Origin of the sequence: Citrobacter sp. MGH103 (assembly GCF_001034475.2) — a bacterium.
GTDB classification, from domain to species: Bacteria; Pseudomonadota; Gammaproteobacteria; order Enterobacterales; family Enterobacteriaceae; genus Citrobacter; species Citrobacter freundii.
Genome location: NZ_CP073043.1, coordinates 2302233 through 2359903, shown reverse-complemented (window position 1 = coordinate 2359903; position 57671 = coordinate 2302233). Strand labels below are relative to the sequence as shown.

The following is a 57671-nucleotide window of genomic DNA, read 5'->3' as shown; positions in this document are numbered from 1 at the left end:
CATGACCTGCAAATGCTCAGCCAGTGGGCTGACAAAATCAACGTGATGTACTGCGGACAAACGGTGGAAACCGCGCCAAGTAAAGATTTGGTGACCATTCCGCATCATCCTTATACTCAAGCGTTGATTCGCGCTATTCCTGATTTTGGTAGCGCAATGCCGCACAAAAGCCGCCTGAATACCATGCCAGGAGCAATTCCATTGCTGGAACAATTACCCATCGGCTGTCGTCTGGGGCCGCGCTGCCCTTATGCACAACGCGAATGTATTGAAACCCCAAGACTGACCGGAGCAAAGAATCATCTCTACGCCTGTCATTTCCCGCTGAACATGGAGAGAGAGTGAGATGGTAGAAACCCTGCTCGAAGTTCGTAATCTGAGCAAAACCTTTCGCTACCGGACAGGTTTATTTCGCCGCCAGACCGTTGAGGCCGTCAAGCCTCTGAGTTTCACCCTGCGCGAACGTCAGACTCTCGCCGTCATTGGTGAAAACGGTTCAGGGAAATCTACGCTGGCAAAAATGTTGGCGGGTATGATTGAACCTACCAGCGGTGAGCTGCTGATTGACGATCATCCGTTAAAATATGGTGATTATTCATTTCGTAGTCAGCGGATCCGTATGATTTTCCAGGATCCGTCAACATCGCTTAATCCTCGGCAACGTATCTCGCAGATCCTCGATTTTCCGCTACGACTGAATACCGACCTCGAGCCTGAGCAGCGTCGTAAACAGATCGTGGAGACCATGCGCATGGTCGGACTGCTGCCCGATCACGTAAGCTATTACCCACATATGTTAGCGCCGGGACAAAAACAGCGTCTGGGCCTTGCCCGTGCGCTCATTTTACGCCCCAAAGTCATTATCGCCGACGAAGCCCTGGCTTCTCTGGACATGTCGATGCGTTCGCAGCTCATCAATCTGATGCTGGAATTACAGGAAAAACAAGGGATTTCATATATCTATGTGACTCAGCATATTGGCATGATGAAGCACATCAGCGACCAGGTATTAGTCATGCATCAGGGCGAAGTTGTTGAGCGCGGCAGTACAGCGGACGTTCTGGCCTCCCCGTTGCATGAACTTACCCGTCGCCTGATTGCAGGTCATTTCGGCGAAGCGCTTACCGCCGACGCCTGGCGGAAAGATCGCTAACAAACGACTGCCCCCTCAACCGGGGGGCATTCTGCCATCAGTGACACAACGTAGGTAAGAGCAGCGTATCAACTTCGGTAAACGTGACTGACGGATAAAGGGCACCCTGCATTGCCCAGACACCTGCAGCACTGGCCTCGTCGACAAGTTGTGCTGTTTCGACTCCCTTCACTACAACACGGTCGCAATATTCCCTGATATTTTTGATCAGCACCGGGAACATCGGTTTTTCTACCTGTTCCAGGAAAAAACCGCGATCCAGTTTAACAACGTCAAAATGACCGCAAACCAGCGGGCTGGCCCCTACGCTGCCGGAGCCAAGATCGCCTAACCACAATGCGTTTGGGCCGTCGCGAAGTGAATTAATCAACAGACTATTCAGGCACACGGTATTCGTCAGAAAACGTTCTGAAAGTTCCAGTGCAATAAATGGTAGTGCCTGTAAGGCCGACTTGATGGCTGGATCACCAATCGCCAGCAGCGCCATTTCGTCAATGAGTTTCAGGGTACAAATAAGGCTGTTGCGCTCAAACCAGTCACGCTTTTCGGCAATTAATCGAATTTGCTCGAGCATGAAATTACGCTTTTGTTCGCTATCCCACGCTGAAATGATGAAATCTGGATGCAACGGTTGAACCGTATCTGAAGTAAACCGGGCGTTCATCTCTACGCCCAGTAATTTATCTGTTGTGTCTCTCATCGTTTCCGCGATGAAATGATAGTGCATAAGACCACTCCAATTGATCATAACATCCTGATAATGCACTTCTAATTACAATCAATCAATAATATCGATCAATGTATCGATATTGATCGATAAAAACAATATATCATAACAAGCTGAATATTGTCATATTTTTTGTTTTAAGAAAGTTCCTACCTTGCTATGTTTATTAACATCAGCTAGCAATGAAATAATACCATTTCAATGCCTTTGAAACCTTGCATTTTCTCTGCTTCACCGACGTTAAATGCCTGAACGAAGCATAACCGGAGGGGGATGATATACTCCCCACATGCAATGAAGTGACAGGTCACGTGAGGTTGATAACAATTCCTCAGGGAAAAGGCGTGGGATATAATTTCAGACCAATTTCGAGTGAGCTTAACGCGTCAATCATAATTCATTGATTGGTAAAAGATAAGTGTTAACAAAAAGGATTAAAGCCATGGGTTTTTTATCAGGTAAGCGTATTCTGGTGACAGGCCTTGCCAGTAAATTGTCTATCGCATGGGGAATCGCTCAGGCGATGCATCGCGAAGGTGCTGAACTGGCGTTCACCTACCAGAACGACAAGCTGAAAGGTCGTGTGGAAGAATTTGCAGCGCAATTAGGCTCCAACATTGTTTTGCAGTGTGATGTGGCTGAAGATGCCAGCATTGACGCCATGTTTGCTGAACTGAGCAAAACCTGGCCGAAATTCGACGGTTTCGTACACTCAATCGGCTTCGCACCTGCTGACCAACTGGATGGCGATTATGTGAACGCAGTTACCCGCGAAGGATTTAAAATTGCGCATGACATTAGCGCTTACAGCTTTGTTGCGATGGCAAAAGCATGTCGTTCCATGCTAAACCCTGGCTCTGCGCTACTGACGTTGTCCTATCTGGGCGCAGAACGTGCAATCCCTAACTATAACGTCATGGGCCTGGCGAAAGCCTCCCTGGAAGCGAACGTCCGTTATATGGCTAATGCGATGGGGCCTGAAGGCGTGCGTGTGAATGCCATTTCCGCAGGTCCAATCCGTACACTCGCCGCTTCTGGCATTAAAGATTTCCGTAAAATGCTGGCGCACTGTGAAGCAGTTACACCGATTCGCCGCACCGTTACCATTGAAGATGTGGGTAACTCCGCAGCATTTCTGTGCTCCGATCTCTCTGCCGGTATCTCTGGTGAAGTCGTACACGTTGACGGTGGCTTCAGCATCGCCGCAATGAACGAGCTGGAACTTAAATAATCCTAAGACCTCGATGGGCGGTCTCGCGCCGCCCATGACACTCCTCTCAGCCACCACATATGCCTTTCTGATATTTATTATCACGTAACAATCTTTCATCCCCTCATCTGCTTACGTCAGGATATTGCAGCGCAAACGATCCGGCGTAGTAGTATGACGACGAGTCCGGGTCGCCACTTTTAGACCAAGGAACGCCCATGGAACAACGCCGAATTGAAGGCAAAAGCCACTGGTATCATGAGACGCAATCCAGCACGTATCCGCAAGATGTTCTGCCGCTGGTCCCGGAAGCCGCTCATGTCGACGACAGTTTTTTACTGGATCTGGCATTACCTGATGACGCTCTTTCGCCCTTTCAATCCTGGTTAACCCCTGCCCGTAAACTTGCCCAGACGCTCTTCCCGGCTCATGTAAACCTGAATCAGATGCATACGTTCAGTGCCTATGAACGAATGAGTACAGCCCTGACCGTCGCTCAGGTGTATGGTGTGCAGCGATTATGTAATCACTATGCCGCGCGTTTAACACCGCTTCCCGGTCCGGACTCCTCGCGGGAAAGTAACCATCGACTGGCACAAATCACCCAATATGCTCGCCAACTTGCCAGCTCTCCTGCCGTGATAGGCGAACGCGACCGTCAGCATCTGGAGGCGGTCGGACTGACCACCAGCGATAATATTCTGATGAATCAAATCATCGGCTTCGTCGGTTTTCAGGCCCGAACCGTGGCCCTGTTTCAGGCCTGGTCTGGTCATCCGGTACGCCGAATACCGGGGCTGGATATTCAGCAATTTGCTCACGCTTCGTTATTTAACGCCACAAAGACAACCTGGCATGCTGCACCATTCCCGATCGAAAAATATCCCCCCCATGATGAGAACGCTGCCAGAGGATATCCCGATGAACTGCGAGCGTTGGTGCCATTATTGATACATTCACCGGTCATTTTAGATTTACTCACGACGCTGATTTCCAGTGCCCGGCGCAGCGCTGTATCAGTACAGGCATTTTCACTGGCAGCGCTGATGACGTCACGAATTAACGGCAGCGTGGCCTGCTTTAACGAGCAGGCGTATACAGCAAATGAATTAGTCGACGTTATCGCCCTGCTTCGCCTGGATGAACGTGAATTACAACGTTGGGAACAACGACATCCGGTTGAGCGCGTTACCCTACAGGCGGTACAATGGCTGACCCGGGCGCCCGACCGCTTTAGCACCGCACTGTTAACGTCTTTGTTCGATCAGGGAATCTCTTCAGAGCAGGCCATTAACCTGCTAGCCTGGAGTGGATTGTGCGGATGGTTGAATCGCTTGAAAATCGCGCTGGGCGACACTGATTAACCGATCCACTTACTGAAAGAGCGCTTGCTGCCACTGGCAGAATCGCGTAAAACTGTCAGCCGCTCTTTTAGCCACGAAAATAGACAATTATGCTTCAGGACAACCCGCTGCTAGCGCAGCTTAAACAGCAACTACATTCCCAGACGCCACGTGCTGAAGGGGTGGTAAAAGCCACGGAAAAAGGCTTTGGCTTCCTGGAAGTCGATGCACAAAAAAGCTATTTCATTCCACCGCCGCAGATGAAAAAAGTGATGCATGGCGACCGCATTGTTGCGGTTATCCATACAGAAAAAGATCGTGAGTCTGCAGAGCCGGAAGAACTGATCGAACCCTTCCTGACGCGCTTCGTGGGTAAAGTTCAGGGCAAAAATGATCGTCTGTCCATCGTGCCGGATCATCCGTTACTGAAAGATGCTATTCCATGTCGTGCCACCCGCGGCGTTGAACATGAATTTAAAGAAGGCGACTGGGCGGTTGCAGAAATGCGCCGTCATCCGCTGAAAGGCGATCGCACCTTCTACGCCGAGTTAACCCAATTTATCACTTTTGCTGATGACCACTTTGTCCCGTGGTGGGTCACACTGGCACGCCATAATCTGGAAAAAGAAGCACCGGACGGCGTAGCAACCGAAATGCTGGACGAAGGCCTGGTTCGTGAAGATTTAACCGCCCTCAATTTCGTCACCATCGACAGCGCCAGCACCGAAGATATGGACGATGCGCTGTATGCTGAAGAACAAGCTGACGGCACGCTACAATTAACCGTCGCCATTGCCGACCCAACAGCCTGGATTGCAGAAGGCAGTAAGCTGGATAAAACGGCAAAAATTCGCGCGTTCACCAATTATTTACCGGGGTTCAATATCCCGATGTTGCCACGTGAATTGTCTGACGATCTCTGCTCTCTGCGCGCGAACGAAGTGCGCCCGGTTTTAGCTTGTCGTATGAGCATTACCGCCGATGGCACGATTGAAGACAACATCACTTTCTTCGCTGCGACAATTGAGTCAAAAGCGAAGCTGGCCTATGACAATGTTTCCGACTGGCTGGAAGGTACAGGCGAGTGGCAACCAGAAAACGACGCGATTGCGGAACAGATCCGTCTGCTGCATCGTATTTGCCTGAGCCGAGGAGAGTGGCGTCATAACCACGCGCTGGTCTTTAAAGATCGCCCGGATTACCGTTTCGTTCTCGGTGAAAAAGGTGAAGTACTGGACATCGTCGCTGAGCCACGCCGCATCGCAAACCGTATCGTGGAAGAATCCATGATTGCGGCAAATATTTGCGCCGCTCGTGTGCTTCGCGACAAGCTGGGTTTCGGTATTTATAACGTCCATATGGGATTCGACCCGGCCAACGCCGACGCTCTGGCCGCGCTGCTGAAAACCCACGGTATGCACGTCGATGCCGAAGAAGTCCTGACTCTGGAAGGTTTCTGCAAACTGCGCCGCGAACTGGATGCTCAGCCATCCGGCTTCCTCGACAGCCGAATTCGCCGCTTCCAGTCTTACGCTGAAATAAGTATTAAGCCAGGTCCACACTTTGGGCTGGGTCTGGAGGCATATGCCACCTGGACTTCCCCAATCCGTAAGTATGGCGATATGATCAACCACCGTCTGCTTAAGGCCGTCATCAAAGGCGAAACCATCGCCCGACCTCAGGATGATACCACCGTGCAAATGGCAGAACGTCGTCGCCTGAACCGGATGGCTGAGCGTGACGTGGGTGACTGGCTATACGCCCGTTTCCTGAGTGATAAAGCCGGTACCGACACCCGCTTTGCGGCCGAGATCATTGACGTCAGCCGCGGTGGCATGCGCGTGCGCTTAGTTGATAATGGCGCTGTTGCATTTATTCCAGCACCGTTCCTGCACGCCGTTCGTGATGAACTGGTATGCAGCCAGGAAAGCGGCACCGTGCAAATTAAAGGTGAAGTTGTTTACAAAGTCACGGATGTGATTGACGTAACTATCTCTGAAGTACGGATGGAAACCCGCAGCGTTATCGCGCGTCCAGCCGCGTAACACGCATAAATCAAGCGACCTTTCTCATTTTTGAAAGGTCGTTTTCTTTTTACCTCCCAAATTTCAACCGCGCACTACACTTCTTTCATCCAGTCAAAAAATTTATTTACTATTTTTCAGTTCCGTTGGCTTTGCTTTTTACGGATTCTGGATTACACATAAATATATAAAAAAAACAATACGTTCAGCCATAATCACCCTGAATGAATCATGGCTACCCATACTTTTGAGGCTCTATGCGCTTTAAACGGGATAGTACACATCATGAAAGACGTCCGGGAGCTGATTACGTTGTATAGCTATGTGGGCACTAATAACCCTTACTGGCGTTTGTCAGAGGATTGCAACATCCTGCATTTCTCTGTCGAAGAAACGTCAGAGGCCGATCAGACCATCGAATTATCCCCGGAACAAGCCGATCGCATTCGCGAGATGACAGTAATTACGTCAAGTTTATTAATGACGTTACCGATTGAAGATGACAACATTCCCGTGCATCTTGTCGGCCGAAAAATCAATAAGCGTGAATGGGCCGGTAGCGCATCTGCCTGGGATGACACCCCTTCCGTCGCCCGTGACCTGGCTCACGGCCTCTCTTTTGCCGAACAGGTGGTTTCTGAAGCCAATTCAGTCATTGTCATTCTTGATCGCATGGGCAACATTCAGCGGTTTAATCGACTGTGCGAAGAGTATACCGGACTCAAAGAACGTGAAGTCATTGGCCAAAGTGTATTTACATTATTTATGAGTCGACGTGAAGCTGCCGCGTCACGACGCAATATCGAGGTCTTTTTTCGCGAAGGTAACTCATATGAAGTTGAACGCTGGGTGAAGACCTGCAAAGGACAGCGTCTGTTTTTATTTCGTAATAAATTTGTGCATAACGGTAGCGGCAAGAACGAAATATTTCTGATCTGTTCCGGGACCGATATCACTGAAGAACGCCGCGCCCAGGAGCGTTTGCGGGTGTTGGCGAATACCGACTCTATCACTGGATTACCCAATCGCAACGCTATTCATGATCTGATCAGCAATGCAATTGAGAACGCGGGCGATACTCAGGTCGGGATTGTGTACCTCGATCTGGATAACTTCAAAAAGGTAAACGATGCCTACGGGCATATGTTTGGCGATCAGCTATTGCAAAGCGTATCGCTGGCAATTCTCAGTTGCCTTAGCGAAAACCAGTTACTGGCACGGTTTGGCGGCGATGAGTTTATTGTCCTTGCCACCGAAACATCCCAGGGTTCACTGGAAGCCACCGCGTCGCGTATTCTGACACGCCTGCGTCAACCTTTTCGCATCGGCCTGATTGAAATCTATACCGGATGCTCTATTGGTATTTCCCTCGCTCCACAACATGGTCAGGACTGCGAGAGCGTCATTCGTAACGCCGATACGGCCATGTACACCGCGAAAGAAGGTGGCCGCGGACAGTTTTGTGTTTTCTCTCCGGAAATGAATCAGCGGGTATTTGAATATCTGTGGCTGGATACTAATCTGCGCAAGGCGCTGGAAAACGATCAACTGGTCATCCATTATCAGCCAAAGATAACCTGGCGAGGCGAAGTGCGCAGCCTGGAGGCGCTGGTTCGCTGGCAGTCTCCGGAACGTGGCCTCATTCCACCACTGGAATTTATCTCCTACGCCGAAGAATCAGGGCTTATCGTTCCTCTGGGTCGCTGGGTTATTCTGGACGTTGTGCGTCAGATAGCAAAATGGCGCGCAAAGGGAATCAATCTGCGCGTGGCGGTAAACGTTTCTGCCCGGCAGCTCGCCGATCAGACGCTATTTACCGATCTCAAGCAGGTGCTTCATGAACTCGACTTTGAATATTGCCCCATCGATGTCGAGTTAACGGAAAGCAGTTTAATTGAAAATGAGCAACTGGCACTGTCCGTCATTCAGCAGTTTAGCCAGATGGGGGCGCAAATCCATTTGGATGATTTTGGTACCGGTTATTCGTCACTGTCTCAACTGGCCCGGTTCCCACTTGATGCAATTAAACTGGATCAAACCTTTGTCAGGGATGTACACAAACAACCTGTTTCGCAGTCGCTGGTACGTGCCATTGTTGCGGTCGCACAGGCACTCAACCTACAGGTCATCGCCGAAGGTGTTGAAAGCGCGAAAGAGGATGCGTTTTTAACCAAAAATGGCGTCAACGAGCGTCAGGGTTTTTTGTTTGCCAAGCCAATGCCAGCAGTTGCATTTGAACGTTGGTATCGACGACACCTGAATAAAAAAACACGCTAATGCAGTGGGATCAAACGTTGAGAATAGCCATAAATGGACATTACGTAACGATCCTATCTGCATGTAATCACAGAATATATAATATTCTTCTATCGTTGAAGTTAATACTATTTTTCCCTTCTCTTTTGCCATGAAATTCTGCATCATGAAATTCAAACTCTATTGCCATTAGGATGATAACCATGTCTGATATCGACGCTCAGCGTCTGGCCGAACGCATTGATACTGTGCTGGATATCCTCGTTGCAGGTGATTACCACTCAGCTATCCATAATCTCGAAATTCTGAAGGCTGAGCTGCTAAACATGACCAAAGAAGATGCCGAATCTTTGCCCAAAAAGCACAAGGCTCCCTGGGAGATCTGATGGCATTAACCCTTTAATGTCGCTGCTGTAAGCAAACTGCACGTGAGGCAGTTTCCGTTTAATTTCCGATACGATATCGCAATAAAATTAATATTATGAATTCCCGACAACAATCTATTTTGCAGATGGTGACTGATAAAGGTCAGATGAGCGTTGCCGAACTGGCAAAAATCACCGGTGTCTCAGAAGTGACGATTCGACAGGATCTGAACACACTGGAAAAACAGAGTTATTTACGCCGAGCGCACGGTTTTGCTGTTTCATTGAACAGCGATGATGTGGAAACGCGCATGATGACTAATTTTACGCTGAAGCGTGAGCTGGCTGAATTCGCCGCATCGCTGGTAAGCCCAGGCGAGTCCGTATTCATTGAAAACGGCAGTAGCAATGCGCTCTTAGCCAGAACGCTCGCGGAGCAAAAAGATGTCACCATCATTACCGTCAGCAGCTATATAGCCCATCTGCTGAAAGAAACCCCTTGCGAAGTGATTCTCCTTGGCGGCATCTATCAGAAAAAAAGCGAAAGTATGGTTGGGCCCTTAACTCGCCAGTTTATCCAGCAGGTACACTTCAGCAAGGCCTTTATCGGCATTGATGGCTGGCAGGCTGACACCGGCTTCACCGGACGCGACATGATGCGTTCTGATGTGGTTAACGCGGTGCTGGAAAAAGGTGCAGAAGTTATTGTGCTTACTGACAGCTCAAAATTCGAAGCCATTCACCCGTACACGCTGGGTCCATTAGAGCGATTCAGCCGCGTAGTCACGGACTCCAGACTTAGCGCCAGCGTACAAATGCAGCTTGAGCACTCCGGATTAACCGTCAATATCATTGATGCCCACGCGTAACATCTTCAGCAGATGATTTGTCAGTTGGCAAATCATCTCCTCTCTGAGAGTTATCTGACAGCCCAATTAAGACTTTTTACCTGTCGTTAACAGGATTAAGTCGTAAAATTAATGTTAGCGATATAACAGGAACGAACCTCCAACTTCAGGATAGTGTTTGTAATGCCTTCGCTAAACGGTTTCACGGAAATATCTTCGTTAGCCTAAATTTAGCGCTATTCTTAAAGAACACTGGATTCCGTGAATCAATAATTCAGGAGAAAGTATTATGTTAGTAACGAGCAAAAAAATGACCGCTGCCATTCTGGCGATTACTCTGGCAATGTCGCTAAGCGCCTGCTCTAACTGGTCCAAACGCGATCGTAACACCGCAATCGGTGCTGGTGCAGGTGCAATAGGTGGTGCAGTCCTGACTGACGGCAGCACGCTGGGTACGCTGGGTGGTGCTGCAGTAGGTGGTATCATTGGCCACCAGGTGGGTAAATAATCTACGGTTGAACGGCTCGATATAATAATACGTTTACTTTTTCAGGTCTGTATTATTAAAAAGCCACGGAAAAATTCCGTGGCTTTTTTATTAACCGCCAGCCAGTTTAACTTTCATTCCTTTGGCTTCCAGCAGCGATTTAATCAGGTCGCGTTTATCACCCTGTATCTCAATCACGCCATCCTTCACTGCCCCGCCGCAACCACATTTTTTCTTCAGTTCCGCAGCTAATTTGGTCAGTTCGGCATCATCTTGATCAATACCGGTAATCAAACACACGCCCTTGCCTTTGCGGCCACTGGTCTGGCGCTGGATACGGACAATGCCATCGCCTTGTGGACGCACAGGAGCAGCTTTTGGTTCATCAATGCGCCCGGAGTCGGTTGAGTAGACCAGGCGAGAGTTTGAGTCGTTCATTTACGCACCTCGTTTCAGTGAGGCATTAATCATCTTCAGCGTCTGAGCCGGATCTGCCGACTGCGTGACCGGACGACCAATAACCATATAATCCACACCAGCTAACTGTGCTTGTTCCGGCGTCATAATGCGACGCTGGTCGCCCGCCTCGCTGCCTTCAGGACGAATACCCGGCGTAACCAATTTAAATGCCTGGCCAAACGCCTGCTTGAATCGCACCGCTTCCTGCGCGGAGCATACAACGCCATCCAAACCACAATGCTGGGTTAAGCGCGCCAGCCTTTCAGCATGTTCTGCAGGTGACAACGTCACGCCGAGATCGGCGAGGTCGCTGGCTTCCATACTGGTCAGAACCGTTACCGCAATCAGCAGCGGTGCGTCCTTTCCAAAAGGTAATAAGGCTTCACGTGCGGCGGTCATCATACGCGCCCCACCAGAAGCATGAACGTTAACCATCCACACGCCAAGCTCAGCCGCTGCCGCAACGGCATGCGCGGTAGTGTTGGGAATATCATGAAATTTCAAATCAAGAAAAACGTCAAAGCCACGCTGTTGTAAATCGCGAACCAACTGAGGTCCAAAAAGCGTGAACATCTCTTTGCCCACTTTCAAACGGCAATCACGAGGATCAATTCTGTCGACAAAAGCTAATGCTTTATCACGATTGGAATAATCGAGGGCGACAACGACAGGAGAATCAGTAACAGCACGAGAAGAAGATGAAGCAGTAAACGTCATGACCAGACCTTCTTGAGGATGGGCGCCGACAGTAGCGCGAAATGGGTAAACGGCGTGCATTCTACCTGCGGTAATAGAAAATTAACAGGCGCGATTCCATTTCTGCCAGGCGAATTTGGCCACGGCGGCTGAGGATGGCTTTGTTACTCAACATTAGTATGTTGTAACTAAAGTAAGATTTTTTTAAAAATTACAACCCATCAAGTCCGCGAATAGGCTTAATGGTTGACCATGAGCGACAAGATGGGCAGTGCCAGTACAGTGTATATGCGGTAAATCCGCATTTCTGGCAACGATAGCGCGGCTTGCTGCGCACCTGCTCCCCGACCATATCGCGCAGAACCATCAGGCTCTCTTTCGCGCGCCCTTCTTCTGCTTCGTTAAGATGGTAATCCATTAATTTGTGGAAAACGCGCATCGTAGGATGGCGTTGTAGTTGGCGGGTAATATAAACCTGAGCGGTATCAGTCCCCTCGCGCGCTTCAAGAATATCGGCCAGCATCAGCTCGGCGGCGGCGCCAGTATTCTCTTCAACGGCCCGACGTAAAAACTCTGCCCACTCATCGGTTTTCCCCAGATGCTGGTAGCAGCTTTGCAGCATTTCCAGCGTTTCGCTGACCAGTTCTTTATCCTGAGAAATCACGCGTTGCAGACTTTCAACGGCCTTCGCGTACTCGCCTTTCACCATGTACACACGGCCCATCATGATGGAAACCCGGGCACTGTTTTTGTCTGCCGCAGCCCCTTTTTTCAACAGCGCCATGGCACGATCCATATCGTCGCTGCCCATCTGCTGTAAGGCCAGTTCGCAGTAGAAGTGGGCTATCTCAATACGCTGTTTATCTTTGCCTAGCTTCACCAGACGTTCTGCGACATCAATGGCTTTCTGCCAATCGCTGGTCGCCTGATAAATTTGCAGCAGTTGCTGTAATGCACCGACGCGAAAATCTGTTTCATCGGTAAGCTGATTGAACATGTCTTCCGCGCGGTCGTACAGGCCTGCGGCCATGTAATCGCGCCCCAGCTGTTGTACGGCCAACAAACGCTGCTCGTAGGTCAGCGAAGCACTTTCCATTAACGTTTGATGGATGCGGATTGCGCGATCGACTTCACCGCGCGAGCGAAACAGGTTTCCGAGAGTGAGATGAGCCTCAACGGTGCCCGTATCCTCTTTTAGCATATCGAGGAACAGATCCACCGCTTTGTCTTGTTGGTTGCTCAGGAGGAAGTTAACCCCGGCGACATAGTCACGGGAAAGACGGTTAGCTTCATCCTGCTTGGTTTGTTGCGCACTTCTGCGACCCATATACCACCCATAGGCAGCGGCTACAGGTAAAAGCAGAAACAACAACTCCAACATAAATAATTATTCCTTCACAACCGACGAATCGGCAGAAACCGCAACGTCGGTCGCAGGCGTAAGCTGGTTTTCCAGTCGTTTGATTTTACGTTCGGCGCGCGCAAGAGACACACGAACCTTCAGCCAGAAAAGGCCGCAAATTAACCAACCAATCGCAAAACCTGCGGCAAACAATACAGCAAGCAGCGTAGAGATACGATACTCACCCTGAGCCAGCAGGTAATTAAACGTAACCTGTTGATCGTTTTGCGCACCTAATGTCACCGAAATAACAAAAATCGCCAACACCAGTAAGAAAATGAGTAAATATTTCACATTACTTCCCGTTATGTGGTTTAAGCGAATAAATCGTGTACAACTTACCGCGTTGAGCCCATTAAATTACCATTTTCACAACGAGTGCGAAATGGAAAAGCGCTTTCCGCTTTCTGATTTAAGGGCAAAATTTGAAAAATCAATCATAGCTAGCTTTCTTGCTCGCGTTGCGCGATTTCTTTTGCCTCCTGCACAGGCGGTGTAAGTGGTCCACATACTCGCTGCGCGAGCCAGGTCGCCAGCGTTACCAGCAGCCATGAAATCAGCGTTGCAACGACCAAATCACGCGGCCAGTGCATGCCCAACAGCAAGCGGCTACCCATAACACTTGTCGCCCAGATAAGCAAAAACACAATCGTCAGCGTACGTCTGCGTGGCCATAACAGCCCTACTGCCAGTAAAGCCCAACTGGCAGCAAACATCGTATGTCCTGACGGAAAGGCAAAACCCGTTTCTTTTTGCCAGTGCTTACGTAGAAACGTCGGAATATCCTGTTGTTCGGCCAATTGCTCTTTAACTAAGTTGCCACGATCTTTACGTTTTAAAGTGTAGAACTCATCAACCGGGATATGGTGCGTTTTTTCCAGCCATACGACAAAGGGCCGAGGTTCCTGCACCCTGTCTTTAACCCAGGACTTCACACCCTGACCGACTAAAATTGCCGCGGCCAGGATCGCAAACAGCATTACCGCAGCTTTCAGACGAAAACGCAGACACCACAGAAACCATGCGCAGAGCACAACGTGAGTGATAATCCCCCACGGCTGCGTCACCGTTTCCGTTACCCAGTACAGAGATTTTAGCCACCAAACGTTGTGTCCCGGCTGCCAACTCCAGCCCGATACCCATACAGCAACCGGCATAATAAGTAGCAGCCCGGCCCCGACCGCAGTGCGCTTTGCAATTGACAGCATTGCCTCTCCTTTCGTCGATAAGTCTCACAATCATAACTGAAAAAAGTGCATGCCGGGAAAATTGACATTTTTGTGCCATTCCAAAGGCGAATCCGTTGTCGCGATTAGGTGAACATCGTTGCCTTATGGCAAAATAGTGCAATACAGAACAAGAAGCCAACAGGCGACGGCACGACAGTGCCAGCATAATCTGGAGAATTACATGCAGCTTAAACGTGTGGCAGAAGCCAAACTGCCAACCCCCTGGGGTGATTTCCTGATGGTGGGATTTGAAGAACTGGCAACCGGACACGATCACGTCGCACTGGTTTTTGGCGATATCACTGGTCAAACGCCTGTTCTGGCGCGTGTCCACTCCGAATGTCTGACTGGCGATGCATTGTTTAGCCTGCGTTGCGATTGCGGCTTCCAGCTCGAAGCGGCTCTCACCCACATTGCTGAAGAAGGGCGCGGTATCCTGCTTTATCATCGTCAGGAAGGACGCAATATCGGCCTGCTCAATAAAATCCGCGCCTACGCGTTGCAGGACCAGGGTTATGATACCGTTGAGGCTAACCATCAGTTGGGCTTTGCGGCAGATGAGCGTGATTTCACGCTGTGTGCGGATATGTTCAAGCTGCTGGGCGTGGACGAAGTTCGTTTGCTGACCAATAACCCGAAAAAAGTGGAAATTCTGACCGAAGCGGGAATCAATATTGTTGAACGCGTGCCGCTGATTGTGGGTCGTAACCCGAACAATGAACATTACCTGGACACCAAAGCCGCCAAGATGGGGCATTTGCTGGGCAAGTAATGGCTGTTACCGCCGATAAAAAAGCCTGCTCTCGCAGGCTTTATGCATTTTAATTCAACATATTACGAATCACGTAGTGCAGAATACCATCGTTTTGGTAGTAAGTTAGCTCCGTCGCGGTATCGATACGGCAGCGGCATAAAATTACCTCTTTACGTCCATCTGAGCGAACCATATTCACCGGTACTGTTGCGCCCGGCTTGATGTTTTGCAGGTCCGTAATATCGATCGCTTCCTCACCTGTTAGCCCCAGCGTTTTGCGCGTGACGCCCTGCGGAAATTCCAGCGGCAAAATCCCCATACCAATCAGGTTAGAACGGTGAATTCGCTCAAAGGACTCAGCGATAACTACGCGAATCCCCAGCAAGCGCGGGCCTTTTGCCGCCCAGTCGCGACTGGAGCCAGAGCCATACTCTTTCCCGGCAATAACCGCCAGGGGGATATTCTCCTGTTGATATTGCATAGCCGCATCATAGATAGCCACTACCTCGGTTCCCGGCAAATGACGCGTCATCCCACCTTCCACGCCGGGTACCATCTCATTACGAATACGAATATTGGCAAAGGTACCGCGCATCATCACTTCATGATTCCCGCGGCGTGAACCATAGGAGTTAAAATCTTTACGCTCAACGCCGTGGCTTTGCAGATAACGACCTGCCGGGCTATCCGGCTTAATACTGCCGGCAGGAGAAATATGGTCGGTGGTGACGGAATCCCCAAGCATTGCGAGGATACGCGCACCATGAATGTCCTGGACCGGATCCGGCGTAGCCTGCATACCATCGAAGAACGGCGACAAGCGGATATAAGTTGAGTCAGACTGCCAACCATAGGTATCAGCCCGATCAACCTGGATAGCTTTCCATTCTGGCGTGCCTTCAAAGACTTCAGCGTACTCTTTATGGAACATGGCGGTAGAAACCTGCTCCACGGCACGGGCAATTTCCTGAGCCGTCGGCCAGATATCTTTCAGATAAACGGGATCGCCCTTTCTGTCATGGCCTAACGGATCTTTCGTCAGATTGATATTCATATTCCCTGCTAGCGCATATGCCACCACCAGCGGCGGAGACGCCAACCAGTTGGTCTTCACGAGCGGATGGATACGCCCCTCAAAGTTTCGGTTGCCGGAAAGTACGGCGCCAACGGTGAGATCGCCTTTTTTGATGGCTGTCTCGATAGGATCGGGTAACGGACCCGAGTTACCAATACAGGTGGTACAGCCATAACCTACAAGGTTAAATCCCAGCTCATCAAGGTACGGCGTGAACCCAGCCTGCGCCAGATAATCAGACACCACCTTCGAACCTGGCGCCAGCGAGGCTTTCACCCAAGGCTGACGTTTCAGACCAAGTGTCACTGCTTTTTTCGCCAGCAGTCCCGCCGCCATTAATACGCTTGGGTTGGAGGTGTTGGTACAGGAAGTGATAGCTGCTATCACCACCGCACCGTCCGGCAGCTTATACTGCTGGCCGCTCATGGTGTAGTCCACGGGCTGACGGTCTTTCAGCGAGCTATTTACTTCGAGTTCATTGCTCGCCGAAAACGCTTTCGGAACATCAGCCAGTGCCACCCGATCCTGCGGGCGCTTCGGTCCGGCAAGGCTAGCTTCCACACTGCCCATATCCAGCTCCAGTGAACTGGTAAATACGGGTTCATCCCCTGGATTACGCCACATTCCCTGCGCTTTGGCATAGGCGCTGACCAACTCAACCTGCTCCTCACTGCGTCCACTCAGACGCATATATTCAAGAGTGATGCCATCGATCGGGAAGAAACCGCAGGTTGCGCCGTATTCCGGTGACATGTTCGCAATGGTTGCCCGATCGGCCAGCGGTAAGGTGTCGAGGCCATCACCATAGAATTCAACAAATTTACCGACCACGCCGTGCTTACGCAGCATCTGGGTAACGGTTAAAACCAGGTCGGTAGCGGTGATACCTTCCCGCAGTTTGCCCACTAGTTTAAAGCCTACGACATCCGGGATAAGCATAGAGACCGGTTGACCCAGCATTGCTGCTTCAGCCTCAATGCCTCCAACGCCCCATCCCAGCACACCGAGACCATTAATCATTGTCGTATGGGAATCGGTACCGACCAGCGTATCGGGATAAGCCACCCACTCACCGTCCTGTAACTCGCTCCAGACGGCTTTGCCAAGATATTCAAGGTTTACCTGGTGGCAAATCCCCGTTCCCGGCGGTACAACGCTGAAGCGACTAAATGCCTGCTGTCCCCATTTCAGGAACACATAACGTTCATGGTTACGTTCCATTTCCAGGCGAACGTTTTCTTCGAAAGCATCATCATCACCAAAACGGTCCACCGTTACCGAGTGGTCAATGACAAGGTCCACTGGCGAAAGCGGATTCACTTTTGCCGTATCTCCCCCCAGACGTTTCACAGCTTCGCGCATGGCGGCAAGATCGACCACCGCCGGAACGCCGGTAAAATCCTGCATCAGAACACGAGCGGGTCGATAGGCAATTTCACGATCGGCGTGGGCGGTCTTCAGCCAATGTGCGAGAGCATGAATATCATCTTCGGTAACGGAATTACCATCCTGCCAACGAAGCAGGTTTTCCAGCAACACTTTTAGCGATTTGGGTAGTCGGGTGATATCACCCAGTGATTTAGCGGCCAGAGGTAAACTGTAGTAGCGGTAGGTTTTATCTTTAACCTGCAATGTGTCCATACTGGCTTCTCGTAGGGTCGACGACATAGCTCCTCCTTAAATGACAGGGTTGGATCCCCTGATTTTCCTCAGGGTTAGTATTAAAGATAACACAAACAAAATGTAACGCTTTGATAACAACTCAAAATGATAAAAGTAGCGGGCGATATAAAAGCGCGAACTGAGGTCGATGGTGAGGAGGAAGGTCTAGGGAAGGTGCGAACAAGTTCCTGATATGAGATCATCATATTCATCCGGAGCGCATCCCAGAGGGACATCATGAGCCATCAACTCACCTTCGCCGATAGTGAATTCAGCACTAAGCGCCGTCAGACCCGAAAAGAGATTTTCCTCTCCCGCATGGAGCAGATTCTGCCATGGCAGAATATGACCGCTGTCATCGAGCCGTTTTATCCCAAGGCGGGCAATGGCCGACGGCCCTATCCGCTGGAGACCATGCTGCGTATTCACTGCATGCAGCATTGGTACAACCTGAGCGACGGTGCCATGGAAGATGCCCTGTACGAAATCGCCTCCATGCGCCTGTTTGCCCGATTATCCCTGGATAGCGCCCTGCCGGATCGCACCACCATCATGAATTTCCGCCACCTGCTCGAGCAGCATCAACTGGCCCGTCAATTGTTCAAGACCATCAATCGCTGGCTGGCCGAAGCAGGCGTCATGATGACCCAAGGCACTTTGGTGGATGCCACCATCATTGAGGCACCCAGCTCTACCAAGAACAAAGAGCAGCAACGCGATCCGGAGATGCATCAGACCAAGAAAGGCAATCAGTGGCACTTTGGCATGAAGGCCCACATTGGTGTCGATGCCAAGAGTGGCCTGACCCACAGCCTGGTCACCACCGCGGCCAACGAGCATGACCTCAATCAGCTGGGTAATCTGCTTCATGGAGAGGAGCAATTTGTCTCAGCCGATGCCGGCTACCAAGGAGCGCCACAGCGCGAGGAGCTGGCCGAGGTGGATGTGGACTGGCTGATCGCCGAGCGTCCCGGCAAGGTAAAAACCTTGAAGCAGCATCCGCGCAAGAACAAAACGGCCATCAACATCGAATACATGAAAGCCAGCATCCGTGCCAGGGTGGAGCACCCGTTTCGCATCATCAAGCGGCAGTTCGGCTTCGTGAAAGCCAGATACAAGGGGCTGCTGAAAAACGATAACCAACTGGCGATGTTATTCACCCTGGCCAACCTGTTTCGGGTGGACCAAATGATACGTCAGTGGGAGAGATCTCAGTAAAAACCGGAAATAACGCCAGAAATGGTGGAAAAAATAGCCTAAATAGGCTGATTCGATGTGTTTGCGGGAAAAAAATCGGCCCAGATCCGCGAAATTTTAATCAGCGAGTCAGCTTGGGAAGAAATGACCTGCTTATTCGCACCTTCCCTAGCCGTGTAGATTAATAGGATGAATATTCAGCAGACAATAGAGCAATGGATAATACGTTGATTAGGTTGTTGATGACGATTACATGGATAAATGATTCGATATTCAAGGCCACAAGGTAATCGTTATTATAAAATACGTACGAATTATTGTTTCTGTTCATCATCATCAGTTAACAGATCAATAAACGCCCGTTGCTCAGGAGAAAGGTTCCAGGATTCGGGTACCTTCTGCCCCTTCTCTGCGACGGTTTTGCTCTCTTGTTCATGGTCATGAGGCGATAGCGTTTCGGTAGAGTGCTGCTCTGGTGCGGACATACTTACCCCCACACATTCCAGGCCACGAGTGCGACAATAATCCAGAATATCGCAGAACCAAGAAATACGGCGAACCAAGCTTTACGTTTCATCACCGGATCCCTGCGTGCTGGCTGGTTTCCTGAAGGCATCGCTAACCTCATACTATCGAAATCACTTATCATTTAGGCACCAAACAATCGGTACAATTAATCATCAGATAGGAGGAATCCTAATAAAAAAGGCGAAAAAAAGCCAGTTAATTTTCAGACTCGTCCTGATAAATAAATCGATTGTTTGATCGGTTATAAATATTTGAAAGGAATTTTTGGCAAGCTGACTAATTTGAAACTACTTTAGAGAACTTTTTCCATAAACTATATATGGTTAATTTATTCACGGTAAATTATCAATTAATTCAGTGTTTCCCGTCGGTATCGCTTTATGCTTATGGATACCGACGAGGTTACAGCCGTTATTATTTCTCAGGCAATTTAATATCTTTAAACATGGCTTCAATATCATCGTTGGAACGCAGCGCCACCGCCGTGTCCACCACATCACGCGTCAAATGCGGCGCGAAACGTTGAATGAAATCATACATGTAACTGCGTAAGAAGGTGCTGCGACGAAAACCAATTTTGGTGGTGCTATGGCTGAAGATATCGTGAGCATCCACGCGTACCAGGTCAGGATCGGAAACAGGATCAACCGCCATACTGGCAATTACACCCACGCCAAGGCCCAGACGAACATAGGTTTTAATGACATCAGCATCGGTCGCGGTAAAGACAATACGTGGCTCCAGACCCGCGCGGTTGAACGCGGTGTCCAGCTCCGAGCGTCCGGTAAAACCAAACGTGTAGGTCACCAGCGGATACTGTGCCAGTTCCTCAATAGAAACCGAAGATTTTCCCGCCAACGGATGATCCGGCGTGACGACGATTGAGCGGTTCCAGTGGTAGCAAGGTAACATCACCAGGTCGTCATACAGGTGCAAAGCTTCCGTCGCGATAGCAAAATCTGCATTTCCTTTCGAAACGGCTTCGGCGATTTGCGTCGGCGATCCCTGGTGCATATGCAATGAGACGCGAGGATAGCGCTCAATAAAACCTTTAATCACGTTCGGTAAAGCGTAACGCGCCTGAGTATGCGTAGTGGCGATATATAACGAGCCTTTGTCCGGCCAGGTATGTTCGCCAGCAACGGACTTAATGGCATCCACCTTCGACAGAACTTCTCGCGCAATACGAATAACTTCCTGCCCTGCTGGCGTAACCTGCGTCAGGTGCTTACCGCTACGGGCGAAAATCTGGATGCCAAGTTCATCTTCCAGCATACGAACTTGCTTACTGATACCAGGCTGCGAGGTATAAAGCCCTTCCGCTGTTGAGGAGACATTAAGGTTGTGGTTCACCACCTCAACAATGTAGCGAAGCTGCTGTAATTTCATGTTATGCCATCCCGATTCGCGCCATCAAATCATCGTTTCAGTGCAGGCTCGCGGGCGCTGCTAATACGATTTAATAATAAAAAGTCTGTTAACTATAACCACTATATCATTTATATGTACGCTGTATAGGTATGACAAAAAATAATATGCGAGAAACAAAAAGGGCCGCTTACGCGACCCTTTGAGGAGAAATTCAGCCGAAACGCTGTTATTTCTTCCCTTCTACCCATTTGCCGTCAACGAAGAACGCGGACCAGCCAGTCGCCTTACCGTCTTTCTCAGCGGCAACGTATTGCTGCTTGGTTTTACGGCTGAAACGAACCATGGACTTGTTACCATCCGGATCAGTTTGCGGCGCATCTGCCAGATAACGCAGTTTTTCCGGCAGGCGATCGCGGAAGCGGTACAACTCTTCCACCAACGGCGCACGAGTCTCACGTGATTTCGGGAACGTATTGGCCGCCAGGAAGATACCTGCAGCACCATCACGTAACACGAAATACGCGTCAGATTTTTCACACGGCAGTTCCGGCAACGGAACCGGGTCTTCTTTCGGCGGAGCGACTTCACCGTTACGCAGGATCTTACGGGTGTTTTTGCACTCGTCGTTAGTACACGCCATGTACTTGCCGAAACGTCCCATTTTCAGGTGCATTTCAGAACCACATTTTTCGCACTCGACGATAGGACCGTCATAACCCTTGATACGGAACTCGCCCTCTTCGATCTCGTAGCCGTCGCAGGTTGGGTTATTACCACACACATGCAATTTACGCTTAGGATCGATAAGATAACTGTCCATTGCCGTACCGCACTTCTGGCAGCGGCGTTTGGCGCGCAATGCGTTCGTTTCCGCGTCGTCGCCTTCCAGCACGTTCAATACTTCGTTTTCCGGCACCAGGTTAATGGTGGTTTTGCAACGCTCTTTCGGGGAAAGTGCGTAGCCGGAGCAACCAAGGAAAACGCCGGTACTGGCGGTACGAATACCCATTTTGCGTCCGCAGGTCGGGCAATCAATGCTGGTCAGCACCATCTGGTTCGGACGCATACCGCCTTCTTCAGGATCTTTCTCGGCTTTATCCAGTTGCTGAGTAAAATCAGTGAAGAAGTTGTCGAGTACGCCCTTCCATTCGGCTTCTTTATTCGCCACCTGGTCGAGGCTATCTTCCATCTGCGCAGTAAAATCGTAGTTCATCAGTTCGCGGAAGTTTTCTTCCAGACGATCGGTGACGATTTCACCCATTTTTTCAGCGTAGAAGCGACGGTTCTCTACGCGAACATAACCACGATCCTGAATCGTAGAAATGATCGACGCATAGGTAGATGGACGACCAATGCCACGCTTTTCAAGCTCTTTAACCAGCGAAGCTTCACTGAAGCGCGCAGGCGGTTTAGTAAAGTGCTGTGCTGGCGTCAGTTCGATAAGCGTCAGCGTATCGCCTTTGTCCACCGCCGGTAAGATGCGATCTTCATCGCCTTTACGCAACGCTGGCATCACTTTCGTCCAGCCATCGAAGCGCAGAATACGACCGCGCGCCTTCAGGCGGAAATCACCCGCACCCACGGTGAGCGTGGTGGAATCATATTTAGCTGGGGTCATCTGACAGGCAACAAACTGGCGCCAGATCAGCTGATACAGTTTTTGCGCATCAGCTTCCATATCTTTCAGCGATTCCGCCTGTACGGCGACATCGGAAGGACGGATAGCTTCGTGCGCTTCCTGCGAGTTCTCTTTGCTGGCGTACTGGTTCGCGTTTTCCGGCAGATATTTTTTACCAAAATTATCGCTGATGTAATCGCGAACCATGGTCACTGCATCCTGGCTCAGGTTGGTTGAGTCAGTACGCATGTAAGTGATGTAACCCGCTTCATACAAGCGCTGCGCCATCATCATGGTTTTCTTCACACCGAAGCCGAGACGCGTGCTCGCAGCCTGCTGTAGCGTGGAGGTAATGAACGGTGCGCCCGGCTTGCTGCTGGTCGGTTTATCTTCACGTTCCAATACGCTATAGCGCGCTTTTTCCAACAGGCTAACAGCGGCAAGCGTTTGTTCCCGATTTACGGGACGGAACGGCTTATCATTTTGATGCGTCACCTCAAGCGGCAACGCGTCGCCGCCCGGCGTGGTCGTATTAGCATCAATTTCCCAGAACTCTTCTGGAACAAATGCTTTGATTTCGCGTTCACGCTCAACCACCAGGCGCACAGCCACAGACTGTACACGACCAGCTGACAGACCGCGTGCAATTTTTTTCCACAGCAGTGGCGACACCATATAGCCCACAACACGGTCCATAAAGCGGCGCGCCTGTTGCGCATTAACACGATCGATGTTCAACTCGCCCGGTTTTTCAAACGCCTGGCGAATAGCATTTTTGGTAATTTCATTAAACACCACGCGGCTGTAGCGGGTGTCGTCGCCACCGATGACTTCCCGCAGGTGCCATGCAATGGCTTCCCCTTCGCGGTCAAGGTCAGTTGCGAGATAGATGTGGTCGGCTTTTTCAGCCAGTTGCTTCAGTTCAGAAACAACTTTCTCTTTACCAGGCAGCACTTCATAGCGCGCATCCCAGTTGTGCCACGGGTCAACACCCATACGGTTGACGAGAGCGCCACGTTCATCCTTTTTGGGCTTTTTAGCCGTTTTGGTGGAGGTTGAGTCGGCGCTCTTTTTAGTTGCTGAGCCACTGGTCGGCAAATCACGGATATGACCGACGCTGGATTTCACCACGTAGTCATTACCCAGATACTTGTTGATCGTTTTGGCTTTTGCCGGGGACTCAACGATGACAAGAGCTTTACCCATATTCACCTTTACCTAATTTGATTCTTCCAGAATGCGTCGCACGTTGATTCACCTTCCACTGGCGACGAGACATCGATATGGTCTCTGCGTCGGCGGATATCAACCCTTTAAACTGATTCGCGCTTGTAATGTAACTCTCATGTAACTGAGTTAACAGGCTTTTTTTCTCACAAACGCTCTAGCACGACGAAGTATTGGTCGAATGTCAAGCAAATCTGTTGCCAGATTGACGAAAGCGTCACACTGTACCTGATAAAATGCGTTACGCAACTTTATTAGCATGCAAAAACAAATCTCGCCAGTTGTAACACTGTCGTAAAACCTTCATTTATGTCAGGGAATATTTGCCCATAAGGCGGGCTCAGCGTAGACTAATGTCCTTGTTTAAGGAGTAAATCATGCATAAAGACACTCAACCCATCGATCGCGAAACACTGCTGATTGAAGCCAACAAAATCATTCGTGAGCATGAGGACACGCTGGCGGGGATTGTCGCCACCGGCGTTACGCAGCGAAACGGCGTGCTGGTTTTCAGCGGAGATTACTTTTTAGACGAGCAAGGGCTACCAACGCCCAAAAGTACGGCGGTGTTTAATATGTTTAAACACCTGGCGCACGTACTTTCCGAAAAGTATCACTTGATCGATTAACACGAGTAATAATTTGCCGGATGGCGGCATCGCCTTGTCCAGCCTATATTGATGCATATTTGTAGGCCGGATAGGAGATATGTGAGCATCGCTATCCGGCAATGACAATTTTACATCAGTGGCTTCTGCCCCCGCTGCCACCAGCGCATCAGCAAACGATCGGCGCTCTCCGCCGCACTACCGGTAAAACGATCCATCAGCTTTTTACGCTGCAGATAGCGAACGTTCAACACTTCACGACCTTCCATCAGCCCGAGGATCACCTCATCGCTGGTATTGATCTCATCCACCAGCCCATTTGCCAGCGCCTGTTGACCAAACCAGTGTTCACCGGTGGCAACCTGCTCAATGTCCAGAGTCGGACGCATGCGCTGCACAAAATCTTTAAACAGATGATGCGTTTCGTTCAGATCTTCGCGGAATTTCTGCCGCCCTTCTTCCGTGTTTTCACCGAGTAAGGTCAACGTACGCTTATACTGTCCGGCAGTGTGCAGTTCGATATCAATATCTTTCCCTTTCAGGAAGCGGTTAAAGTTCGGGATCTGCGCCACCACGCCAATTGAGCCGACGATAGCAAACGGTGCCGAGACAATTTTATCCGCCACGCAGGCCATCATATATCCGCCGCTCGCAGCGACTTTATCTACCGTAACGGTCAGCGGGATCTGCTTATCGCGCAGACGTTGTAACTGGGACGCAGCCAGGCCATAACCATGTACCACACCACCCGGACTTTCCAGACGAACCACCACTTGATCCTGAGGTTTAACAACCGCCAGCACAGCCGTCACCTCTTCGCGTAATGCGCTGACTTCATGGGCATCCATACTGCCTTTAAAATCAAGCACCCATACACGAGGTTTATCTGATGACGTACTGTCACCCAGTTTCGCTTTTGCCTTAGCCGCTTTCGCCTCCAGCTTTTGTTTCTTTTTCTGCGCCTTATGCCAGAATTTTTGCTGATGCCCATCCAATAAGGCTAGCGACAGGTCTTCCTTCATCTCTTTATATTGATCGCTGAGGTTAATAACCCGCAATTCCCCACGCTGACGTTTGCGTTGTGTCGCGTTTACGATCAGCATCACCACCACTGCAATAGCCACCACGACAGTGACAATTTTTGCCAAAAACAACCCATATTCAGACAACAATTCCACGAGACCCACCTTGGTTAAACAACGCGACTTCCGCTCAGTGTACAACAGGCGTGTCACCTCGTCTTGCTTCATACATCTAGTGCTGAATCAGTAAAAAGCATGACAAAGCGTTCATTTTGCGGTGTTATTGCCTTTGGCTGATTGAAAAAGTACAGGGTTTAAGGCATAAAGCCCAAAAGTTATCGCGAACGAGATATCCAGGACGTCGCCGAGGAGTTGCCGTGCATTACCAACCTAAACAAGACCTTCTACAGGGCCGCATTATTCTTATCACCGGTGCCAGCGATGGTATCGGACGCGAGGCCGCGCAGACCTATGCACGCTATGGCGCGACCGTTATCCTGCATGGGCGTAACGAAGAAAAACTGCGTCAGGTTGCCCGCACTATCGCCGATGAAAACGGAACACAACCACAGTGGTTTACACTGGATCTACTGACCTGTACCTCTGAAGAATGTCACCAGCTTGCGCAGCGCATTGCTGCACATTTCCCGCGTCTGGATGGCGTACTGCATAACGCCGGATTACTCGGCGATATTTGTCCAATGAGTGAACAAAACCCGCAGGTCTGGCAGGATGTGATGCAGGTAAATGTAAATGCCACTTTTATGCTGACTCAGGCATTGCTGCCGTTGTTACTCAAATCCGATGCCGGATCGCTGGTCTTTACCTCTTCCAGTGTCGGTCGCCAGGGACGCGCCAATTGGGGAGCATATGCCACCTCAAAATTTGCGACCGAAGGGATGATGCAGGTTCTGGCTGATGAGTATCAAAACCGTCATCTGCGCGTAAACTGTATCAATCCTGGAGGGACGCGAACTGGCATGCGAGCCAGCGCATTCCCAACGGAAGATCCGCAAAAATTGAAAACTCCCGCCGATATTATGCCGCTCTACCTGTGGCTGATGGGCGATGACAGCCGCCGTAAAACCGGTATGACTTTTGATGCCCAGCCGGGCCGTAAACCAGGAATTGCCCAATGAGTGAAGAACGCTATCAGCAACGTCAACAGCGCGTAAAAGATCGGGTTGACGCACGCGTTGCCGCAGCGAAAGATGAGCGCGGAATTATCATCGTGTTCACCGGAAATGGTAAGGGTAAAACCACCGCCGCATTCGGTACCGCCACGCGCGCGGTGGGCCATGGTAAAAAAGTCGGCGTCGTACAATTTATTAAAGGTACGTGGCCAAACGGAGAACGTAACTTACTTGAACCCCACGGCGTAGAGTTTCAGGTTATGGCGACAGGATTTACCTGGGAAACGCAGAACCGCGAGTCTGACACCGCAGCCTGTATGGCCGTGTGGGAACACGGCAAGCGGATGCTGGCCGACGATGAACTGGATATGGTGATACTGGATGAGCTGACCTACATGGTGGCATACGACTATCTGCCGCTTGAAGAGGTCATCAATGCCCTGAACGCGCGCCCAGCCCATCAAACGGTCATTATCACCGGCCGTGGATGTCATCGCGATATTCTGGAGTTGGCTGACACGGTCAGCGAGCTGCGCCCGGTCAAGCATGCGTTTGAAGCGGGCGTGAAAGCCCAACCAGGGATCGATTATTGAGTGTAGGCCGGATAAGGCGTTTGCGCTGTATCCGGCTCCACGCTAACGCCTGATGGCGCTTTGCTTATCAGGCCTGGTTATGATTAACCGTTGTTGCTGCGACCACCCGGACGACGGCTGCTGCCAACCTGAGAGTGGCGCTTCACCGCGCGACGGATCTGATTCGCCTTCATGCGACGACGATCTTTCTCGACGGCCACTTTAGAGGTCGTTTCCGGCTTCAGCTCCACCAGTTCACGCAGATAGTTGGTCTGAGCAAGATCAAGCTCTGTCCAGCCACCACGCGGCAGGCCTTTCGGCAGCGGGATATCACCGTAACGGACACGAATCAGACGGCTTACCTGTACACCTACAGCTTCCCACAGGCGGCGGACTTCACGGTTACGCCCTTCGGTCAGCGTGACGTTATACCACTGGTTGATCCCTTCACCACCGCTGAACTTGATCGTTTTAAATGCCGCCGGACCATCTTCCAGCTGCACGCCACGACTCAGATCGCGCAGTTTTGCATCATCAACCTGACCAAACACACGTACCGCATATTCACGCTCAACTTCGCGGCTTGGGTGCATCAGACGGTTAGCCAGTTCACCATCGGTGGTAAACAGCAGTAAACCGCAGGTATTCACGTCCAGACGCCCTACGGCAATCCAGCGCGCATCACGCAGTTTTGGTAAACGATCAAACACGGTCGGACGACCTTCTGGGTCGTTTCGGGTACACAGTTCGCCTTCTGGCTTGTAATAGGCCAGAACACGGCAGATTTGCTCCGCAGACTCTTTAACCGAAATCAGATGACCGTCGATACGGATTTTCAGACCCGGAGTGACTTCAACGCGATCGCCGAGCGTGGCAATTTTGCCATCAACGCTCACGCGACCCGCGGCAATAATAGATTCGATTTCACGGCGAGAACCGTGGCCAGCACGCGCCAGCACTTTTTGTAACTTTTCGCTCATAGAGCTTCCTTTAGGTGTCGCCTTCACAGGCGTCTGATATACTTTTTAAAACAACGAGTTAGCAAAAGATTCAACTTAACTCACTGATCTATAACTCTTTCATGGTACACAGCATGGCAAACAACGTGTCACACAAGCTGTCACACACAATGATTCGTGGGCGCACATATTACACTAACTTTAGACTAAATGATTCAACAACTTTTGTGCGCTTAAGTCTCGGTACTGATAGCCTAAAGCAAGCAGAAGTGATCATGAATCAGATCCGCCCTTTCATTCCCCTTGTGCAGAATGGAACGATGAACCTCGATGAGTTCAAACGCAAAATGCAGGGCTACCGAGCCGCCACTAAGCAGGACTTTGACAACTATCTTCTTCATGCACTCGAAAGGGATGTTGACGAAGTGAAGCGTCTGCCTGAGTTAGGACAATGGCACAGAAACATGAATCCTGACCATCCTTTAACAGCTTCTGATACGATTGAGGCAGCTCAAGGTTACTCAGAAGCACACTTCCAGCGCATGATGAATGGTAGCAATCAAATGGCAAACGAAGTGCTTGCAAGTCTTCACATGGAGAAACTTGAACTTTCCAAGGATGATTTGCCCCTTGCTAATCAAGTGGGCGCTGCTCTTGATATGAGCCGCGCGACCGTCGCGCAAGCCTATGAAGCATTCTTTTCGAATGATCTGCTGCGATATCGCCAACTTATTGCCACACTGCAAGCTCAGTTAGAAGAGCAGAAACTGAAATCCTCACCGCAAAGTATTGTTCAAGCAAACCAGTCTTTATCAACGGAATTCAAAGACACTGCAAGCCAGGAAATCAAACTATCCGAAGCATGGACTCGGTATGTTGAAGAAAAAGGTCAAAAATGGCGTGCAAACATTGCTAACGAGAACCAGCGTTTCTTTGATGTACTGTGACCTGCTCCCCGTTGATTAGTACACCCCGATGTTAGTAATGTCTTCATAAGCCACATGAGGACATCCCCATGAAGAAGCGTTTTTCCGACGAACAGATCATCAGTATTCTCCGCGAAGCCGAAGCTGGGGTACCCGCCCGTGAACTCTGCCGCAAGCATGCCATTTCCGATGCCACGTTTTACATCTGGCGTAAGAAGTATGGCGGTATGGAGGTGCCTGAAGTTAAGCGCCTGAAGTCGCTTGAGGAAGAGAACGCCAGACTCAAGAAGCTGCTTGCCGAAGCCATGCTGGATAAAGAGGCGCTTCAGGTGGCTCTTGGGCGAAAGTACTGACGACAGACCAGAAGCGGGAAGCCGTGATGTTGATGTGTGATGCGACCGGTCTGTCGCAACGTCGTGCCTGCAGGCTTACAGGTTTATCCCTGTCGACCTGCCGCTATGAGGCTCACCGTCCGGCTGCTGATGCGCATTTATCAGGGCGCATCACTGAGCTGGCACTGGAGCGCAGGCGTTTTGGCTACCGTCGTATTTGGCAGTTGCTGCGCCGTGAAGGGCTTCATGTTAATCATAAGCGCGTGTACCGGCTTTATCACCTCAGTGGCCTGGGCGTAAAACGCAGAAGACGTCGTAAAGGGCTGGCAACAGAACGTCTGCCGCTGCTCCGTCCGGCGGCGCCCAATCTGACCTGGTCGATGGATTTCGTCATGGACGCACTTTCCACCGGTCGCAGGATCAAGTGTCTTACCTGCGTCGATGATTTCACAAAGGAATGCCTGACGGTCACTGTTGCCTTTGGGATTTCAGGCGTTCAGGTCACGCGTATTCTGGACAGCATTGCACTGTTTCGAGGCTATCCGGCGACGATAAGAACTGACCAGGGGCCGGAGTTCACTTGCCGTGCTCTGGATCAATGGGCCTTTGAGCATGGTGTTGAGTTGCGCTTAATCCAGCCGGGCAAGCCAACGCAGAACGGATTTATTGAGAGCTTTAACGGACGATTTCGCGATGAATGTTTGAATGAGCACTGGTTCAGCGATATCGTTCATGCCAGGAAAATTATTAATGACTGGCGGCAGGATTATAACGAATGCCGCCCGCACTCCACGCTGAATTATCAGACACCGTCTGAATTTGCAGCGGGCTGGAGAAAGGGTCATTCTGAGAATGAAGATTCCGACGTTACTAACTGAGTGTTGTATCTAATCGTGGGGGCAGGTCAGTTGCTCTTTCAAGAGGGGCAAAGTCAGTCAGTATTTTTTCTACACACCAATATATAGGATGATTTAGCGGTTGATTATACAAGCCTATAAGATTTAGTCATTACCTAATGACTTGATATTACTAACTAAATCCCATAACCATTGGAAGATCATGATTAATTGCCTGCTGATATTCGGCGAAGATACCAGTGTGTAAGGCGGGGCTCTTTTGAACGGTGCTTAACTCTTTAAGCATCGGCGCTATAAACCACCTTACTAACATCAGTTTTCGTTAGTATCAATCTGATCTGAAAAGGATTTCTTAGTCTTGCGTGCAGTATCATTGGAGACAGCTTTCAAGTATTGACAGAAATCACATTAAACACTGTTTAAATACCCAGTAATAAAATTTCCATCTGGGTTAAATGAGTGATAGAGTGTCACTCATAAGACCCATTGGAGGCGTTATGTCAGAATTTGAATTACTGGCGCAGGATCTGCTTGAAAAAGTTGAAGTAGAAGAAAAGCAGCGACAGGAAAATGATAGAAAACTTATTGAACAGGTACTGGAGATCTATGACCAGAAGTTTGTGGCAGAGCTCTTAAGAAAAGTTGGTAAAAATGATTGGAGCCGGGAAACGCTTAACCGTTGGATCAATGATAAATGCTCCCCTAGGTCACTGATCTCAGCCGAGGAGGCACTTCTTCGAAAAATGCTTCCAGAACCACCAGCAAATCATCCAGAGTACGCGTTTCGTTTCGTTGATCTGTTTGCCGGGATTGGCGGGATTCGTAAGGGATTCGAAGCAATCGGGGGCCAGTGTGTCTTTACAAGCGAATGGAACAAACAAGCGGTACGCACCTATAAAGCTAACTGGTTTAATGACGAGCAAGCGCATACATTTAATCTCGATATCCGAGAAGTCACCCTTAGTGACAAGCCTGAGGTATCAGAGACAGATGCTTATGCCTATATCGACGAAAATGTTCCAGACCATGATGTGCTTTTGGCTGGCTTCCCCTGCCAGCCCTTCAGCCTTGCGGGAGTGAGTAAGAAAAATTCGTTGGGTCGCGCACATGGTTTTGAGTGTGAGGCGCAAGGAACACTTTTCTTTGATGTAGCGCGTATTATCCGGGCAAAAAAACCAGCCATTTTTGTGCTTGAGAACGTCAAAAACCTGAAGAGCCATGACAAAGGTAAAACCTTTAAGGTCATCATGGAAACGCTTGACGAGTTGGGCTATGAAGTTGCCGATGCAAATGACATGGGGAAAAGTGATCCTAAAGTCATAGATGGTAAGCGTTTTCTTCCTCAGCATCGTGAACGTATCGTTCTGGTGGGTTTCCGTCGCGACCTGAATATTCACAATGGCTTTACCCTCCGCGATGTCAGTCGATTTTATCCCGAACGACGCCCAGCATTTGGTGAGCTACTGGAACCAGTGGTTGATAGTAAATATATCCTGACGCCTAAACTCTGGGAGTACCTTTACAACTATGCTAAAAAGCATGCAGCTAAGGGCAACGGTTTTGGTTTTGGTCTCGTTAACCCTGAAGATAAAGAAAGCGTGGCCCGCACACTTTCTGCCCGTTATCATAAAGATGGATCCGAGATTCTGATAGATCGTGGCTGGGATATGGCAGCAGGTGAAGTCGATTTTTCTAACGCTGAAAACCAAGCTCGCCGCCCACGTAGACTGACTCCCCGCGAGTGCGCACGCCTCATGGGCTTTGAAACGCCAGGCGGCAAGCCTTTCAGGATTCCGGTTTCTGACACACAGTCATACCGTCAATTCGGTAACTCCGTTGTGGTCCCTGTCTTTGAAGCAGTAGCCAGACTACTGGAGCCTTACATTCTCAAGGCTGTTTCTGCCAAAACCGATAAAGCATAAAGGATACTCCCGGCTTTCACATGCCGGGAGCTTCTTATGGCAGTTCTGCGTAAAGGCCTGTAAGTTCAGCGATAAAAGCCCCCAACGTCATTAGTTCACCTCTCACCGCTTCCGGATATTTCCTGTGTAGTGATGATGGTACAACCAGCTTTACCCCTGCATCCCGCATTTCACTATGCTGAGCCTGAGAAACTCCCTCCTGTAGAGTGAAAAGGTGTATCTGCCTGATTTTATCCGCCTCGTTTAATATCTGACGCCAGCGGTCTTTGCATGTTGTCTTAACGGCTAACATACGGAGTTTTTCTTCGGGATATCCGATATTGTGGTAAGCCTCAGCAGATGGGAACAGAAAGTCAGGTTTTTTATTGCCCTCAGTTACTGCCTGCGTAGCGAAGTGTCGTAAACCATGCTCAACGAAAAGATGTTCAAGATGTAGCTCAAGTGACTTTCCAGCTCTTGATTTTCGGCGATTACTGACGGAATTAGCCAGTGCAATAAACTCATCGACAGAGCCAAATCCCTTACGAATGATGTCCAGTACGTGGAACTCTTCTACCAGCAGAAAAATGTCGTACTCTATACGGCGTCGATCAATCAACTGTTCGTCTGGGTCATTGGAGTTTTTTGCGTAGTGCCCGCCAGCATACTGGATAATTTCACTTCCTGATGGGAACTGCTGCTTCCAAGCGTCAGGAATATTGTATTTATGATTCACTGGGGCATGTTGTAGAGACAATCCCCCCAGAATTTCACCGGATGGCCCAAATATAAGCGTTCCAGGGATGACTTCCCCTATAACGGACTCAATAATATTCTCTTCATCAGGATTGACGCAGACCCATATGTTCACCTCTGAACTATCACCGCCTTGTTCATCCTGCTTAAACGCCAGAAGCGTAAGGGCTCCTGTATTTTCAGGATCCTGGAGTGGGCTTCCTCTTCCCCAGCGAGTGATTCTTCTCTCATTCCGGGTCCCGCCAAAAAAACGATTATTGTAATAAATAGCCCGAGCTTCACTGTCCGGATACTCATGTGATGAAACATGCGCGGTTAGAAAAACAGACGGGTTCAGTTCTTGAGTATTGTTGATGGACGGAAGTAGTTTTTCAGCGATGTCGGAAGAAATATATAGTCCTACCTGATGTCCACCTGTTGCGCCAGTATCATTGGCAGACAATCGTTTGATATAGAGAAAGTAATTGTCACCAGCTATCCTAAGCAGCCAGTCCTGAAAAACCGACATAAGCATCCCTCTGTTGTTTGAAAGTTCAAAGTTCAATTTTTCCACAGAAACGCAGGGGCAGCCAGCAAAGTTTCCTTGATTAATTAAGTGAATAAGCGCAGATGTGACTATCACGTAGCTGAATGCATATACCCCCCAGGATGCATGCATCGTCAGCTCTTGGCATTTGATTCCTCGCAAGCAGATCGAAGTATCTTGCACTTCAAATGGGATACAAAGCTGACTTTCGGTCAGCTTAATCTCTTTGTAAACTACACCCAACTGATACCGTCAATCACATAAAAAACTGAGGAAAGCGGGAACGTATGCAGGTAACGTTTAGTTATCCCGCCACTCTTTTCATGCCCTACAGTTTGTTGCAGATGCAGTATATTGGTCATCCAACCACCCATTGCGGATGAACAGACGCTGTGGCGGATCGAATGCAGTAACCGTCGCTGTCCATAATCATCCAAATACGGGATACCAAGCTGATCACGCAGATCAGCAAACACTTTACCGATCTTTGTCATATTCGTACCTGCCACTTCTGAGAATATCCGCTCTTTCCACTGGCGATCAACGTACTCCATGAAACCCCATTCGATTAACTTAGGGTGGATGACTACCTGCCTTGTAGCATTCTCAGTTTTCCCCTGCCCGCCTTCAGCAATTAGGAAATAGAAAACGTAAAGCTCTCCGTCTTGCCACGATGGAGTAGATGTTCACATATTGCTGTGCTGAGTATCCTTATAATGAGCATGTATTTAGGATTCATCATATCCATTCGATGAACCAAGAACCAACAGTACCCCTAAGCTTTCGATTTTTTCTTGCAACTTTTGCTGTCATATAGCGTCACAGAAATAGGTTCCCCCTCTTTATTCTCAACGGATACTAAAACAACGGCATTTTTACTCATAATCAGTGATCTTATTGAAGGGTTATTACAAACCAATATCCCTTTTATGCCGTGGTCACTGCCAGCCACATCATTGATAAAACCTGCATCAGTTGAATCAACTCTCACTGTATAGTTGAGAGAATCTATACGTTGCGCAGGAAGTTTAACGACCTTATTTCCTGTTTCCACTATCGGGACATAACCATCTAGTGTTGAAATTTTCACGCTGGTTATGGTGAAGAACTGTTTCAAGAAATCAGGTGGGATAACAATCTTCGTTTTTTGAGTATCTCCTGTCACATCGGCAAATGCCAAAGAACTTATAAAACAAACAAGTAGGGCTAATATTTTCATCACATTTCCCTTGTATTGCCAGACATGACAGGAAACCAGCTTCATTTGCTTATGATGTGGCTAAAGGCTTTGAGAGGATATGCTGGAGCTGGCAATAGAGCCAACTCTGGCACATATTTATCTGCTCTATGCGTTAGCGACTGCGTACAACACGTCTACCAGCTTTACAGCGTCCACATCATTCCAGACCCAATAGGATGATAACTGATGATGGTTGTCGCTATCAGGCGTCCCTAAGACGCCCTGCACTATGGCTTGATGATCTTGGGATGCAGTAACGCGTACACTATTTGCCATTTGCATAAAGCAAGTTAGCCCCTTGAGATCATCACGCCGGATATTTTTCTTATGCGTGTCCACATTCTGTGATGTAACTGTAATCTGCATTGCTTCTGCTCTCTGATAGTTAAGATTCGGTGTAAGCACTGTATTTCAGATTATCCAGTGCACTGAAAATGTGCAACTAACAGGTTTTAGACAATAGAAGTCAATAAGCCCCAATAGCTTTAAGGAAACATACGAAACGTAGTAACCTTGACAGAGTTATGTGAAGCATAAGTAATAAAAGGCAGGGTTAAAGTGTGCATACATAATGAGAGTCTAGATGTGTCTAATGGCTGTCACACAAGCTGGTAACAGCCATTAACCGAAATACGTTAAGTCATTGATTACGCATGATTTAATATTTTTCTTGTGCGCCTTCACAGGCGTCGAACAGGAGAATCAACGGCGCCAATCAGCGCCATTTTAAGGCCGCGTAGTATAGCGGTTCGCGCCCTTATAAGAAAGGTTTAACGTCACCGACGCCTTCACGCAACACCACCGGAGAATCGTCGGTTAAATCAATGACCGTGGTCGGCTGCTGGCCGAGATATCCGCCGTGGATAATTAAATCCACCTGTTTCTCCAGGCGGTCTTTAATTTCTTCCGGATCTGACTCGGTAAATTCGCTACCCGGCAGCATCAGTGACGTGGAGAGCATCGGCTCGCCCAGCGCTTCAAGCAGCGCCAGTGCTATCGGGTTTGAGGGTACACGCAGGCCGATGGTCTTACGTTTTTCTTGCAACAAGCGGCGCGGAACCTCTTTCGTCCCCTTCAGGATGAAGGTGTAGTTGCCCGGCGTGTTGTTTTTAATTAAACGGAAGGCCACGTTGTCGACAAACGAATAGGTCGACAGTTCAGACAGGTCACGACACATCAGCGTAAAGTTGTGCCCGTCCGGCAGGTGACGGATGCGGCAAATGCGCTCCATTGCGCCTTTATCTTCAATTTTGCAGCCCAACGCATAGCCGGAATCGGTTGGATAGACGATCACCCCACCTTTACGCACGATTTCAACGGCCTGATTGATCAGGCGCTGCTGCGGGTTTTCGGGATGAATATAAAAAAACTGGCTCATACTTTCCTCTCTGTGATCTCGGGCTGCTCCCAAAGTTGCCAGACGCCTTCTACGCCTGCGGGCAACCAAAGTTTACGACCCAACTCAATCCATGGGCAGGGTAGATGAAAATCAGACCCTTGCGATGCCCACAATTGATGCTGACGCGCAAGCGTCGCCAGATGGGTGCGTTCATTGGGAGACTGCTGACACTGCGCTACTTCCATCGCGTCACCGCGATGTTCAGCAAAATGTGCAACCAGTCTTTTCAGCCACTTAGCGCTAAGATCGTACCGCCCAGGATGAGCCAGAACAGCCTTACCGCCAGAATGATGAATGACATCAATAGCTTGTTCTATTGTACACCACTGTGGCGGAACGTAACCGGTTTTCCCACGGGCAAGATATTTTTTAAAGACATCCGCCATGGTTGTGGCTTTGCCACATTCCACCAGGAAACGCGCAAAATGGCCCCGCGTAACCGCCCCGCCATCAGCCAGGCGCAACGCCCCTTCCCACGCGCCGGGGATATGCGCTTTGTCGAGTCGTTCGGCAATCAGGCGCGCACGCTGCTGACGACGTTCCGTTTGTTGCGCCAGAAAATCGCACATCATGGGATGGGCGATATCAATGTTCAGACCCACTATATGGATCTCATGGTTTTCCCAGACAGTTGATATCTCGACACCAGGTATCAAATTTAACGCTAATCCCGAACGTGAAATTTCTTCTCTTGCCGCCGCAATGCCCGCCGTGGTGTCATGATCGGTGATCGCCAGTGTACCGACTCGCATCTCTACCGCACGGTGTACTAAGGCTTCTGGGGTTAATCGCCCATCGGAGGCTGTAGTATGACTATGCAGGTCATAAATCACTGCGTAATTCGTGTCGCTCAAGGCGGCTCCCGTTTCAATAAATGTCGTAACACGCCCATCATAGCGGTTTCGGCAAATATACTGAAATCAGGTGTTGACTTTATCCCACCGAACCAGTTAACTAGTACGCAAGTTCACATGAAGAAGGTATCTGAAATGAAAGCAACATTTTTTCTGCACGGTTGGTGGCGCACTTCCTGATTTCGGGCAGTGTCTTACGTCTGCAATTTGCAACCAGATACCCGGCCCGCCTAATGAGCGGGCTTTTTTTTGAACAAAATTAATGAGAATAACGATGCAAACACAAAAACCGATACTCGAACTGCTTGCCTGCGATGCCGCCTACCGTGAAAATCCGACATCGCTGTTTCATCAGGTGTGTGGCGCACGTCCGGCAACGCTGCTGTTGGAATCTGCAGATATCGACAGCAAAGACGATCTGAAGAGCTTGCTGCTAGTAGACAGCGCATTGCGCATTACCGCTCTTGGTGACACTGTCACCATTCAGGCGTTATCCACAAACGGCGCGTCGCTGCTGCCCTTGCTGGATGCTGCCCTGCCCGCTGGCGTTGAGAATGAAAAACAGACGAATGGTCGTCATCTGCGATTCCCTGCCGTCAGCCCGCTGTTGGATGAAGACGCCCGTTTATGTTCTCTTTCCGTATTTGATGCTTTTCGCTTACTGCAGGGGCTGGTGAATGTTCCTGTGCAAGAACGTGAAGCGATGTTCTTCGGCGGTCTGTTTTCCTACGACCTGGTTGCCGGTTTTGAAGATTTACCTCAGCTTGAAGCGGGCAACCGTTGTCCTGACTACTGCTTCTATCTGGCAGAAACGCTGATGGTTATCGACCACCAGAAAAAAAGCACCCGAATTCAGGCCAGTGTTTTTACCCCCAATGATGCGGAGAAACAGCGTCTTAACGCCCGTCTGGCGCAGCTGAGCCAACAGCTTACCGAGCCTGCGCCGCCGCTGCCCGTTACTGAAGTCCCGCAGATGCGCTGCGAATGCAATCAGAGCGATGAAGAGTTTGGCGCCGTGGTGCGTGGGATGCAAAAAGCGATTCGCGCGGGCGAAATTTTCCAGGTGGTTCCGTCCCGCCGTTTCTCGCTGCCCTGCCCGTCACCGCTGGCAGCCTACTATGTGCTGAAGAAAAGTAACCCCAGCCCATACATGTTTTTCATGCAGGACAACGATTTTACGCTGTTTGGCGCCTCCCCGGAAAGCTCGCTGAAATACGATGCCACCAGCCGCCAGATTGAGATCTACCCGATTGCCGGCACTCGTCCGCGCGGTCGTCGTGCGGACGGTTCGCTTGACCGCGACCTTGACAGCCGTATCGAGCTGGAAATGCGTACCGACCATAAAGAGCTTTCTGAGCACCTGATGCTGGTTGACCTTGCGCGTAACGACCTGGCGCGCATCTGTACGCCTGGCAGCCGCTATGTTGCTGACCTCACCAAAGTCGATCGTTACTCCTTCGTTATGCACCTGGTTTCGCGCGTGGTCGGCGAGCTGCGTAGCGATCTGGATGTGCTGCACGCTTACCGCGCCTGTATGAATATGGGCACGTTAAGCGGAGCGCCAAAAGTTCGCGCTATGCAGCTTATCGCCGAGGCAGAAGGTCGTCGCCGTGGTAGCTACGGCGGCGCAGTAGGTTACTTCACGGCTCATGGCGATCTGGATACTTGTATTGTCATTCGCTCCGCCCTCGTGGAAGACGGTATTGCCACCGTACAAGCCGGTGCCGGAATTGTTCTGGATTCTGTACCGCAGTCTGAAGCCGATGAAACCCGTAATAAAGCGCGCGCGGTTCTGCGTGCTATCGCCACCGCGCACCACGCACAGGAGACCTTCTAATGGCTGACATTCTGCTGCTCGATAATATCGACTCTTTTACCTATAACCTGGCGGATCAGCTGCGTACTAATGGTCACAACGTGGTGATTTACCGCAACCATATTCCGGCCCAGACGTTGATTGACCGCTTAGCAACGATGAAAAATCCTGTGCTGATGCTCTCTCCAGGCCCAGGTGCGCCAAGCGAAGCAGGTTGCATGCCGGAGCTGTTAACCCGTCTGCGAGGCAAGCTGCCAATCATCGGCATTTGTCTGGGACATCAGGCCATTGTTGAGGCCTATGGTGGATATGTGGGCCAGGCTGGAGAAATCCTGCACGGCAAAGCGTCCAGCATTGAACACGACGGTCAGGCAATGTTTGCTGGTCTGGCTAATCCGCTGCCGGTGGCACGCTATCATTCGCTGGTTGGCAGCAACGTTCCGGCAGGATTAACCATTAACGCCCACTTTAACGGCATGGTGATGGCGGTGCGTCACGATACCGATCGCGTCTGCGGCTTCCAGTTCCATCCGGAATCCATTCTGACCACCCAGGGCGCGCGTTTGCTGGAACAAACGCTGGCCTGGGCGCAACAGAAGCTTGAACAAACCAATACGTTGCAACCAATTCTGGAGAAACTGTATCAGGCCCAAACGCTGTCCCAGCAGGAAAGCCACCAGCTGTTCTCTGCCGTGGTACGCGGTGAACTGAAGCCGGAACAACTGGCTGCGGCGCTGGTGAGCATGAAAATTCGTGGTGAACACCCGAATGAAATTGCCGGTGCGGCAACCGCGCTACTGGAAAACGCCGCTCCGTTCCCGCGTCCTGATTATCTGTTTGCCGATATTGTCGGTACCGGCGGCGACGGCAGCAACAGCATCAATATTTCTACCGCGAGCGCCTTTGTTGCAGCGGCTTGCGGACTGAAAGTTGCCAAACACGGCAACCGCAGCGTCTCCAGCAAGTCAGGCTCTTCGGATCTGTTAGCGGCATTTGGCATCAATCTGGATATGAACGCCGACAAATCACGTCAGGCGCTTGACGATCTCGGCGTGTGCTTTCTGTTTGCGCCGAAATACCACACCGGTTTTCGCCATGCCATGCCGGTACGCCAGCAGTTGAAAACCCGCACGCTGTTTAACGTGCTCGGCCCGTTGATTAACCCGGCACATCCGCCGCTGGCGCTGATCGGCGTTTACAGCCCGGAGCTGGTGCTGCCGATTGCCGAAACGCTGCGCGTGCTCGGATATCAGCGGGCAGCCGTAGTGCACAGTGGTGGCATGGACGAAGTTTCGCTGCATGCACCGACCATTGTGGCAGAGCTGCACGATGGGGAAATCAAGAGTTATCAACTGACGGCAGAAGACTTTGGCCTGACGCCTTACCACCAGGAACAGCTGGCTGGCGGCACGCCGGAAGAAAACCGTGACATTCTTAGTCGCTTGTTACAAGGTAAAGGTGAAGCCGCTCATGAAGCCGCTGTTGCCGCGAATGTCGCCATGTTAATGCGCTTGCACGGTGAAGAAGATTTGAAAGCCAATGCGCAAACCGTGATTAATGTACTGCGCAGCGGTGCGGCCTATGACCGTGTCACTGCACTGGCAGCAAGAGGGTAAATGATGCAAACCGTTTTAGCGAAAATTGTCGCAGACAAGGCGATTTGGGTAGAAGCCCGCAAACAGCAACAACCGCTGGGCAGCTTTCAAAATGATGTTCAACCCAGCTCTCGTGATTTCTACGATGCGCTGCAAGGTGCGCGCACCGCCTTTATTCTGGAATGTAAAAAAGCATCTCCGTCAAAAGGCGTGATCCGTGATGACTTCGATCCGGCACAGATTGCGGGCGTATATAAACATTATGCTTCCGCGATTTCCGTACTGACCGATGAGAAATATTTCCAGGGCAGTTTTGATTTCCTGTCTATCGTCAGCCGCATCGCGCCGCAACCTGTTCTGTGTAAGGACTTTATTATCGATCCTTACCAGATTTACCTGGCGCGTTTCTACCAGGCGGACGCCTGTTTGTTGATGCTGTCGGTCCTCGATGATGAACAATATCGTCAACTCGCCGCCGTCGCCCACAGCCTGAAAATGGGCGTACTGACCGAAGTCAGCAACGAAGAAGAGCTGGAGCGTGCTATCGCGCTGGGCGCCAAAGTCGTTGGTATCAACAACCGCGATTTACGCGACTTGTCGATTGATTTGAATCGCACCCGCCAGCTTGCGCCGCGACTGGGCCACGGTGTGACCGTCATCAGCGAGTCCGGGATCAATACCTATGGTCAGGTGCGCGAGCTCAGCCACTTCGCCAACGGTTTTCTGATTGGTTCCGCGCTGATGTCGCATGATGATCTGCACGCCGCCGTGCGTCGCGTACTGCTCGGCGAGAATAAAGTCTGCGGTTTAACCCGGGCTCAGGATGCCAACGCGGCGTATAAATCCGGCGCGATTTATGGCGGACTGATTTTTGTACCCACATCGCCACGCGCGGTTAGCGTTGAGCAAGCGCGAGAGGTCATGACCGGCGCGCCGCTGCAATACGTCGGGGTGTTTCGCAACACAGAAATTATCGACGTACGTGAAACAGCGGCTGCTCTGGGACTCACGGCCGTGCAACTGCATGGTAGCGAAGATCAGGCCTACGTAGACGCGCTACGCAATGCGCTACCCGCACAGGTACAAATCTGGAAGGCGCTCAGCGTCAGCGATAAGTTGCCAGCCCGGGATTATCAGCATGTCGATAAATACGTATTCGACAACGGTCAGGGCGGCAGCGGGCAACGCTTCGACTGGTCACTTTTAGGCGGACAATCGCTGGATAACGTATTACTGGCTGGCGGACTTGGCGCAGATAACTGCGTTGACGCGGCAAAAACCGGCTGTGCCGGTCTCGATTTCAATTCTGGCGTAGAGTCACAGCCGGGCATCAAAGATGCACGTCTTCTGGCTTCGGTCTTTCAGACGCTGCGCGCATATTAAGGAAAAGGACATGACAACATTACTCAATCCGTATTTTGGTGAATTTGGCGGTATGTATGTGCCACAGATTCTGATGCCTGCCCTGCGCCAGCTGGAAGAAGCTTTTGTCAGCGCGCAAAAAGATCCTGAATTTCAGGCGCAGTTTACAGACCTGCTGAAAAACTATGCGGGTCGCCCAACCGCACTGACCAAGTGCCAGAACATCACTCAAGGCACCAACACGACGCTGTATCTCAAGCGTGAAGATTTACTGCACGGCGGCGCGCACAAAACCAACCAGGTGCTGGGCCAGGCGTTGCTGGCGAAGCGCATGGGTAAAACGGAAATTATCGCCGAAACAGGCGCGGGGCAGCACGGTGTTGCATCTGCTCTCGCCAGCGCACTGCTGGGGTTGAAATGCCGTATTTACATGGGCGCGAAAGATGTTGAACGTCAGTCGCCGAACGTTTTCCGTATGCGTTTGATGGGTGCAGAAGTTATCCCCGTTCACAGCGGTTCCGCAACGCTGAAAGATGCCTGTAACGAAGCGCTGCGCGACTGGTCTGGCAGCTACGATACCGCGCACTATATGCTCGGTACAGCGGCAGGTCCGCACCCCTTCCCGACTATTGTGCGTGAGTTCCAGCGGATGATCGGTGAAGAAACCAAGGCGCAGATTCTGGAAAAAGAAGGTCGTCTGCCGGACGCCGTTATCGCCTGCGTGGGCGGCGGTTCTAACGCCATCGGTATGTTCGCCGATTTTATTAATGAAACCAGCGTCGGTTTGATTGGCGTAGAGCCAGGCGGTCACGGGATTGAGTCTGGAGAACACGGCGCGCCGTTGAAACATGGTCGTGTCGGGATTTACTTCGGCATGAAGTCCCCGATGATGCAGACCGAAGAAGGACAGATTGAAGAGTCTTACTCTATTTCCGCCGGACTCGATTTCCCGTCGGTCGGGCCACAGCATGCGTACCTGAACAGCATTGGTCGCGCCGATTATGTTTCAATAACCGATGATGAAGCACTGGAAGCCTTCAAAACGCTGTGTCTGCACGAGGGGATTATTCCGGCACTGGAGTCCTCCCATGCCCTGGCGCACGCGTTGAAAATGATGCGTGAAAATCCGGAAAAAGAGCAGTTACTGGTGGTTAATCTCTCCGGTCGCGGCGACAAAGACATTTTCACCGTACACGATATTCTGAAAGCGCGAGGGGAAATCTGATGGAACGTTACGAAAACCTGTTTGCACAGCTGAAGGACCGCAAAGAAGGTGCTTTTGTCCCCTTCGTAACCCTGGGCGATCCGTCTGTTGAGCAGTCACTGAAAATCATTGATACGCTGATTGAAGCTGGTGCCGACGCGCTTGAACTCGGCATTCCGTTCTCCGATCCGCTGGCCGATGGCCCAACCATTCAGGAAGCCACTCTGCGTGCGTTTGCCGCCGGCGTCACACCATCGCAATGCTTTGAAATGCTGGCGCTGATTCGCCAGAAGCATCCGACGATTCCCATTGGGTTGCTGATGTATGCCAACCTGGTCTTCAGCAAGGGCATTGACGAGTTTTACGCCCAGTGCGAAAAAGTGGGTGTGGATTCTGTGTTGGTAGCCGATGTCCCTGTTGAGGAGTCTGCGCCATTCAGAACTGCTGCACTGCGTCACAACATCGCACCGATTTTCATCTGCCCGCCGAACGCTGATGAAGAACTGCTACGCCAGATTGCCTCTTACGGTCGCGGCTACACTTATCTGCTTTCACGTGCAGGCGTGACCGGTGCCGAAAATCGTGCGGCATTACCGCTGCATCATTTGGTTGAAAAGCTGAAACAATATGATGCTCCGCCTTCTTTACAGGGCTTCGGTATCTCTGCGCCTGAACAGGTAGCCGGAGCTATTGAAGCCGGTGCTGCCGGTGCAATTTCCGGCTCGGCAATTGTGAAAATCATTGAGAAAAATGTTGCGGCACCGGAACAGATGCTGGCTGAGCTGAAAGCGTTTGTCAGCACGATGAAAGCCGCCACCCACCAGTAAGTTAAATCAACCGCCAGAGACGTCTGGCGGTTTCACCCTTCTTCCGTGTGCTTCATTCTATACATAGCGCTATCCGCATTCTGAATGGCCACATCCAGTTCACCGTTCACCTCTGCAATTCCCCACGATACTGACAATGGCACGGTATGCCCATCCACCACAAACACATGACTGGTCACCTGCCCGCTAATACGTTGCGCGATTGCTATGGCGTCAGTTGCCTGCGATCGAAACAGCAGGATCATAAATTCATCCCCGCCGGTACGAATCACAATATCGTGGCTGGTGCGGGTGTTTGACAGCATCCTGTTGGCGATAATTTGCAACGCGCGATCGCCTGCCGCGTGGCCCCAGGTATCATTGACGGCCTTAAATTTATTGCAGTCCAGTAGCACCACCGAACAGTGTGATAAATCCCGACGCTTGATAATGTCGAGTATTCGGCGGTTAAAACAGCCGGTTAGAGTATCGATATAAACCTTGAGGTCGCTTTCGTTTAGCCATGACTTTAACGAGAAGCTAATGATGATGAAAAAGAACGGCGCCAGCAAGATAACAATCCCGGCATGTGTATCGCGCGCCATAAAACGGCCTAATGAAAGCGAATAGTGCAGCGCATATTTCTCCGAAAAATTGCGCACCAAATAGCTGGATTGCCCCGCACATTTGCCGGATAAGCAGAGGCTCTCTTTGTTGGTCAGATTCACTAACTCCACGTTCAATCCGGGAAGGATTTGATTATCAAACGCCTCGGCTAACGCTTCCTGCAGCTCAGGCTTCGAATGATCATAGACCAGATAGGCAACGATTTGGTCTGATATCTCCTTACCCGACAGATCGTAGATATAGCTCACTACGCTGTAGGCTTTTTCACCGGTAATTTTATCGGTATAGAAGTTTGTTGAACTGAGAGCTTTATTTTTGACGTTTTTTTGCAACAACCGGGTATAGAAATCGGTGGGCGGATAGAAAAAATGCGTTATATCCATCGCCATTTCGGAGTCAGAAAAACTGAAATTGCGCGAGTCAGAAGCCATAAACCAATAAAAATAATCTGAATTGCTGGCGATAATGTAACGGTGCGCATCGAAGCTGCCTGGATTTAGCTCATTAACCATTCCGCGAATGAACTCCGCCGCAGTATACATACACAGCGCATTATGGCTGGGTTGCTGAGCAATAATCGTCCCCGTTGCAGAATGAACCCGCTTTGGGTCGGCGTTAATTCCCCATTCATCTTTGTTTCGCGGAACAAACTGCGCCATAACACCACACTGTTCGCCGGTTTTGATGTGGTAATAACGCTCGCCAATCGCATCGGCAATCAGTTCATTATCGTTAAAAATGTCCAACATGTGAGCTTGCAGGCGGCTAACGCCTTCACTGGCGGCAGCCATACGCTGTTCATAAATGATAAACAGAAACAACGAGGTAAAAATCAACGTAATGAGCCCGGATACCAGCAGAGCCTGCCTGTTTCTGAGCTTATCCTGCACAATCTTCACGAGTCCACCCTGATAGTTAACAGTATTGCCAAATCGGTTACCCGTTTATGTTGTTGCATAACAGCGTTGTACGTTGATAGAGGATGTTTGCCACTCCGAAGCAGGTACGTTGATGTAGCCCGCAATCGCGCGCTTAGGTTACAGATTTATACAATAAAAGCGCATATTTGTTAACATAAACGCAAACTAATCATCACCTTCGATAGGATACCCTGCCCGCCGGATGGCCTCGCGGCAGTCGTTTACGCCTGCGGCATAGCCCACCTCAATCTCACAAACCGGACTTGCGCTGCAATAAGGTAGTGTAACCGGAGTCGCAATAAGTTTCTCCAGCGCCTCAATTTTATCCATGTAAAGCAATAATTCACGTGCAACACTCACGGCAAACGCTGCCGTTTGATCCTCGTAGAACGGTTCCAGAAGTGTGATTTTTTGCTGTAGCAGATGGCGGGTCAACATCATCAGCAATACCCTCAAAGTTGGTTTGCTTAAAGAGTAGCACTACATCAAAGGGGAGAAAGGCAGGATGTTTTCCCCAGAATTTTTTAAATGAAGAACGAGGGGAATTTTTCCTGGCTGCTAACCACGGGCAGGTATGCCCGGAATCTATACAGTTCAGTCGTTTTGGTTGTGCAACCATTAATGAAGTTGACTTCAAAAAGTCCCTTGCGAGACACTGAAGGAAAGCATGCCAAATATGGGTGAACTTGTTGAGACATCTGTTGATTAAATTAGTTATGTTAAGCGTTGGATTTTTAAGCGCTGGGGACATACTGGCAAATACTCCGGAACAGGTAATCACCGCTTTCCAGAGGGATTATAAATATTGGAATGACCAGTCATTTCAGAGAAATCAGAACTACGGAAAGCAAGAAGTTATGCTCCTGGCCCAGAAGGGTTGGAATGAGCTTTTGAATAAATATACAAAACCTGGTTTTCAGGGCGAGCCTATAGCTTTTGGTTCTGAGTCTAGTCATGATCCTGAGCAAGAGAACATCATATCGGTTCAGATTTCTGAAAAAGTAGCGACCGTGACGACCAGATTATCGAGGCAGTATTATTCACCTATTTATGAATATCAATTGTCCAAAGAGAATGATACCTGGTACCTATCTCAGATATTTTTAGTTGATGATGATGGAAAATATCCGAGTTTGTAATAAATAGTGCACTCATTACAACTTTATGAGTTAAAGAAATCTGCCATAATGACAGATTTCTTTAATCTATCATTAGAGATTTGCAACGTTATGATATACTTTTTGAACATCATCGTCATCTTCAAGAGCATCAACAAGCCCTGCAAAGACTTCTAAATCTTCTGGTGAAAGTTCAATTTCTGATTGAGCAATCATTTCTAATTCTGTGGTTGAAAACTCAGTAATTCCTGCTGCTTTTAGAGCTGCAATGCCTTTGTGAAGATCTGTAGATTCAGTATAAATAACGATGTTTCCTTCTTCCTCGGTTACATCACGAACATCTACTTCAGCATTAAGCAGAATTTCAAAAATATGGTCAGGGTCTGTCCCTTCAAATACAATTACTCCGGTATTGTCAAACATATAGCTGACAGAACCCGCCGCTCCGATATTCCCGCCTTTTTTATTAAAAATTGAGCGGACATTAGCAATCGTACGGTTAACGTTTGAAGTCAATGTTTCAGCGATAATCAGTGAGCCACTGGGACCAAAGCCTTCATAACGCCCTTGCACGAACGTTTCATCGCTGCCGCCTTTGGCTTTATCAATGGCTTTATCAATAACGTGTTTTGGAACCTGCGCTTGTTTCGCACGTTCAATAACGAATTTTAAAGATGTATTTAATTCTGGGTCTGGTTCGCCTTGTTTAGCAGCAGCATAAATTTCTACACCGAATTTTGCATATACATTAGACGTTGCACCGTCTTTAGCTGTTTTTTTAGCAACAATATTTGCCCACTTACGTCCCACTGGAATGATCTCCTCGAAAATTCATTTACATTATTGAATGGTAAATAATCTGCCATCACATTATATCATGATGTATAAACCTTAGTCCATGAAAAATAAAATAGCCAAATTTTACGATATGTTACTTTAATTTTATCAATAGGTAACATTTTGGATAAGTTATCCCCTTATTATCTGCAGGTTCTTTTTTGTACGTAATAAATGAGCCGCAGCAATAATGCATAAGAGAATAGAAACAAAAGCGATATTCCAGATAAACACACTGGCTATTAAAGTTACCGCGGTACTGCTTAAAGAGAGCGCTACAAGTCATCTTGCACAGCGCCTTATTTGATAGTGTGTTCGTTTAGTACCGGGACAAGATACTTAGCCTATATTTACTCCACCACTCCAACAAAGGGAAATGCTAAATGGGTGGAGCGGTACAACCAGCATCTCTGACTGATGTATTCAGAAGCACACGTGACTCAGTTGACTACGGCTGGTCAAAATAACGATACGCGTGGAAAAGAATGGAAAAAACTGGTCATTTGATGACCAGTTTTGCAGAGGAGTTTTGCAGAAGAACTTAAAAACGATAACCCGCAGAGAACATAAACACCCACGGATCGAGGCGTACACTGTCGCTATAACGGGCTTGCGGCAGAACAGCACCATTAGATTTGTACTTCGCAGTAGTATCGATATCCATGTACCAGACCGACATGTTAATCAGCCAGTCGCGGTTAATCAGATAGTCCATACCGACTTGCCCTGCTGCACCCCAGGAATCTTTCAGACTCAGGTCCGATAATCCTGTTTCTTTACCGTTATCGTTAAAGCCTTCATCGAAGAAGGTCGTGTAGTTCACACCAACACCTACGTACGGACGCAGTTTACTGCTGGAGTCACCGAAGTACCACTGTGCCATTAACGTCGGCGGCAAATGATGTACGGTGGCAATATCACCCGTTGCTGCAGTACCAATTTTATGGCGGAACGGTGTAGCCGCCAGTAATTCAACACCGATATTGTCGGTTGCCATGTAGGTAAATGTCAGACCCAACTGCGTGTTATTGCTGACATCAAAGCCACCCAAGCTGCCCAGCGTACCACCTGCACCTTCCGTCGGCCTGACGGTGGCTGAACCTGCACGAATAAAGAACTCTCCAGCTTCATGCGCAAATGCGTTACCAGAGAGAAGAGTTGTTAAAGCCAATGCTGCAACTGTTAATTTTTTCATGTCCGCTCCATCGTTATGGTTATAAAAGCGGAATGAATATACCTACTTTGGAGTAATAAATGATCTAACATGGATCACATTGACTTTGATAATTTAACATTTATTGATCCAGATTAAGTTAGAACTTGCATTCAAAATCCTGGTTAAATTAATTCAGATCAATTTTGATATATTTTCAATGTGCAAGTACCTCCAGCTCATTGCTGATGGGTGATGGTTATCCGCACGCGATGCGCAGATAACAAACAGCGTTCATGCACGACGCTGAAGTCATAGCCAAAAATTACCGCAGCTTTACAAAGATATGCTTTTCCATACATCGCGCGATGCTGCCACTGTAGAGTTATCCAGGGTACAATTGCCCGCAAATGAACACCTGCAAAACTCAAGGAGAGTGCATGTCTATCACGGCGAAATCCGTTTACCGTGACACGGGAAACTTTTTCCGTAATCAATTCATTACCATCTTGCTGGTATCGTTGTTGTGCGCGTTTATCACAGTGGTGTTAGGGCATGCCTTTTCCCCCACTGACGCACAAATTGCGCAACTCAGTGAAGGCGATCAGTTAACCAGCAGCGTGGGGTTGTTCGATCTGGTGCAAAACATGACCCCGGAGCAACAGCAAATTTTGCTACGCGCTTCCGCGGCGTCTACGTTTTCCGGTCTGATTGGTAATGCCATCCTCGCCGGTGGTGTCATCCTGATGATTCAGCTGATTTCAGCAGGTCATCGGGTCAGCGCATTACGTGCCATCGGCGCCAGTGCGCCAGTGTTGCCAAAGCTGTTTATTCTGATTTTTTTGACTACTCTGCTGGTGCAAATCGGTATTATGCTGGTTGTTGTTCCCGGTATTCTGCTGGCCATCCTGCTGGCACTCGCACCTGTGATGTTGGTACAGGACAAAATGGGTGTCTTTGCCGCGATGCGCAACAGTATGCGTCTGGCGTGGTCGAATATGCGACTGGTTGCGCCGGCAGTAATCGGTTGGTTGCTGGCAAAAACGCTGCTGTTGCTTTTTGCGCCAAGTTTTGCAGTACTTACGCCGAATGTAGGCGCGGTATTGGCGAATACGCTGAGCAATATGATCTCCGCGGTGTTGCTGATCTATTTGTTCCGCCTGTACATGCTGATTCGCCAATAAACCCTGAACGCATTCCGGGCTTGTACCCGGTGCTTTTGATGACGGAATCGAAGAATGAAGCAGTTTCTTGATTTTTTACCGCTGGTTGTCTTTTTTGCTTTTTATAAGCTTTACGACATCTATGCGGCGACCTCGGCGCTGATTGTCGCGACGGCTGTAGTGTTGATTTACAGCTGGGTTCGCTATCGCAAGGTCGAGAAGATGGCGTTAATCACCTTTGTCCTGGTGGCCGTATTTGGTGGCCTGACTATTTTTTTCCACAACGATGAATTCATTAAGTGGAAAGTAACGGTGATTTACGGGCTGTTTGCTGGTGCATTGCTGGTAAGCCAGTGGGTGATGAAAAAGCCGCTGATCCAGCGCATGTTAGGTAAAGAACTGACCCTGCCGCAGCCAGTGTGGTCGAAACTAAATTTAGCCTGGGCAGTCTTTTTCATCCTGTGTGGTCTGGCGAATATCTATATTGCATTTTGGCTACCGCAGAACATTTGGGTCAACTTCAAAGTGTTCGGCCTGACCGCCCTGACTTTATTCTTTACGCTGCTGAGTGGAGTCTATATTTACCGTCATCTGCCGCAAGAAGATAAATCGTAATACATGCTCGCCAGATCTGCGGATCTGGCGAATTTTTATCCCCTCGCGTTCCATAGAGCTGACAACCTGACTTACATCTGCTCTGCATGCCGCATCCCCTCTGTTCTCGACGCACAAATTCTAGTAGCATCGCGCCTGTAATCTTTCTCTATAGTCGGTTCTACAATGACAACAACGAATAACACTCCCCAGGGTGAACTGGTTTTACGCACTCTGGCCATGCCTGCCGATACCAACGCGAACGGTGATATTTTTGGCGGCTGGCTGATGTCACAAATGGATATAGGTGGCGCGATTCAGGCCAAAGAGATCGCACATGGTCGTGTGGTAACGGTGCGGGTTGAAGGAATGAGCTTTTTGCGCCCGGTCGCCGTAGGTGATGTAGTGTGTTGCTATGCTCGCTGTGTGAAACGCGGGACAACCTCAATCAGCATCAATATTGAAGTTTGGGTGAAGAAAGTCGCTTCTGAACCTATTGGCCAGCGTTATAAGGCCACCGAAGCTCTGTTTATCTACGTTGCCGTTGATAAAGACGGGAAACCGCGTCCAATCCCCACGTTGGCCTGATAGCACACGCCAGTAATGCTATCCGGCAATCATCACTCTTGATCATTGCCGGACGGCCTGATGCTTACTCGATCTGCGTTGTACCGTTTAATTTGAAAACAATATTCACCACAAGTCCGGAACCGGGTTTACCTGCTTCATAACGCCATCTACGCATCGCGTTTTTCACTTCACGCTCAAACATATTGGCAGGCTGCGCAGACAGGATTTCCACATTTTCAACCCGACCATCCGGCGTTACATTAAATTTGACCTTTACCCGCCCTTCAATGCGCAGCGCCTGAGCTCGCGCCGGATACTGAGGCTGATTACGGCTTAAAGCACGTGGACCCGATGGCGCACTGACCACCGGTTTGCTGGTAGTTGCCGGTGCTGTATTGGCCATTGTGCGCGTAGGTGCCGTATTTTCCAGCGGGGAGGCCGGGCGCGGTTCTGCTGGTTTAACATCGCGTTTCGGCTGCTCTTCCACCTTTTTCACCGGTTTTGGCTTCGGTTTAGGCTTAGGCTTCGGTTTTTCAATCACCACCGGCGCCTCTTTTGGTGGCTCTGGAATCGGCTCTGGTTCCGGTTCAGGCTCGACAACGGGTTCCGGCGGCGGCTGAACGGCCTGAGGTGGTTCGAGATCGGCAGGCGCGACCATCGTGACAGAGATCGGCTGCGCTGGCGCAGGCAGTTCAATAACCTGATGTACCGAGGTATACAGCAAACCAGCCACTACGGCACCATGAATGCCTACAGACAGTAATGTTGGCCAGGGAAAGCGACGAGGTAAATCAAGGGTCATTGAAGTCATAATCGTTTCAGTAAAAAAACCAGGCCCTGATTTTAAATGCAAATAGCAATCATATTCAATAAGCCCGTGGCGGTAACTGACATTTAAAACGCGATTTTATGATAATAAACCACTTTCAGAGTATGGCCTTAACATATCAGTTATCTTTCCGTTGCAGTTGTTAGGCCTTTCCAATAACGTTATTAACGACTTTTACCGTTCAAGGAGTTCTACCCGTGCTGTATGTTATTTACGCCCAAGATATCGCAGACTCTCTCGAAAAACGTCTTTCCGTGCGCCCTGCTCATCTGGCTCGCCTGCAACTCCTTCATGACGAAGGTCGTTTGCTCACGGCGGGCCCCATGCCAGCGGTCGATAGTAACGATCCCGGTGCGGCGGGTTTTACCGGCTCGACGGTGATTGCCGAATTTGAATCTTTGGAGGCGGCACAGGCGTGGGCGGAAGCCGATCCGTATGTTGCAGCGGGCGTTTATGCTCAGGTTTCAGTAAAACCTTACAAGAAAGTATTTTGACAAAACAAAAAGCCATTTTCATTTATAAAAATACTGAGCAGTAAGCAAAATACATAGCCAGTGAGGGCGCATTTAGGTGCACATTAGTCTAAACGCCCTCACTTCTCGTCTCTTTGCATTAATTCAGCATATCAAAGCAATGATAAGTACCCTTTTAAAAGGTAGCAACGACCGTATATTAGCGTTTCATTGATTGTTTCTTACTCAACCCCAGTGTATTTTATTACCTATCGAGATTAATTTGTCAAAATGCAGACAGGCTGTGTTGTCACGATATACGGGATTTTAGTCAATTATGGCTTTTGATTCGTTCCGTCCCGCCTCTCCCACGCCTAAATCATTCCGCCATGATATCAATGGCCTGCGAGCATGGGCTGTATTAGCGGTCGTATTTTATCACTTTGGCGTACCCGGATTTAGCGGTGGTTTTATCGGTGTTGATGTTTTTTTTGTTATATCAGGTTTCCTGATGACCGCCATCATCGTAAACGGCCTTGAACGTGGTAATTTACCCTATCTTTGCAAGGATGGGCGGTGTTGGGGAGATGCAGCTGGACGTCCACTTTACTCAGACAGTAACTATCTGAGCGCATTTGGCAGTACTCTTTTGCTCCCCATGTTTCAACGCGCATTTAAACAAGCAGAACATACCGAGGCGACTAACGCCCTGCAGCGTTGACGCTTGACCAAAATATGGGATCACATCCATTCGGATACCAATATTCCCCCAAGTAAAAAGCCGCGGATAGCGGCTTTGGTTGTTATTTTTTCTCGTCAGTGTAGCGACGAGCGTTGTCAAAAAGATTTGTACACATAATGACTTTCCTCAAAAGACAATAAACTAACAGAATAGAATAACGGGTAATACCTGACCACATTATTATGTACCACACACTCCAAAATAGAGTTATCGTTTTGATAATAAAAAGAAAAGTATAATCGGCGAGAAATTTACGCCGCCGTTTTTTCAACAGTCTTCATCTTCAATAATGGGGTAAGCTGTTCAAGTAGATACGGTACCTGAAAGATGACAATAATATAAATAATGAAATGGTTATCTCTTACCTGGACCAAAAGCGATCATGATAGTCAGGCAAGTATTTAAGGATCAGAACGAGAAAACAGACATTGGGCACCGCCAGCGGTGCCCTTTTGGGATCAGATGCTGTGGATCGCAAACAGCAACGAGTTGCGTTGATGGTTGAGAATGCACTTTCTGATAGTGTGGATACGCATATTACGACGCGATTGTCCTTCAAGCCAACGTGCTTTACGGCGGCTAGCCTGACGCAGCATCCGCCAGCGTCCCACTTCCGTTCTACTACGCTTCATGTTTACTACTCTTTCAGTCACTGAGTGACCATTATAACGCCACACCGAATGCAGACCAGCGGTTTTCCCGTGTTTTTATTTGCCAGATTAATCCTGATGCGTAAACTCTTAACAATACGCTTTCAAAAGGATTTTTAAATTTATGACAACCTTCTACACCGTGGTGAGTTGGCTGGTCATTCTGGGTTACTGGGTACTCATTGCTGGCGTAACATTACGCATTCTAATGAAACGACGCGCAGTGCCCTCCGCAATGGCCTGGCTTTTGATCATCTATATTCTGCCATTGGTAGGGATCATTGCTTATCTGTCCTTCGGTGAGCTCCACCTGGGTAAACGCCGCGCCGAACGTGCCCGGGCAATGTGGCCGTCAACGGCCAAGTGGCTGAACGATCTTAAAGCCTGTAAGCATATTTTTGCGCAGGAAAACAGCAGCGTCGCCTCCTCCTTATTTAAACTGTGCGAGCGTCGTCAAGGAATCGCCGGCGTTAAGGGTAATCAGCTGCAGCTGCTCACCAGTTCAGATGACGTGATGCAGGCGCTGATCCGCGATATTCAGCTGGCGCGCCACAACATAGAGATGGTGTTCTACATCTGGCAGCCGGGTGGTATGGCCGATCAGGTAGCCGAGTCGTTAATGGCTGCCGCGAGGCGAGGCATTCACTGTCGACTGATGCTGGACTCCGCCGGCAGCGTGGCGTTCTTCCGCAGCCCTTGGGCGGCCATGATGCGTAACGCAGGTATCGAGGTTGTAGAAGCGCTGAAGGTGAACCTGATGCGTGTATTTTTACGCCGTATGGACCTGCGTCAGCACCGCAAAATGATCATGATCGACAACTACATTGCGTATACCGGCAGCATGAACATGGTCGATCCGCGCTTCTTCAAACAAGATGCAGGCGTTGGGCAATGGGTTGATTTAATGGCAAGAATGGAAGGTCCGGTAGCCACCGCTATGGGCATCGTCTATTCTTGCGACTGGGAAATTGAGACCGGAAAGCGCATTTTGCCCCCGCCGCCGGACGTTAATATCATGCCGTTTGAGCAGGCCAGCGGGCACACCATTCACACAATTGCCTCGGGTCCTGGTTTCCCAGAAGACTTGATTCATCAGGCGCTGTTAACCGCAGCTTATTCAGCGCGCGAATATTTAATTATGACCACGCCTTACTTTGTTCCCAGCGACGATTTGCTGCATGCAATTTGTACGGCAGCGCAGCGTGGAGTCGACGTCAGTATCATTCTTCCACGTAAGAATGATTCCCTGCTGGTTGGCTGGGCAAGCCGGGCCTTTTTCACTGAGTTGCTGGCAGCTGGCGTTAAAATTTATCAGTTCGAAGGCGGCCTGCTGCACACCAAGAGCGTACTGGTCGATGGCGAGCTGAGCCTGGTCGGTACCGTTAACCTGGATATGCGCAGTCTGTGGCTCAATTTTGAAATCACGCTGGTCATTGACGATGCCGGATTCGGCGGCGATCTCGCCGCCGTGCAGGATGATTATATTTCGCGTTCCCGCCTGCTTGATGCCCGTTTGTGGGTAAAACGACCACTCTGGCAGCGGATAGCAGAGCGACTGTTTTACTTCTTTAGTCCGTTGCTGTAAAACGTGCCCATCAGACAGTAAACAGGTAGTCATTATGGATATGGATTTGAACAATCGCCTGACCGAAGACGAAACGCTTGAGCAGGCTTACGACATTTTTCTCGAACTGGCTGCGGATAACCTCGATCCGGCAGATATCATTCTGTTCAATTTGCAGTTTGAAGAACGCGGCGGTGCCGAGTTATTCGATCCGGCAGAAGACTGGCAGGAGCATGTTGATTTTGACCTGAACCCTGATTTCTTCGCCGAAGTGGTGATTGGTCTGGCAGATACAGAAGACGGTGAGATTAACGATATTTTTGCGCGCGTTTTATTATGTCGCGAAAAAGATCATAAGCTCTGCCATATTCTCTGGCGCGAATAATCAAACAAAAAAGCTGCTCTCGCAGCTTTTTTTATTTTTAGCCCGGTAGTTTGCTTCCGCAACGGTTACAAAACTGCGCGCTATGTTCGTGCTGCGCCTGCTGACACTGGGGACATTTTCGTTGGTGCCCGCGATGCTGGAACGCACTGCTCATGTGCGTGGTAATCAATCCCGTCGGTATGGCAATCACCGAGTAACCAATCAGGATAAGCACGGACGCTACCATGCGCCCCAACGGGGTGTGCGGTGTGATATCGCCATAGCCGACGGTGGTTACAGTAACAATCGCCCAATACACCGACGCATTCAGCGTAGTAAATCCATATTTTGGCCCTTCAATCAGATACATCATCGCACCAAAAACCACCATCAGAATGGCGATAAAGGAATAGAACAACATCAGCTGATGTCGGGCACTTTTTAACGCATTCCAGAACACCCGTAGAGAAGGCATAAAGCGCAACAGCTTGAGAATACGCAGGACGCGCAGGACACGCATCGCCCGCCAGGCGAAAACATAACTCAGACTGATTTCCGGCCATAGCCACATCACATACAGCGGCAGAATGGTGGCAAGGTCAACTATCCCCCAGAAACTAAACACATATTTGGCGGGATTGGCCCAACAGCATAAGCGCAGAAGATATTCGAGAGTAAAGACCAGAGTAATAAAGATCTCCAGCCAGACAAAAACGCGCCACTCCTCAAAGGTTAAATGGTATTGCGTCCCTACTCCGGACTCAATGAAGATAACAATAACGCTGAGCAAGGCGAATAGCGCGCACATACCTTCAAAGCGACGCCCTGAACGGGTGTTTAAATCGAATAATTTGCGAAAGAGCGCGCGGCGGACAGAAGAGACTAAACCTGGCACAGATACCTCACCAAAAAAAGGGCTGACTTTTGTCAGCCCTCGGAATTATAGCGGGTCTACTTTCAGGCAGGAAACTGCGTGTCGGAAACTTCCTTCGAGAACCGGGCGCGTTTTTGCGCATTCCGGCCCTGCAATCGGGCAGCGCGTACGGAACACGCAACCGGAAGGAGGGTTAATCGGGGACGGTAACTCGCCTTCCAGCAACTGGATAACCTTGTTCCTTTCCTGATCCGGATCGGGGATAGGCACCGCAGACATCAGCGCTTTGGTATAAGGATGCAGCGGGTTATGGTACACCTCGTCATAGGTCCCTAATTCCACCGCATGTCCGAGATACATAACCAGCACACGGTCGGAGATATGTTTAACCACCGCGAGGTCGTGGGCAATGAAGATTAACGATAATCCCATTTCTCGCTGAAGTTGTTGCAGCAGGTTAACCACCTGGGCCTGGATTGACACGTCCAGCGCCGAAACGGGTTCATCGCAGATAATCAACTTCGGTTCGAGGATCAGCGCGCGGGCAATACCAATACGCTGACACTGGCCACCTGAAAACTCATGTGGGTAGCGGTTAATCAGGTTGGGCAGTAATCCTACCTTCATCATCATCGCTTTCACACGATCGCGGACTTCCTGACCAGGAAGATTCGGATGATAAGTTCGCAGCGGTTCGGCAATGATTTCACCAATGGTCATGCGCGGGTTTAACGATGCCAGCGGATCCTGGAAAATCATCTGGATATCGCTGCGTACTTCCCGCCACTCATCGGGTTTCATGCCCAGTAAATCTTTACCCAGCCAGGCAACCTTTCCATCGGTGGCCTTCACCAGGCCGATAATCGCACGGGCAAAGGTCGATTTCCCGCAGCCTGATTCACCGACCACGCCCAGGGTTTCGCCCTCATACAGTCTCAGGGTTACGCCATCAACTGCCTTCAAGGTTTTAGATGGTTGCCAGAACCACTGTTTGCCATCTTTAATATCGAAATGGACTTTAAGGTCAGCAATCTCAAGGAGCACTTTACGTTGTTCGGTTACCGCATTCATACCAGTTCCTCCACCGGCTTAAAGCAGGCGCGCAAACGGCCTGGACTAAATTCCTCCAGTGGCGGAGCACTGCTACAGATTTCCATCGCATGCGGGCAACGCGGCTGGAATGGACAGCCTTTTGGCAGACGCAGCAGGTTCGGTGGGTTGCCCGGGATCGTGAGCATCTCTTCCCCTTCTGCATCCAGACGAGGTACGGCATTCAGCAAACCAATCGAATACGGATGAACGGGCTTATAAAAGACATCCCGCGCACTGCCGTATTCCATCGTACGACCGGCGTACATCACCAGAACTTTATCGCAAATACCGGCAACAACCCCCAGATCGTGGGTAATCATGATAATCGCGGTGTTGAATTCGCTTTTCAGTTCATTCAGCAGCGTCATGATTTGCGCCTGTACCGTCACATCGAGCGCAGTGGTTGGTTCATCGGCTATCAGTAATTTGGGCCTGCACAGCAACGCCATAGCGATCATAACGCGCTGACGCATACCACCGGAGAATTCATGCGGATACATTTTCATGCGCTTACGCGCTTCCGGCATTTTCACCGCATCCAGCATTCTGACCGACTCTTCAAAAGCTTCCGCTTTGCTCATGCCTTTATGCAGCATCAGAACTTCCATCAACTGCTCCCCGAC

At 49.7% G+C, this 57671-nt stretch carries 57 protein-coding genes, 3 pseudogenes and 1 other annotated feature (2 of these 61 cut by a window edge); of the genes and pseudogenes, 33 read left to right on the top strand and 27 right to left on the bottom strand.

Annotation, left to right across the window (positions count from 1 at the left end; all coding sequences use genetic code 11):
- On the top strand, positions 1 to 345 hold the 3' end of the coding sequence (gene sapD, locus SK33_RS11430; protein ID WP_003020556.1) for a peptide ABC transporter ATP-binding protein SapD. Its footprint begins 648 nt before the window's first position; only the last 345 of its 993 coding nucleotides appear in the window; its start codon lies off the left edge, out of view; the stop codon is at positions 343 to 345.
- A 1-nt stretch (position 346) separates the two neighbouring features.
- Positions 347 to 1153: a peptide ABC transporter ATP-binding protein SapF gene (gene sapF, locus SK33_RS11425; RefSeq protein ID WP_003020558.1), complete on the top strand. Its 807-nt coding sequence runs from the start codon at positions 347 to 349 to the stop codon at positions 1151 to 1153.
- 37 nt (positions 1154 to 1190) lie between these two features.
- Here the strand turns inward: sapF and SK33_RS11420 are convergent, their stop codons facing one another.
- Entirely contained in the window at positions 1191 to 1880 is a 690-nt protein-coding gene (locus tag SK33_RS11420; protein WP_008322387.1) for an EAL domain-containing protein, read from the bottom strand.
- Positions 1881 to 2322: 442 nt separating this feature from the next.
- Between SK33_RS11420 and fabI the strand changes: the two genes are divergently transcribed.
- From fabI to osmB, 7 genes are all read left to right on the top strand, one after another.
- Positions 2323 to 3111, top strand: coding sequence for an enoyl-ACP reductase FabI (fabI, locus tag SK33_RS11415; protein WP_003020565.1), 789 nt, complete (start codon positions 2323 to 2325; stop codon positions 3109 to 3111).
- Between the two features lie 197 nt (positions 3112 to 3308).
- Positions 3309 to 4454: a carboxymuconolactone decarboxylase family protein gene (locus SK33_RS11410; protein ID WP_003843980.1), complete on the top strand. Its 1146-nt coding sequence runs from the start codon at positions 3309 to 3311 to the stop codon at positions 4452 to 4454.
- Positions 4455 to 4543: 89 nt separating this feature from the next.
- The gene (locus SK33_RS11405; RefSeq protein ID WP_048217837.1) at positions 4544 to 6478 is read left to right on the top strand and encodes an exoribonuclease II; all 1935 of its coding nucleotides are present in this window, start codon (positions 4544 to 4546) and stop codon (positions 6476 to 6478) included.
- Positions 6479 to 6742: 264 nt separating this feature from the next.
- Positions 6743 to 8734, top strand: a complete 1992-nt coding sequence (pdeR, locus tag SK33_RS11400) for a cyclic di-GMP phosphodiesterase (RefSeq protein ID WP_008322389.1) — start codon at positions 6743 to 6745, stop codon at positions 8732 to 8734.
- 182 nt (positions 8735 to 8916) lie between these two features.
- Positions 8917 to 9099 (top strand): YciZ family protein, encoded by a 183-nt coding sequence (locus SK33_RS11395; protein ID WP_003020577.1) that lies wholly within the window; start codon positions 8917 to 8919, stop codon positions 9097 to 9099.
- Between the two features lie 95 nt (positions 9100 to 9194).
- Positions 9195 to 9947, top strand: a complete 753-nt coding sequence (gene yciT, locus SK33_RS11390; protein ID WP_003020580.1) for a DNA-binding transcriptional regulator YciT — start codon at positions 9195 to 9197, stop codon at positions 9945 to 9947.
- Between the two features lie 268 nt (positions 9948 to 10215).
- Entirely contained in the window at positions 10216 to 10434 is a 219-nt protein-coding gene (gene osmB / locus SK33_RS11385) for an osmotically-inducible lipoprotein OsmB (protein WP_003020583.1), read from the top strand.
- Positions 10435 to 10524: 90 nt separating this feature from the next.
- Here osmB and yciH read toward each other — a convergent pair whose 3' ends face one another.
- From yciH to pgpB, 5 genes are all read right to left on the bottom strand, one after another.
- Positions 10525 to 10851, bottom strand: a complete 327-nt coding sequence (gene yciH / locus SK33_RS11380) for a stress response translation initiation inhibitor YciH (RefSeq protein WP_003843984.1) — start codon at positions 10849 to 10851, stop codon at positions 10525 to 10527.
- A complete protein-coding gene (gene pyrF, locus SK33_RS11375) occupies positions 10852 to 11589 on the bottom strand; it encodes an orotidine-5'-phosphate decarboxylase (RefSeq protein WP_103856625.1) in 738 nt (245 codons plus the stop codon).
- Between the two features lie 190 nt (positions 11590 to 11779).
- Entirely contained in the window at positions 11780 to 12949 is a 1170-nt protein-coding gene (gene lapB, locus SK33_RS11370) for a lipopolysaccharide assembly protein LapB (RefSeq protein WP_003020592.1), read from the bottom strand.
- Positions 12950 to 12955: 6 nt separating this feature from the next.
- Positions 12956 to 13264 carry a LapA family protein gene (locus SK33_RS11365; protein WP_003020595.1) on the bottom strand — a complete coding sequence of 103 codons (309 nt, stop codon included), beginning with the start codon at positions 13262 to 13264 and terminating at the stop codon, positions 12956 to 12958.
- Positions 13265 to 13413: 149 nt separating this feature from the next.
- Positions 13414 to 14178: a phosphatidylglycerophosphatase B gene (gene pgpB, locus SK33_RS11360; protein ID WP_003020598.1), complete on the bottom strand. Its 765-nt coding sequence runs from the start codon at positions 14176 to 14178 to the stop codon at positions 13414 to 13416.
- A 202-nt stretch (positions 14179 to 14380) separates the two neighbouring features.
- Here pgpB and ribA point away from each other — a divergent pair, with 202 nt between their 5' ends.
- Positions 14381 to 14971: a GTP cyclohydrolase II gene (gene ribA / locus SK33_RS11355; protein ID WP_003020601.1), complete on the top strand. Its 591-nt coding sequence runs from the start codon at positions 14381 to 14383 to the stop codon at positions 14969 to 14971.
- A 49-nt stretch (positions 14972 to 15020) separates the two neighbouring features.
- On the opposite strand, the gene acnA is transcribed toward ribA, so the two are convergent.
- Positions 15021 to 17696 (bottom strand): aconitate hydratase AcnA, encoded by a 2676-nt coding sequence (gene acnA / locus SK33_RS11350; RefSeq protein ID WP_048217842.1) that lies wholly within the window; start codon positions 17694 to 17696, stop codon positions 15021 to 15023.
- A 231-nt stretch (positions 17697 to 17927) separates the two neighbouring features.
- On the opposite strand from acnA, the gene SK33_RS11345 reads away from it, so the two are divergent.
- Positions 17928 to 18908 (top strand): IS5-like element ISKpn26 family transposase, encoded by a 981-nt coding sequence (locus SK33_RS11345; protein WP_000019445.1) that lies wholly within the window; start codon positions 17928 to 17930, stop codon positions 18906 to 18908.
- Positions 18890 to 19072, top strand: a complete 183-nt coding sequence (locus SK33_RS26650) for a hypothetical protein (RefSeq protein WP_326928978.1) — start codon at positions 18890 to 18892, stop codon at positions 19070 to 19072. The genes SK33_RS11345 and SK33_RS26650 overlap by 19 nt, the downstream gene beginning before the upstream one ends.
- 129 nt (positions 19073 to 19201) lie before the next feature.
- Here the strand turns inward: SK33_RS26650 and SK33_RS11340 are convergent, their stop codons facing one another.
- The 4 genes from SK33_RS11340 to topA form a co-directional block, all read right to left on the bottom strand.
- Entirely contained in the window at positions 19202 to 19372 is a 171-nt protein-coding gene (locus SK33_RS11340; protein WP_008322403.1) for a hypothetical protein, read from the bottom strand.
- Positions 19373 to 19374: 2 nt separating this feature from the next.
- Entirely contained in the window at positions 19375 to 19515 is a 141-nt protein-coding gene (locus SK33_RS11335; RefSeq protein ID WP_213083937.1) for a YmiA family putative membrane protein, read from the bottom strand.
- Between the two features lie 314 nt (positions 19516 to 19829).
- Positions 19830 to 20804, bottom strand: a complete 975-nt coding sequence (gene cysB, locus SK33_RS11330; RefSeq protein ID WP_003020610.1) for an HTH-type transcriptional regulator CysB — start codon at positions 20802 to 20804, stop codon at positions 19830 to 19832.
- 208 nt (positions 20805 to 21012) lie between these two features.
- A complete protein-coding gene (gene topA / locus SK33_RS11325) occupies positions 21013 to 23610 on the bottom strand; it encodes a type I DNA topoisomerase (protein WP_003840713.1) in 2598 nt (865 codons plus the stop codon).
- Positions 23611 to 24008: 398 nt separating this feature from the next.
- On the opposite strand from topA, the gene SK33_RS11320 reads away from it, so the two are divergent.
- Entirely contained in the window at positions 24009 to 24260 is a 252-nt protein-coding gene (locus SK33_RS11320; RefSeq protein ID WP_003020616.1) for a YciN family protein, read from the top strand.
- 110 nt (positions 24261 to 24370) lie between these two features.
- Here SK33_RS11320 and sohB read toward each other — a convergent pair whose 3' ends face one another.
- Positions 24371 to 25417, bottom strand: coding sequence for a protease SohB (gene sohB / locus SK33_RS11315; protein ID WP_003843986.1), 1047 nt, complete (start codon positions 25415 to 25417; stop codon positions 24371 to 24373).
- 221 nt (positions 25418 to 25638) lie between these two features.
- Here sohB and SK33_RS11310 point away from each other — a divergent pair, with 221 nt between their 5' ends.
- Together SK33_RS11310 and cobO are read left to right on the top strand one after the other, a co-directional pair.
- Positions 25639 to 26400: a YciK family oxidoreductase gene (locus SK33_RS11310; protein ID WP_048217845.1), complete on the top strand. Its 762-nt coding sequence runs from the start codon at positions 25639 to 25641 to the stop codon at positions 26398 to 26400.
- Positions 26397 to 26987, top strand: a complete 591-nt coding sequence (cobO, locus tag SK33_RS11305; protein ID WP_003840707.1) for a cob(I)yrinic acid a,c-diamide adenosyltransferase — start codon at positions 26397 to 26399, stop codon at positions 26985 to 26987. Before SK33_RS11310 ends, cobO begins: the two co-directional genes overlap by 4 nt.
- Positions 26988 to 27070: 83 nt before the next feature.
- Here cobO and rluB read toward each other — a convergent pair whose 3' ends face one another.
- Positions 27071 to 27946 carry a 23S rRNA pseudouridine(2605) synthase RluB gene (gene rluB / locus SK33_RS11300; protein WP_003020625.1) on the bottom strand — a complete coding sequence of 292 codons (876 nt, stop codon included), beginning with the start codon at positions 27944 to 27946 and terminating at the stop codon, positions 27071 to 27073.
- Between the two features lie 254 nt (positions 27947 to 28200).
- Between rluB and SK33_RS11295 the strand changes: the two genes are divergently transcribed.
- From SK33_RS11295 to SK33_RS11285, 3 genes are all read left to right on the top strand, one after another.
- Positions 28201 to 28872: a hypothetical protein gene (locus SK33_RS11295; RefSeq protein WP_178317587.1), complete on the top strand. Its 672-nt coding sequence runs from the start codon at positions 28201 to 28203 to the stop codon at positions 28870 to 28872.
- A 68-nt stretch (positions 28873 to 28940) separates the two neighbouring features.
- A protein-coding gene (locus tag SK33_RS11290; RefSeq protein ID WP_096147877.1) for an IS3-like element ISSen4 family transposase occupies positions 28941 to 30061 on the top strand; the annotation gives its coding sequence in 2 pieces (ribosomal slippage) (positions 28941 to 29199 and positions 29199 to 30061; 1122 coding nt in all).
- A gap of 476 nt (positions 30062 to 30537) precedes the next feature.
- A complete protein-coding gene (locus SK33_RS11285; RefSeq protein ID WP_046275913.1) occupies positions 30538 to 31962 on the top strand; it encodes a DNA cytosine methyltransferase in 1425 nt (474 codons plus the stop codon).
- A 34-nt stretch (positions 31963 to 31996) separates the two neighbouring features.
- Here SK33_RS11285 and SK33_RS11280 read toward each other — a convergent pair whose 3' ends face one another.
- The 5 genes and pseudogenes from SK33_RS11280 to rnm all read right to left on the bottom strand — a co-directional run bounded on the left by SK33_RS11280 (position 31997) and on the right by rnm (position 36716).
- Complete coding sequence (locus SK33_RS11280) at positions 31997 to 33205, bottom strand: type II restriction endonuclease (RefSeq protein WP_046275915.1); 1209 nt, start codon at positions 33203 to 33205, stop codon at positions 31997 to 31999.
- 251 nt (positions 33206 to 33456) lie between these two features.
- A pseudogene (locus SK33_RS11275) lies at positions 33457 to 33870 on the bottom strand (integrase); the annotation flags it as partial.
- Between the two features lie 128 nt (positions 33871 to 33998).
- Entirely contained in the window at positions 33999 to 34442 is a 444-nt protein-coding gene (locus SK33_RS11270; protein ID WP_048217850.1) for a hypothetical protein, read from the bottom strand.
- A 778-nt stretch (positions 34443 to 35220) separates the two neighbouring features.
- Positions 35221 to 35841 carry an L-threonylcarbamoyladenylate synthase gene (locus tag SK33_RS11265; protein WP_003020628.1) on the bottom strand — a complete coding sequence of 207 codons (621 nt, stop codon included), beginning with the start codon at positions 35839 to 35841 and terminating at the stop codon, positions 35221 to 35223.
- On the bottom strand, positions 35838 to 36716 hold the full coding sequence (gene rnm / locus SK33_RS11260) for an RNase RNM (protein ID WP_032949412.1): 879 nt from the start codon (positions 36714 to 36716) through the stop codon (positions 35838 to 35840). Before rnm ends, SK33_RS11265 begins: the two co-directional genes overlap by 4 nt.
- 135 nt (positions 36717 to 36851) lie before the next feature.
- Here rnm and trpL point away from each other — a divergent pair, with 135 nt between their 5' ends.
- The 6 genes from trpL to trpA all read left to right on the top strand — a co-directional run bounded on the left by trpL (position 36852) and on the right by trpA (position 43520).
- Entirely contained in the window at positions 36852 to 36896 is a 45-nt protein-coding gene (gene trpL, locus SK33_RS11255) for a trp operon leader peptide (protein WP_191229385.1), read from the top strand.
- Positions 36873 to 36967: a sequence feature (Trp leader region), on the top strand. (Overlaps the previous gene by 24 nt.)
- Before the next feature lie 23 nt (positions 36968 to 36990).
- Complete coding sequence (locus SK33_RS11250) at positions 36991 to 38553, top strand: anthranilate synthase component 1 (RefSeq protein ID WP_003020636.1); 1563 nt, start codon at positions 36991 to 36993, stop codon at positions 38551 to 38553.
- Entirely contained in the window at positions 38553 to 40148 is a 1596-nt protein-coding gene (gene trpD, locus SK33_RS11245) for a bifunctional anthranilate synthase glutamate amidotransferase component TrpG/anthranilate phosphoribosyltransferase TrpD (protein WP_003020639.1), read from the top strand. Before SK33_RS11250 ends, trpD begins: the two co-directional genes overlap by 1 nt.
- Positions 40149 to 40151: 3 nt before the next feature.
- A complete protein-coding gene (gene trpCF / locus SK33_RS11240) occupies positions 40152 to 41510 on the top strand; it encodes a bifunctional indole-3-glycerol-phosphate synthase TrpC/phosphoribosylanthranilate isomerase TrpF (protein ID WP_048218886.1) in 1359 nt (452 codons plus the stop codon).
- A 10-nt stretch (positions 41511 to 41520) separates the two neighbouring features.
- Positions 41521 to 42714 carry a tryptophan synthase subunit beta gene (gene trpB, locus SK33_RS11235; protein WP_003020645.1) on the top strand — a complete coding sequence of 398 codons (1194 nt, stop codon included), beginning with the start codon at positions 41521 to 41523 and terminating at the stop codon, positions 42712 to 42714.
- The gene (trpA, locus tag SK33_RS11230) at positions 42714 to 43520 is read left to right on the top strand and encodes a tryptophan synthase subunit alpha (RefSeq protein WP_003020647.1); all 807 of its coding nucleotides are present in this window, start codon (positions 42714 to 42716) and stop codon (positions 43518 to 43520) included. The genes trpB and trpA overlap by 1 nt, the downstream gene beginning before the upstream one ends.
- A gap of 32 nt (positions 43521 to 43552) precedes the next feature.
- Here trpA and SK33_RS11225 read toward each other — a convergent pair whose 3' ends face one another.
- Together SK33_RS11225 and SK33_RS11220 are read right to left on the bottom strand one after the other, a co-directional pair.
- Positions 43553 to 45025: a GGDEF domain-containing protein gene (locus SK33_RS11225; RefSeq protein ID WP_032935568.1), complete on the bottom strand. Its 1473-nt coding sequence runs from the start codon at positions 45023 to 45025 to the stop codon at positions 43553 to 43555.
- 186 nt (positions 45026 to 45211) lie between these two features.
- Positions 45212 to 45487, bottom strand: coding sequence for a hypothetical protein (locus SK33_RS11220; protein ID WP_048217860.1), 276 nt, complete (start codon positions 45485 to 45487; stop codon positions 45212 to 45214).
- A gap of 260 nt (positions 45488 to 45747) precedes the next feature.
- Between SK33_RS11220 and SK33_RS11215 the strand changes: the two genes are divergently transcribed.
- Positions 45748 to 46185, top strand: coding sequence for a hypothetical protein (locus tag SK33_RS11215; RefSeq protein WP_226794989.1), 438 nt, complete (start codon positions 45748 to 45750; stop codon positions 46183 to 46185).
- A gap of 72 nt (positions 46186 to 46257) precedes the next feature.
- Here the strand turns inward: SK33_RS11215 and SK33_RS11210 are convergent, their stop codons facing one another.
- Together SK33_RS11210 and ompW are read right to left on the bottom strand one after the other, a co-directional pair.
- The gene (locus SK33_RS11210; RefSeq protein WP_003020658.1) at positions 46258 to 46974 is read right to left on the bottom strand and encodes a YebC/PmpR family DNA-binding transcriptional regulator; all 717 of its coding nucleotides are present in this window, start codon (positions 46972 to 46974) and stop codon (positions 46258 to 46260) included.
- Between the two features lie 568 nt (positions 46975 to 47542).
- On the bottom strand, positions 47543 to 48196 hold the full coding sequence (gene ompW, locus SK33_RS11205) for an outer membrane protein OmpW (protein ID WP_003843996.1): 654 nt from the start codon (positions 48194 to 48196) through the stop codon (positions 47543 to 47545).
- A gap of 283 nt (positions 48197 to 48479) precedes the next feature.
- Here ompW and SK33_RS26430 point away from each other — a divergent pair.
- From SK33_RS26430 to yciA, 4 genes and pseudogenes are all read left to right on the top strand, one after another.
- A pseudogene (locus SK33_RS26430) lies at positions 48480 to 48566 on the top strand (YkgJ family cysteine cluster protein); the annotation flags it as partial.
- A gap of 28 nt (positions 48567 to 48594) precedes the next feature.
- Positions 48595 to 49338 (top strand): YciC family protein, encoded by a 744-nt coding sequence (locus SK33_RS11200; RefSeq protein WP_003020663.1) that lies wholly within the window; start codon positions 48595 to 48597, stop codon positions 49336 to 49338.
- Between the two features lie 54 nt (positions 49339 to 49392).
- Positions 49393 to 49932, top strand: coding sequence for a septation protein A (locus tag SK33_RS11195; RefSeq protein ID WP_003020667.1), 540 nt, complete (start codon positions 49393 to 49395; stop codon positions 49930 to 49932).
- 165 nt (positions 49933 to 50097) lie between these two features.
- Positions 50098 to 50499: an acyl-CoA thioester hydrolase YciA gene (yciA, locus tag SK33_RS11190; protein ID WP_003020670.1), complete on the top strand. Its 402-nt coding sequence runs from the start codon at positions 50098 to 50100 to the stop codon at positions 50497 to 50499.
- Between the two features lie 64 nt (positions 50500 to 50563).
- Here the strand turns inward: yciA and tonB are convergent, their stop codons facing one another.
- A complete protein-coding gene (gene tonB / locus SK33_RS11185) occupies positions 50564 to 51292 on the bottom strand; it encodes a TonB system transport protein TonB (RefSeq protein ID WP_172730099.1) in 729 nt (242 codons plus the stop codon).
- A 215-nt stretch (positions 51293 to 51507) separates the two neighbouring features.
- On the opposite strand from tonB, the gene SK33_RS11180 reads away from it, so the two are divergent.
- Both SK33_RS11180 and SK33_RS11175 read left to right on the top strand, forming a co-directional pair.
- Positions 51508 to 51804 (top strand): YciI family protein, encoded by a 297-nt coding sequence (locus SK33_RS11180; protein ID WP_003020675.1) that lies wholly within the window; start codon positions 51508 to 51510, stop codon positions 51802 to 51804.
- 295 nt (positions 51805 to 52099) lie between these two features.
- Positions 52100 to 52309, top strand: a pseudogene (locus SK33_RS11175) (acyltransferase family protein); the annotation flags it as partial.
- A gap of 653 nt (positions 52310 to 52962) precedes the next feature.
- On the opposite strand, the gene SK33_RS11170 reads toward SK33_RS11175, so the two are convergent.
- A complete protein-coding gene (locus SK33_RS11170; RefSeq protein ID WP_003020684.1) occupies positions 52963 to 53136 on the bottom strand; it encodes a YciY family protein in 174 nt (57 codons plus the stop codon).
- Between the two features lie 142 nt (positions 53137 to 53278).
- On the opposite strand from SK33_RS11170, the gene cls reads away from it, so the two are divergent.
- Both cls and SK33_RS11160 read left to right on the top strand, forming a co-directional pair.
- Positions 53279 to 54739: a cardiolipin synthase gene (cls, locus tag SK33_RS11165; protein WP_003020687.1), complete on the top strand. Its 1461-nt coding sequence runs from the start codon at positions 53279 to 53281 to the stop codon at positions 54737 to 54739.
- A gap of 34 nt (positions 54740 to 54773) precedes the next feature.
- Positions 54774 to 55103 carry an HI1450 family dsDNA-mimic protein gene (locus tag SK33_RS11160; protein WP_003020691.1) on the top strand — a complete coding sequence of 110 codons (330 nt, stop codon included), beginning with the start codon at positions 54774 to 54776 and terminating at the stop codon, positions 55101 to 55103.
- 37 nt (positions 55104 to 55140) lie between these two features.
- On the opposite strand, the gene SK33_RS11155 is transcribed toward SK33_RS11160, so the two are convergent.
- The 3 genes in view from SK33_RS11155 to oppD are tightly spaced (at most 45 nt apart) and all read right to left on the bottom strand, a layout consistent with a single transcriptional unit that may run on beyond the window.
- A complete protein-coding gene (locus SK33_RS11155; protein WP_003020693.1) occupies positions 55141 to 55977 on the bottom strand; it encodes an ion transporter in 837 nt (278 codons plus the stop codon).
- Positions 55978 to 56022: 45 nt separating this feature from the next.
- Entirely contained in the window at positions 56023 to 57027 is a 1005-nt protein-coding gene (gene oppF, locus SK33_RS11150; RefSeq protein ID WP_003020696.1) for a murein tripeptide/oligopeptide ABC transporter ATP-binding protein OppF, read from the bottom strand.
- A protein-coding gene (oppD, locus tag SK33_RS11145; RefSeq protein WP_003833364.1) for a murein tripeptide/oligopeptide ABC transporter ATP-binding protein OppD crosses the window boundary here: on the bottom strand, positions 57024 to 57671 show its 3' portion. The gene runs 366 nt beyond the window's last position; 648 of the gene's 1014 nt are visible here — the last part of the coding sequence; its start codon lies off the right edge, out of view; it ends in the stop codon at positions 57024 to 57026. Before oppD ends, oppF begins: the two co-directional genes overlap by 4 nt.

Bases quoted from the DNA above. Each gene is read 5' to 3' on its own strand.
- SK33_RS11285 (WP_046275913.1), top strand. From the start codon at position 30,538: ATGTCAGAATTTGAATTACTGGCGCAGGATCTGCTTGAAAAAGTTGAA.
- SK33_RS11320 (WP_003020616.1), top strand. From the start codon at position 24,009: ATGCATAAAGACACTCAACCCATCGATCGCGAAACACTGCTGATTGAA.
- trpA (WP_003020647.1), top strand. From the start codon at position 42,714: ATGGAACGTTACGAAAACCTGTTTGCACAGCTGAAGGACCGCAAAGAA.
- SK33_RS11280 (WP_046275915.1), bottom strand. From the start codon at position 33,205: ATGTCGGTTTTTCAGGACTGGCTGCTTAGGATAGCTGGTGACAATTAC.
- SK33_RS11250 (WP_003020636.1), top strand. From the start codon at position 36,991: ATGCAAACACAAAAACCGATACTCGAACTGCTTGCCTGCGATGCCGCC.
- ribA (WP_003020601.1), top strand. From the start codon at position 14,381: ATGCAGCTTAAACGTGTGGCAGAAGCCAAACTGCCAACCCCCTGGGGT.
- tonB (WP_172730099.1), bottom strand. From the start codon at position 51,292: ATGACTTCAATGACCCTTGATTTACCTCGTCGCTTTCCCTGGCCAACA.
- trpB (WP_003020645.1), top strand. From the start codon at position 41,521: ATGACAACATTACTCAATCCGTATTTTGGTGAATTTGGCGGTATGTAT.
- SK33_RS11420 (WP_008322387.1), bottom strand. From the start codon at position 1,880: ATGCACTATCATTTCATCGCGGAAACGATGAGAGACACAACAGATAAA.
- topA (WP_003840713.1), bottom strand. From the start codon at position 23,610: ATGGGTAAAGCTCTTGTCATCGTTGAGTCCCCGGCAAAAGCCAAAACG.
- lapB (WP_003020592.1), bottom strand. From the start codon at position 12,949: ATGTTGGAGTTGTTGTTTCTGCTTTTACCTGTAGCCGCTGCCTATGGG.
- SK33_RS11270 (WP_048217850.1), bottom strand. From the start codon at position 34,442: ATGAAAATATTAGCCCTACTTGTTTGTTTTATAAGTTCTTTGGCATTT.
- SK33_RS11220 (WP_048217860.1), bottom strand. From the start codon at position 45,487: ATGATGTTGACCCGCCATCTGCTACAGCAAAAAATCACACTTCTGGAA.
- SK33_RS11410 (WP_003843980.1), top strand. From the start codon at position 3,309: ATGGAACAACGCCGAATTGAAGGCAAAAGCCACTGGTATCATGAGACG.
- SK33_RS11340 (WP_008322403.1), bottom strand. From the start codon at position 19,372: ATGTCCGCACCAGAGCAGCACTCTACCGAAACGCTATCGCCTCATGAC.
- acnA (WP_048217842.1), bottom strand. From the start codon at position 17,696: ATGTCGTCGACCCTACGAGAAGCCAGTATGGACACATTGCAGGTTAAA.
- rluB (WP_003020625.1), bottom strand. From the start codon at position 27,946: ATGAGCGAAAAGTTACAAAAAGTGCTGGCGCGTGCTGGCCACGGTTCT.
- oppF (WP_003020696.1), bottom strand. From the start codon at position 57,027: ATGAATGCGGTAACCGAACAACGTAAAGTGCTCCTTGAGATTGCTGAC.
- SK33_RS11170 (WP_003020684.1), bottom strand. From the start codon at position 53,136: ATGAAGCGTAGTAGAACGGAAGTGGGACGCTGGCGGATGCTGCGTCAG.
- SK33_RS11395 (WP_003020577.1), top strand. From the start codon at position 8,917: ATGTCTGATATCGACGCTCAGCGTCTGGCCGAACGCATTGATACTGTG.
- SK33_RS11200 (WP_003020663.1), top strand. From the start codon at position 48,595: ATGTCTATCACGGCGAAATCCGTTTACCGTGACACGGGAAACTTTTTC.
- ompW (WP_003843996.1), bottom strand. From the start codon at position 48,196: ATGAAAAAATTAACAGTTGCAGCATTGGCTTTAACAACTCTTCTCTCT.
- trpD (WP_003020639.1), top strand. From the start codon at position 38,553: ATGGCTGACATTCTGCTGCTCGATAATATCGACTCTTTTACCTATAAC.
- pdeR (WP_008322389.1), top strand. From the start codon at position 6,743: ATGAAAGACGTCCGGGAGCTGATTACGTTGTATAGCTATGTGGGCACT.
- SK33_RS11195 (WP_003020667.1), top strand. From the start codon at position 49,393: ATGAAGCAGTTTCTTGATTTTTTACCGCTGGTTGTCTTTTTTGCTTTT.
- SK33_RS11295 (WP_178317587.1), top strand. From the start codon at position 28,201: ATGAATCAGATCCGCCCTTTCATTCCCCTTGTGCAGAATGGAACGATG.
- yciH (WP_003843984.1), bottom strand. From the start codon at position 10,851: ATGAACGACTCAAACTCTCGCCTGGTCTACTCAACCGACTCCGGGCGC.
- yciA (WP_003020670.1), top strand. From the start codon at position 50,098: ATGACAACAACGAATAACACTCCCCAGGGTGAACTGGTTTTACGCACT.
- trpCF (WP_048218886.1), top strand. From the start codon at position 40,152: ATGCAAACCGTTTTAGCGAAAATTGTCGCAGACAAGGCGATTTGGGTA.
- osmB (WP_003020583.1), top strand. From the start codon at position 10,216: ATGTTAGTAACGAGCAAAAAAATGACCGCTGCCATTCTGGCGATTACT.
- sapF (WP_003020558.1), top strand. From the start codon at position 347: ATGGTAGAAACCCTGCTCGAAGTTCGTAATCTGAGCAAAACCTTTCGC.
- SK33_RS11405 (WP_048217837.1), top strand. From the start codon at position 4,544: ATGCTTCAGGACAACCCGCTGCTAGCGCAGCTTAAACAGCAACTACAT.
- pgpB (WP_003020598.1), bottom strand. From the start codon at position 14,178: ATGCTGTCAATTGCAAAGCGCACTGCGGTCGGGGCCGGGCTGCTACTT.
- yciT (WP_003020580.1), top strand. From the start codon at position 9,195: ATGAATTCCCGACAACAATCTATTTTGCAGATGGTGACTGATAAAGGT.
- SK33_RS11345 (WP_000019445.1), top strand. From the start codon at position 17,928: ATGAGCCATCAACTCACCTTCGCCGATAGTGAATTCAGCACTAAGCGC.
- cysB (WP_003020610.1), bottom strand. From the start codon at position 20,804: ATGAAATTACAGCAGCTTCGCTACATTGTTGAGGTGGTGAACCACAAC.
- cobO (WP_003840707.1), top strand. From the start codon at position 26,397: ATGAGTGAAGAACGCTATCAGCAACGTCAACAGCGCGTAAAAGATCGG.
- SK33_RS11265 (WP_003020628.1), bottom strand. From the start codon at position 35,841: ATGAGCCAGTTTTTTTATATTCATCCCGAAAACCCGCAGCAGCGCCTG.
- SK33_RS11160 (WP_003020691.1), top strand. From the start codon at position 54,774: ATGGATATGGATTTGAACAATCGCCTGACCGAAGACGAAACGCTTGAG.
- pyrF (WP_103856625.1), bottom strand. From the start codon at position 11,589: ATGACGTTTACTGCTTCATCTTCTTCTCGTGCTGTTACTGATTCTCCT.
- cls (WP_003020687.1), top strand. From the start codon at position 53,279: ATGACAACCTTCTACACCGTGGTGAGTTGGCTGGTCATTCTGGGTTAC.
- SK33_RS11335 (WP_213083937.1), bottom strand. From the start codon at position 19,515: ATGAGGTTAGCGATGCCTTCAGGAAACCAGCCAGCACGCAGGGATCCG.
- fabI (WP_003020565.1), top strand. From the start codon at position 2,323: ATGGGTTTTTTATCAGGTAAGCGTATTCTGGTGACAGGCCTTGCCAGT.